56 protein-coding genes and 1 pseudogene are annotated in these 57,671 nt (G+C 37.1%); 2 read left to right on the forward strand and 55 right to left on the reverse strand.

All coding sequences use genetic code 11. The annotated features are described in order from the left end of the window. From dnaJ to PHY73_01565, 36 genes and pseudogenes are all read right to left on the reverse strand, one after another. The coding region (gene dnaJ / locus PHY73_01390; GenBank protein ID MDD3374362.1) for a molecular chaperone DnaJ at positions 1–895 on the reverse strand (895 nt) is incomplete at its 3' end. A gap of 165 nt (positions 896–1,060) precedes the next feature. Next, positions 1,061–2,980: a molecular chaperone DnaK gene (gene dnaK, locus PHY73_01395; GenBank protein ID MDD3374363.1), complete on the reverse strand. Its 1,920-nt coding sequence runs from the start codon at positions 2,978–2,980 to the stop codon at positions 1,061–1,063. A 46-nt stretch (positions 2,981–3,026) separates the two neighbouring features. Further along, positions 3,027–3,569 carry a nucleotide exchange factor GrpE gene (grpE, locus tag PHY73_01400; GenBank protein MDD3374364.1) on the reverse strand — a complete coding sequence of 181 codons (543 nt, stop codon included), beginning with the start codon at positions 3,567–3,569 and terminating at the stop codon, positions 3,027–3,029. Between the two features lie 5 nt (positions 3,570–3,574). Beyond that, on the reverse strand, positions 3,575–4,318 hold the full coding sequence (locus PHY73_01405) for a hypothetical protein (GenBank protein MDD3374365.1): 744 nt from the start codon (positions 4,316–4,318) through the stop codon (positions 3,575–3,577). 147 nt (positions 4,319–4,465) lie between these two features. After that, positions 4,466–5,077, reverse strand: a complete 612-nt coding sequence (locus PHY73_01410; GenBank protein MDD3374366.1) for a hypothetical protein — start codon at positions 5,075–5,077, stop codon at positions 4,466–4,468. Between the two features lie 136 nt (positions 5,078–5,213). Beyond that, a complete protein-coding gene (locus tag PHY73_01415; GenBank protein ID MDD3374367.1) occupies positions 5,214–10,538 on the reverse strand; it encodes a hypothetical protein in 5,325 nt (1,774 codons plus the stop codon). A gap of 419 nt (positions 10,539–10,957) precedes the next feature. Further along, positions 10,958–12,208: a GTPase HflX gene (gene hflX / locus PHY73_01420; GenBank protein ID MDD3374368.1), complete on the reverse strand. Its 1,251-nt coding sequence runs from the start codon at positions 12,206–12,208 to the stop codon at positions 10,958–10,960. Beyond that, positions 12,205–13,134 (reverse strand): tRNA (adenosine(37)-N6)-dimethylallyltransferase MiaA, encoded by a 930-nt coding sequence (gene miaA / locus PHY73_01425; protein MDD3374369.1) that lies wholly within the window; start codon positions 13,132–13,134, stop codon positions 12,205–12,207. The genes hflX and miaA overlap by 4 nt, the downstream gene beginning before the upstream one ends. A gap of 3 nt (positions 13,135–13,137) precedes the next feature. Further along, on the reverse strand, positions 13,138–13,908 hold the full coding sequence (locus tag PHY73_01430) for an SPOR domain-containing protein (protein MDD3374370.1): 771 nt from the start codon (positions 13,906–13,908) through the stop codon (positions 13,138–13,140). 120 nt (positions 13,909–14,028) lie between these two features. Beyond that, on the reverse strand, positions 14,029–14,418 hold the full coding sequence (locus tag PHY73_01435) for a hypothetical protein (protein MDD3374371.1): 390 nt from the start codon (positions 14,416–14,418) through the stop codon (positions 14,029–14,031). Next, a complete protein-coding gene (locus PHY73_01440) occupies positions 14,415–15,023 on the reverse strand; it encodes a DUF4126 domain-containing protein (protein ID MDD3374372.1) in 609 nt (202 codons plus the stop codon). The genes PHY73_01435 and PHY73_01440 overlap by 4 nt, the downstream gene beginning before the upstream one ends. Before the next feature lie 15 nt (positions 15,024–15,038). Continuing rightward, positions 15,039–15,227 (reverse strand): hypothetical protein, encoded by a 189-nt coding sequence (locus PHY73_01445; protein MDD3374373.1) that lies wholly within the window; start codon positions 15,225–15,227, stop codon positions 15,039–15,041. Next, entirely contained in the window at positions 15,224–15,730 is a 507-nt protein-coding gene (locus PHY73_01450) for a pyridoxamine 5'-phosphate oxidase family protein (GenBank protein ID MDD3374374.1), read from the reverse strand. Before PHY73_01450 ends, PHY73_01445 begins: the two co-directional genes overlap by 4 nt. Positions 15,731–15,837: 107 nt before the next feature. Then, the gene (locus PHY73_01455) at positions 15,838–16,164 is read right to left on the reverse strand and encodes a hypothetical protein (GenBank protein MDD3374375.1); all 327 of its coding nucleotides are present in this window, start codon (positions 16,162–16,164) and stop codon (positions 15,838–15,840) included. A 30-nt stretch (positions 16,165–16,194) separates the two neighbouring features. Next, positions 16,195–17,774 (reverse strand): annotated as a pseudogene (locus PHY73_01460) (elongation factor G). Between the two features lie 41 nt (positions 17,775–17,815). Further along, positions 17,816–18,268, reverse strand: coding sequence for a hypothetical protein (locus tag PHY73_01465; protein ID MDD3374376.1), 453 nt, complete (start codon positions 18,266–18,268; stop codon positions 17,816–17,818). A gap of 325 nt (positions 18,269–18,593) precedes the next feature. After that, complete coding sequence (locus PHY73_01470; protein MDD3374377.1) at positions 18,594–19,916, reverse strand: YihY/virulence factor BrkB family protein; 1,323 nt, start codon at positions 19,914–19,916, stop codon at positions 18,594–18,596. 104 nt (positions 19,917–20,020) lie between these two features. Then, on the reverse strand, positions 20,021–20,188 hold the full coding sequence (locus tag PHY73_01475) for a PLD nuclease N-terminal domain-containing protein (protein MDD3374378.1): 168 nt from the start codon (positions 20,186–20,188) through the stop codon (positions 20,021–20,023). A gap of 319 nt (positions 20,189–20,507) precedes the next feature. Continuing rightward, positions 20,508–21,044, reverse strand: a complete 537-nt coding sequence (locus tag PHY73_01480) for a nitroreductase family protein (GenBank protein ID MDD3374379.1) — start codon at positions 21,042–21,044, stop codon at positions 20,508–20,510. Then, complete coding sequence (locus PHY73_01485; GenBank protein ID MDD3374380.1) at positions 21,041–21,457, reverse strand: NUDIX hydrolase; 417 nt, start codon at positions 21,455–21,457, stop codon at positions 21,041–21,043. The genes PHY73_01480 and PHY73_01485 overlap by 4 nt, the downstream gene beginning before the upstream one ends. A 429-nt stretch (positions 21,458–21,886) precedes the next feature. Beyond that, complete coding sequence (locus PHY73_01490) at positions 21,887–23,320, reverse strand: HD domain-containing protein (GenBank protein MDD3374381.1); 1,434 nt, start codon at positions 23,318–23,320, stop codon at positions 21,887–21,889. Positions 23,321–23,353: 33 nt separating this feature from the next. Continuing rightward, entirely contained in the window at positions 23,354–23,764 is a 411-nt protein-coding gene (locus PHY73_01495; protein MDD3374382.1) for a bifunctional nuclease family protein, read from the reverse strand. Positions 23,765–23,767: 3 nt separating this feature from the next. Next, complete coding sequence (nrdR, locus tag PHY73_01500) at positions 23,768–24,229, reverse strand: transcriptional regulator NrdR (protein ID MDD3374383.1); 462 nt, start codon at positions 24,227–24,229, stop codon at positions 23,768–23,770. Positions 24,230–24,424: 195 nt separating this feature from the next. After that, positions 24,425–24,613, reverse strand: a complete 189-nt coding sequence (locus PHY73_01505) for a hypothetical protein (GenBank protein ID MDD3374384.1) — start codon at positions 24,611–24,613, stop codon at positions 24,425–24,427. A gap of 38 nt (positions 24,614–24,651) precedes the next feature. Continuing rightward, positions 24,652–25,887: a serine hydroxymethyltransferase gene (locus PHY73_01510; GenBank protein ID MDD3374385.1), complete on the reverse strand. Its 1,236-nt coding sequence runs from the start codon at positions 25,885–25,887 to the stop codon at positions 24,652–24,654. A 10-nt stretch (positions 25,888–25,897) separates the two neighbouring features. After that, a complete protein-coding gene (rpiB, locus tag PHY73_01515; GenBank protein MDD3374386.1) occupies positions 25,898–26,353 on the reverse strand; it encodes a ribose 5-phosphate isomerase B in 456 nt (151 codons plus the stop codon). After that, a complete protein-coding gene (locus tag PHY73_01520) occupies positions 26,350–27,405 on the reverse strand; it encodes an L-threonylcarbamoyladenylate synthase (protein MDD3374387.1) in 1,056 nt (351 codons plus the stop codon). The genes rpiB and PHY73_01520 overlap by 4 nt, the downstream gene beginning before the upstream one ends. Further along, the gene (gene purE, locus PHY73_01525) at positions 27,402–27,890 is read right to left on the reverse strand and encodes a 5-(carboxyamino)imidazole ribonucleotide mutase (GenBank protein ID MDD3374388.1); all 489 of its coding nucleotides are present in this window, start codon (positions 27,888–27,890) and stop codon (positions 27,402–27,404) included. Before purE ends, PHY73_01520 begins: the two co-directional genes overlap by 4 nt. A 135-nt stretch (positions 27,891–28,025) precedes the next feature. After that, positions 28,026–29,327 carry a phosphoribosylamine--glycine ligase gene (gene purD / locus PHY73_01530; protein ID MDD3374389.1) on the reverse strand — a complete coding sequence of 434 codons (1,302 nt, stop codon included), beginning with the start codon at positions 29,325–29,327 and terminating at the stop codon, positions 28,026–28,028. After that, positions 29,324–30,322, reverse strand: a complete 999-nt coding sequence (gene purM, locus PHY73_01535) for a phosphoribosylformylglycinamidine cyclo-ligase (protein ID MDD3374390.1) — start codon at positions 30,320–30,322, stop codon at positions 29,324–29,326. The genes purD and purM overlap by 4 nt, the downstream gene beginning before the upstream one ends. A gap of 28 nt (positions 30,323–30,350) precedes the next feature. Continuing rightward, positions 30,351–31,187 carry a phosphoribosylformylglycinamidine synthase I gene (gene purQ / locus PHY73_01540; GenBank protein MDD3374391.1) on the reverse strand — a complete coding sequence of 279 codons (837 nt, stop codon included), beginning with the start codon at positions 31,185–31,187 and terminating at the stop codon, positions 30,351–30,353. Beyond that, the gene (locus tag PHY73_01545; GenBank protein ID MDD3374392.1) at positions 31,153–31,833 is read right to left on the reverse strand and encodes a TIGR00730 family Rossman fold protein; all 681 of its coding nucleotides are present in this window, start codon (positions 31,831–31,833) and stop codon (positions 31,153–31,155) included. The genes purQ and PHY73_01545 overlap by 35 nt, the downstream gene beginning before the upstream one ends. 3 nt (positions 31,834–31,836) lie before the next feature. After that, positions 31,837–34,746, reverse strand: coding sequence for a phosphoribosylformylglycinamidine synthase subunit PurL (gene purL, locus PHY73_01550; GenBank protein ID MDD3374393.1), 2,910 nt, complete (start codon positions 34,744–34,746; stop codon positions 31,837–31,839). 72 nt (positions 34,747–34,818) lie between these two features. Then, positions 34,819–35,523: a phosphoribosylaminoimidazolesuccinocarboxamide synthase gene (locus PHY73_01555; protein ID MDD3374394.1), complete on the reverse strand. Its 705-nt coding sequence runs from the start codon at positions 35,521–35,523 to the stop codon at positions 34,819–34,821. 31 nt (positions 35,524–35,554) lie between these two features. Then, entirely contained in the window at positions 35,555–36,847 is a 1,293-nt protein-coding gene (gene purB / locus PHY73_01560; GenBank protein MDD3374395.1) for an adenylosuccinate lyase, read from the reverse strand. Between the two features lie 331 nt (positions 36,848–37,178). Continuing rightward, complete coding sequence (locus PHY73_01565) at positions 37,179–37,751, reverse strand: DUF2059 domain-containing protein (GenBank protein MDD3374396.1); 573 nt, start codon at positions 37,749–37,751, stop codon at positions 37,179–37,181. A gap of 178 nt (positions 37,752–37,929) precedes the next feature. Here PHY73_01565 and PHY73_01570 point away from each other — a divergent pair, with 178 nt between their 5' ends. Together PHY73_01570 and PHY73_01575 are read left to right on the forward strand one after the other, a co-directional pair. After that, a complete protein-coding gene (locus PHY73_01570) occupies positions 37,930–39,009 on the forward strand; it encodes a polyprenyl synthetase family protein (GenBank protein MDD3374397.1) in 1,080 nt (359 codons plus the stop codon). A 12-nt stretch (positions 39,010–39,021) separates the two neighbouring features. Further along, positions 39,022–39,519, forward strand: coding sequence for a hypothetical protein (locus PHY73_01575; protein MDD3374398.1), 498 nt, complete (start codon positions 39,022–39,024; stop codon positions 39,517–39,519). Here the strand turns inward: PHY73_01575 and hemW are convergent, their stop codons facing one another. The 19 genes from hemW to PHY73_01670 all read right to left on the reverse strand — a co-directional run bounded on the left by hemW (position 39,520) and on the right by PHY73_01670 (position 57,453). Further along, the gene (gene hemW / locus PHY73_01580) at positions 39,520–40,635 is read right to left on the reverse strand and encodes a radical SAM family heme chaperone HemW (protein ID MDD3374399.1); all 1,116 of its coding nucleotides are present in this window, start codon (positions 40,633–40,635) and stop codon (positions 39,520–39,522) included. Between the two features lie 481 nt (positions 40,636–41,116). Then, entirely contained in the window at positions 41,117–41,383 is a 267-nt protein-coding gene (locus tag PHY73_01585) for a hypothetical protein (GenBank protein ID MDD3374400.1), read from the reverse strand. Positions 41,384–41,463: 80 nt separating this feature from the next. Then, on the reverse strand, positions 41,464–41,985 hold the full coding sequence (locus PHY73_01590; GenBank protein ID MDD3374401.1) for an O-acetyl-ADP-ribose deacetylase: 522 nt from the start codon (positions 41,983–41,985) through the stop codon (positions 41,464–41,466). 5 nt (positions 41,986–41,990) lie between these two features. Next, entirely contained in the window at positions 41,991–43,376 is a 1,386-nt protein-coding gene (locus PHY73_01595) for an SLC13 family permease (GenBank protein MDD3374402.1), read from the reverse strand. Between the two features lie 228 nt (positions 43,377–43,604). Then, positions 43,605–43,961, reverse strand: coding sequence for a hypothetical protein (locus PHY73_01600; GenBank protein MDD3374403.1), 357 nt, complete (start codon positions 43,959–43,961; stop codon positions 43,605–43,607). Between the two features lie 52 nt (positions 43,962–44,013). After that, positions 44,014–44,370 carry a hypothetical protein gene (locus tag PHY73_01605; protein ID MDD3374404.1) on the reverse strand — a complete coding sequence of 119 codons (357 nt, stop codon included), beginning with the start codon at positions 44,368–44,370 and terminating at the stop codon, positions 44,014–44,016. Positions 44,371–44,448: 78 nt separating this feature from the next. After that, a complete protein-coding gene (locus PHY73_01610; protein ID MDD3374405.1) occupies positions 44,449–45,123 on the reverse strand; it encodes an MlaD family protein in 675 nt (224 codons plus the stop codon). A gap of 127 nt (positions 45,124–45,250) precedes the next feature. Then, on the reverse strand, positions 45,251–46,063 hold the full coding sequence (locus PHY73_01615; protein MDD3374406.1) for an ABC transporter ATP-binding protein: 813 nt from the start codon (positions 46,061–46,063) through the stop codon (positions 45,251–45,253). A 26-nt stretch (positions 46,064–46,089) separates the two neighbouring features. Further along, entirely contained in the window at positions 46,090–46,875 is a 786-nt protein-coding gene (locus tag PHY73_01620) for an ABC transporter permease (protein MDD3374407.1), read from the reverse strand. Then, entirely contained in the window at positions 46,872–47,207 is a 336-nt protein-coding gene (locus PHY73_01625; GenBank protein MDD3374408.1) for an STAS domain-containing protein, read from the reverse strand. Before PHY73_01625 ends, PHY73_01620 begins: the two co-directional genes overlap by 4 nt. Next, positions 47,197–47,616 carry an ATP-binding protein gene (locus PHY73_01630; GenBank protein MDD3374409.1) on the reverse strand — a complete coding sequence of 140 codons (420 nt, stop codon included), beginning with the start codon at positions 47,614–47,616 and terminating at the stop codon, positions 47,197–47,199. Before PHY73_01630 ends, PHY73_01625 begins: the two co-directional genes overlap by 11 nt. A 319-nt stretch (positions 47,617–47,935) precedes the next feature. Continuing rightward, on the reverse strand, positions 47,936–48,385 hold the full coding sequence (locus PHY73_01635; protein MDD3374410.1) for a hypothetical protein: 450 nt from the start codon (positions 48,383–48,385) through the stop codon (positions 47,936–47,938). A 57-nt stretch (positions 48,386–48,442) separates the two neighbouring features. Then, positions 48,443–49,312, reverse strand: a complete 870-nt coding sequence (locus PHY73_01640; GenBank protein MDD3374411.1) for an SPFH/Band 7/PHB domain protein — start codon at positions 49,310–49,312, stop codon at positions 48,443–48,445. Between the two features lie 268 nt (positions 49,313–49,580). Further along, positions 49,581–51,470, reverse strand: a complete 1,890-nt coding sequence (locus tag PHY73_01645; GenBank protein MDD3374412.1) for an ATP-binding cassette domain-containing protein — start codon at positions 51,468–51,470, stop codon at positions 49,581–49,583. Positions 51,471–51,553: 83 nt separating this feature from the next. Then, positions 51,554–52,834: a DEAD/DEAH box helicase gene (locus tag PHY73_01650; protein ID MDD3374413.1), complete on the reverse strand. Its 1,281-nt coding sequence runs from the start codon at positions 52,832–52,834 to the stop codon at positions 51,554–51,556. Positions 52,835–53,147: 313 nt separating this feature from the next. Next, complete coding sequence (locus PHY73_01655) at positions 53,148–53,909, reverse strand: macrocin O-methyltransferase (GenBank protein ID MDD3374414.1); 762 nt, start codon at positions 53,907–53,909, stop codon at positions 53,148–53,150. A gap of 88 nt (positions 53,910–53,997) precedes the next feature. Beyond that, positions 53,998–54,396 (reverse strand): hypothetical protein, encoded by a 399-nt coding sequence (locus PHY73_01660; GenBank protein ID MDD3374415.1) that lies wholly within the window; start codon positions 54,394–54,396, stop codon positions 53,998–54,000. 143 nt (positions 54,397–54,539) lie between these two features. Beyond that, positions 54,540–56,384 carry an amino acid permease gene (locus tag PHY73_01665; GenBank protein ID MDD3374416.1) on the reverse strand — a complete coding sequence of 615 codons (1,845 nt, stop codon included), beginning with the start codon at positions 56,382–56,384 and terminating at the stop codon, positions 54,540–54,542. Positions 56,385–56,958: 574 nt separating this feature from the next. Continuing rightward, the gene (locus tag PHY73_01670) at positions 56,959–57,453 is read right to left on the reverse strand and encodes a mechanosensitive ion channel (GenBank protein MDD3374417.1); all 495 of its coding nucleotides are present in this window, start codon (positions 57,451–57,453) and stop codon (positions 56,959–56,961) included. Positions 57,454–57,671 lie beyond the last annotated feature (218 nt).

Raw genomic sequence — 57,671 nt, forward strand, 5'->3', positions numbered from 1 at the left:
CGTTACCGCCAAGAGTCGGAACACTCACCTCTGCACCAAGCGCTGCTTTAATAAAATGAAGCGGTAAAATCATATAGATATCATTTCCTTCGCGCTTAAAAATCTCATCCTCACGAATACGAATATAAATATAAAGATCTCCTCGTCCAGCCTTGCCTGCTTCTCCCTCACCTTGAACGCGAAGCTGTGAACCAGTATCAACACCCGCAGGAAACTTAACTTCAATTTTTCTGGTTACACGCACAACGCCTTGACCCTGGCAATCAGGGCAAAATTCAGAGATCGTCTTCCCTTCTCCTCGACATTGGGGACAAGTTTGCGCCATCCTAAAAAATCCACTATCTGTTACAACCTGGCCCCTGCCTTGACATCTCGAACATGTTTTGGGCTGTGTCCCAGGTTTAGCGCCAGTCCCATTACATTTTTTACAAAAATCATGACGAGGAACTTTAAGTGTTTTTTCAACTCCATCAAATGCTTCCTTTAATGTCAATTCAAACTCATATTGAATGCTTTGACCACGTTTTGGGCCTCGCGATCGGCTAGACTGGCCACCAAAACCAAATCCGCCCAAAATGTCTTCAAAAACATCGCCACCAAATCCCATATTCTGAAAAATACTGCTAAAATCAGCATTTCTAAAAATATCATCTGAAGTGTAATTCTGATCAATGCCCGCATGCCCGAATTGATCATATGTTTTTCTTTTGCTTGGATCTGATAAAACAGCATACGCTTCAGAAATTTCCTTAAACTTCTCCTCGGCACTTTTCTTTTTATCTTCAGGAACACGATCTGGATGATGCGAAAGCGCAAGCTTCCGATAAGCTTTTTTAATTTCGCTTATCGTTGCCTCTCGCTTAACCCCTAAAATTTCGTAATAATCTTTTTTCATAAATGAGCTCCAAACTTATAGAACGACCAGCGAACATAAGTTTGCTGGGTGAACTTATCTCGTACCCAAAAAAAGCATCAAGACATCTAACAGTTCTAATCCTATAAAACAAAGTGCCTGCTTTTGCTTTAAATAAAAAGCAGGCACTCATTTATTTCTTAATATTTATTTCTTATCATCTTCTGCTGTAAAATCAGCATCCATAACGTCTTCTTTGTTAGAACCTTTAGATTCTGATTCTTGACCTGCTGACCCATCTGACCCTGGCTGAGCTTCAGCCCCAGGCTGACCTTGCGCTTGCTGGGCGGCAGATGCCTTATACATTTCCTCAGCTAGCTTATGGCTTGCTTTTTGCAAAGATTCCATAACAGGCTTAATTTTTTCAGCATCATTCGTTTTAATGGCTTCTTTTAAAGCTTCTAATTCTTTTTCAATATTAGCTTTATCTTCCGCTGAAACCTTATCTCCATAATCCTTTAGAGATTTTTCTGTCGCATAAACAAAGCTATTGGCTTCATTAAGCGTCTCAGCCTGTTCTTTTTTCTTTTTATCATCTTCAGCATATTTTTCTGCTTCTTTAACCATTTTATTAATATCATCATCTGACAATTTAGTTGATGCCGTAATTTTAATTGACTGCTCTTTTCCTGTTGCTTTATCTTTTGCCGAAACATGAACAATTCCGTCAGAATCAATATCAAATGTAACTTCAATTTGCGGAATGCCTCGTGGCGCTGACGGAAGGCCAACAAGATCAAAACGTCCCAACTCTATATTGTCATTTGCCATTTGACGCTCACCCTGCAAAACACGAATCGTAACTGCTGTTTGATTATCTTGGGCAGTTGAAAAAATCTGACTTTTCTTCGTTGGAATCGTTGTGTTTCTTTCAATTAATTTTGTACAAACACTCCCTAATGTTTCAATCCCTAGAGACAATGGGGTAACATCTAAAAGAAGAACCTCTTTAGCATCTCCCTTAATAATAGAAGCTTGAACAGCAGCCCCAAGAGCTACACATTCCATCGGGTCAATACCACGTTCAATTTTCTGACCTATTTGCTTTTCAACGAACTCTTGAACAATCGGCATACGAGTTGGACCGCCAACTAAAATAACTTTATCAATTTTAATTTCTTCTCCAAGCTTGGCACCCGCATCTTTTAGGGTCTGAGCAATTGGTCCTTGGCAACGATCAACAATTGGAGAAACTAAGCTTTCCAATTTTGAACGCTCAACCTTCAAATTAAGATGTTTCGGTCCTGTTGCGTCAGCAGTGATAAACGGTAAATTAACATCCGTTGAAATTGTAGAAGAAAGTTCTACCTTTGCTTTTTCAGCGGCTTCCCGAAGTCTCTGAAAAGCCATCTTATCAGCTTTAAGATCAATACCGCTTTCTTTCTTAAACTCTTCACAAATATAATTAATCAACACATTATCCATATCTGTTCCACCAAGATGATTATCTCCACTGGTCGACAAAACTTCAAACGTTGCGGCTTTATGTGTCTCATCCCATCCCATTTCTAAGACAGTGACATCAAGCGTTCCTCCGCCAAAATCAAAAACCATAATTTTTTGCTCTTTACCAGCTTTATCTAAACCATAAGCAAGACAAGCAGCTGTTGGTTCATTGATAATACGCAATACTTTTAATCCTGCGATTTCACCAGCATCTTTAGTCGCTTGTCTTTGATTATCATTAAAATAAGCAGGCACAGTAATTACAGCCTCATCAACAGTGTCTCCGAGATATTTCTCTGCATCAGCCTTGATTTTTTGCAAAATAAAAGCACTGATCTGTTGTGGCGTAAATTCTTTTCCGTCAACAGAAAATTTCTCACTTGTTCCCATCTTTCTTTTAGCGGCATACACCGTTCCTTGCGGATTAACGGCCGCTTGTCTTTTAGCTGGCTCGCCAACAAGACGATTTCCCTCTTTGTCAAATGCAACAAAAGACGGAAAAGCTTTGCCTGATGCCACGCCAGCACCTTCTGCTGATGGAATAATTGAAGGACGGCCTGCTTCCATGATTGCCGCCGCGGAGTTTGATGTGCCTAAATCAATTCCAATAACTTTTGCCATTTTCTTATCCTCCTTTTAAGAACTACATTCTGTCTTTTAAAAATTCTTACTCTGATTCACTTTGTTTTTGTTTTGCTACTTTTACCTTATTTGTGCGAATCACTTTATCTCCCAACATATATCCTTTTTGAAATTCATCTAAAACAATCCCCTCCTCTGCCTCAGATGTCTCTTCTTGCATAAGAGCTTCGTGACAATTCGGATCAAACATCTTTCCAATTGACTCAATAGGTTTAACATCATTTTTACGCAAAAGATCATAAACGTGTGCCATCACCATCTCGATGCCCTTTAAAAAAGCAGTATAATCTTCATGGTTAGCACGTGCAGCCTCAACAGATCTTTCTAAATCATCGAGAATACCTAAAAACTCAATGATCAGTTCTTGATTCGCGTATTTAAAAAATTCAAGCTTTTCGCGCTCCGTCCGCTTGCGCATATTTTCAAATTCAGCATAAATTCTTAAATATTTATCTTTATGATCAGCGACTTCATCAAGCAATTTTTGATGTTCTTCTTTTTTCAGAACAACAATATCCTCTTTTTTCTCTTCCTTCTTTTCTTCTTTTTTCTTCTCTTCTTTTTCCATCTTTTTTACCTTATTAACATTTCATCAATTAATTCTGTAAAATATTCTAAATTAGAAATTGCCTTCTCATAATTCATGCGAGTCGGACCTAAAAGCGCAACGCTACCTTTGGGTCCATTCTCATTTCCATATCGAGAAACAATCAACGAACAACCTTCCATATCTGAACACCCTGCCTCATCGCCAATATAAATATGAATTTTTCTCTCTAAGTCACGATTAATAATTTCCAAAATTCTCTCTTTTTCCTCAAGAAGATGAACAAGGCGTTCAATTTTCTGAAAATTATGAAACTCCGGATATCCCGCAACAAAACTAATTCCCCTACAAAATGTTTTGTCACCATACCCATCTATAGAAATAATGGCTGGATAACGCGTTTCTTGGGCCAAAATCTCGGATGTTTTTTTCAAAAGAGCTTCTAATTCTAAAACGCCCTGACTATATTCGGCCAGAATCCTTTGCTTTTCAATAGCCAAAAGATCAATCTCTTCCATCAAATGATCTACATAATAGCGATATCCATCTTGCGTTGGAATTCGACCTGCTGAAGTATGCGGATGTGTTAAAAAACCATCTTCTTCTAGTTCTGCTAAAATATTTCGAATAGTCGCTGGGCTCAAATCAAAAAGCCGCTCTTCAACAATTTGATTAGAACTCACAGGCGTTATATACTGAATATAACGGCTGACAACATAAGTCAAAATTTTCTCTTTACGATATTGTGGGTCTAAACGTTTTAAACGCATTTTTTCATGTTCTCGATTCTTCTTGAAATAAAAACCCTATAAATATAATGCGTTAGGGTAAAATTAGCACTCTATACTGAAGAATGCTAAGTCAGAATTATAGCAAAAACTTGCTTGTTGTCAACAAAATATTTTTAAGGAATTTTATTAAATCTGGTCTTCAAGCTTAGCAATAAGATCATTGACTTCCCGCGATATTTCAGCAGGAAGAGTTTTCGAATCTTCCATCTCTCGCTTCAAAGATTTGAGCGTTCCAATAAAGCGCTTAATATTAGATTCCTTTCTTTTCTGCCAAGCCTCTTTGGGGTCCAGCTCTTCGCGTTGCCGCATCAAAAGAGTCAAGTCTTTGCGCACTTCTTTTGAATCTTTACCTTTTAAGAAAACTTTTTCTTTAAGCGATTGATAATCCTCATGATTTATGTTTTTATCCTTAGCTTGTCTTAAAACATCAACAGCTTCATAGCTTGGAATTTCAGTCGCCTCGGCATTTTCAGCATATTCTTTATCAAGATACGTTGGCTCTTCTTTTTCGAGAAAATAATAAGATTTTAAAAGTTTTAAAGATGTTGCTTTGCGAATACCAATCTCTTTCGTTACATATTTATCAAAGTCCTGATATCCCCATTCCTTATATGTCTTATCTCGCCAGATGGAATATAGAACACGTCCAAGATCAATCCAAGATTTCTTAAAATTCTTTGAACTTTGAATTGCTAAGTCACGCATAGAGCCTTGCTGAATCATTGTCATATCTTGCATAAAATCCCCTTTTTAAAAATATTAATCAATGGATTAAGCGTCAATTGTATATCAATCGAATTTATTTGTCAAAACATCTAAAAAAATGGGCGGGGTTTTAAAACCCCGCCCATCTATTTTTCTTTTTAAATACCTTTTACTTGTCAGAAAAAATAGATCCTACCTTTCTTTCTGATTTAATTGGCGATTTTAACGTCACTGTTCCATCAGGATGGACATAAACCTTTTCGCCTTTTTCAAAGCTAACTTCATAACTTGGATGAAACTTTGATGTGCCGAAACTTTTTGACCAAACAAGAGAAGCATTGCTTTCCATCCGAGAGACTCTGTTTGATCCATATTTTCGAGAAGAAGAATCCTTGCCCAAATATCTTGAAGCAATTGAAACCGCTTCGCTTTGTGAAATGCGAGGATACACTTCTCCTGCTTCATCCCATGTTGCCTGAAGACAAGCTCCGTTAATTGGATTAACTTGAACCAACACATGCGTTTTTAAAACATTCTTCTGATATGGATTAGATATATTACTTGCCTTTGTCCCGTCAATATCACCTTTTTCATTTTTTGTTAATGAAGGCGTTATGTTTGAAACAAATCGGTCTAAAGCCAATAATGTATATTCTTTATTGTCATCCAGAGAAGTCACATTGAATTTTCTCATTTCTTGGGCTTTATCAAATAAACTCAAGAACTCAGCATCACCTTTCAAAGGATCAGGCAATGCTTGCGCCAAATAAATCAAACAAAGAACTGGAGCCGGTGCCTTCTGAAAGTTTCCATGGCTCATTAGAGACTTTGGAAAACCTTTTTCTCTTGATAAAGCAACGCTTTCTTGTGTCTCTGCTTTTCTTTCTTGATTCATTTCATCAATTTGTGCAAGCGCAACAACCAAGCTTGAATTAGGCCTTGCTTGAACAAGATGGCAAGAAGTATTTTCTAATTCTTTCTTATACGCTTCTTGATTAAGATTCTCTGGCGGTTCGTATACAGCTTTATACGTTCCTGTTGATACCAAAGGCAAATAATCTGCCTGAAAAGCCGTTGTTGTTTGATAGATATTAAAGCCAAGACCTGAAACTTCTGGATCATTAACCCATAAACCTTCAACGTTAAACTCTGGCATAGGAGCCGCAAAAGGATGAGGCTTAACATCTGTTACAATACCGCGAACTAAGCGCCAATTAAGATCGCCATTGACAGGAACCAATGCCGGAGAATATCCTCCCATCGGCGGTAAATAATCAATCCAATAAACAAAATTCTTAATGGCATCTATTTGATTTGTTGTCTCATACCAATCGCTAAAATGATACGCAGGAGCGATTGGAGCAATCTCAGAATTAAGAGCCGTCACGATTTCACCTGAAATCATATCTTCACCCGGCGTTGTCCAGTGATATGTATTATAAATATCTGATTGCGTTGGACTACTTCCTAATGTGTATCGGATCGTTGCTCTCGTCGATGCAGCACCTGTATAATAAGATTGCTGAGCCGTCTCTTGAGGAAACGTGTCTTGACCGTTAAGTACCCCAAGATGATTGACGTATGCAAAATCTAAAAATGCATCATCAAAATACGCCACACCTCCATCGGCAAGCACATCTCCTGCATTTGCATAAACATAAAGCATATAACGCATTTTTACAATACTATCATTATCGGCCAAAGTACCGCTTACCTGTAATTGCGTCCAACCATTAACACCAACAACGCTTTCATCTGAATCAGAAACAACCTCGCCGGCCGCATTTAATGCTTCAATCTTAAGCCCTGCTGTTGCAGAGGAATTAAAATCAAAATCTGTTTTTATTTGAACAGTTGCATAAAACGGATCATTTGGACCCGCATCAAATTCTTGGGTCAATGCAGCAAAATAATTTTCATTCCCATACATATTTAAATTATCAATTGTATTTTTCGCTGCCAATGCTCCTCCGCTAACATACTCTGCTTGAGCAATCCAAGAACTGGTTGCCTGATTAGGCTGCGGCCAATTAATATATGGCTCAACAATGGTCCAGTCGTGCAAACCATTCTCCATATCAGGATTCATCAAATTTCCAGGTGGTGTTGGAGGCTGAATAACATCAGTGCTCAATACAGCTTGATCAAACTGAACAATACCTCCATTAGCCAATGTATCGCCTTCTTTGGCAGAAACAAAGGCAACATATCGAACCTTAACAGCATTCTGAGGCGCTGCTGCAGCAACATAGAGAAGTCGCCAAGAAGTCTCTCCTCCGATAATATCTTCATCTCCCACAGGATTACCGTTTAGATCCTCCTCAATGACGAGCCCGCCATCATCCAGAAACTCAATAGCAAGTCCACCGGCTGCCATTGATATTGGATTAATGTTCGTCTGCGCTTCAATCGTTGCATAATACATTGTGCCTAACACCGGCTGCGGAATAACAAACTCTTGACTAACGGTTGCATAATAATCAAAATCGCTGCAATTCGTTACATCAATTGTATTTCGAGCAGAATAAGTTCCTGCAAAAGGAGACTGTGTCTCAAGATCCCATGTTATAGAAGACGGCACTGGCTCAGAAACATCCCAAGCGTTAAGACCATTCTCGAATCCTGGATTTTGCAAATCTCCTCCAGGAGGTGGAATAGGATCTGTCGTTAAAACAGCTTCATCAAACATCGCAATCCCACCTTGAGCACTAAGATCTTCTCTTAATGCAAAGACTGAACAACTATATCTGATTTTTGCTGTTCCTTCTGGTGTATCAAAAGATAAGTAAAGCTGTGTCCAGTTTGTGTTGCCTCCAATCATGTCCTTGTATTCAATAATATTTCCATCATCATCCTCAATTTCCTCTCCAGCATCATTTAAGAACACAACTGAAATTCCGGCTTGCGCTGTTGATACTACGCTAATCTCAGTCATAGCTTGAAGAGTTACATAATATGTTGTGAGCTCTGGAGCATCAATATCCTGACTCACAGCCGCATAATAATCTGGGAGAGGATCGCCATTTGGAGGCGGCACAGTTGAAAGATCTTCAACATTGATCGTATTTTTTGCAGAAAAAATTCCCATAAAAGGAGCAACCTGTTCCAAGTCCCATGTTGGAGCAGTGCCTTCTTCTAAATAAGCTTCTGTAATATCCCAGTGGTTAAATCCATTTTCGAATCCTGGGTTTTGTAAACTCTCAACAACAGGAGGTGGAATATAGTCAGTGGTCAAAACAGCTTCATCGAATATCGCCGTACCACCTTGAGCGCTAAGATCTTCTCTTAATGCAAAAACTGAACAGCTATATCTAATTTTTACAGTATCCTCTGGCGTATTAAAGGATAAGTAAAGTTGCTCTTCGGGGGTGTTGCCTCCAATCATGTCCTTGTATTCAATAATATTTCCATCATCATCCTCAATTTCCTCTCCAGCATCATTTAAGAACACAACAGAAACACCAGCCTGTGCCGTTGAAGCTGAATTAATATTAGTTTTTGCTTGAAGAGTTACATAATATGTTGTGAGCTCTGGAGCATCAATATCCTGACTCACAGCCGCATAATAATCTGGGAGAGGATCGCCATTTGGAGGTGGCTCAGTTGAAAGATCCTCGATATTAATTGTATTTTTTGCCGAAAGAGACTCTGCAAGAGGATTATTTTGTTCAAGACTCCATGTTGGAGCAGTGCCTTCTTCTAAATAAGCTTCTGTAATATCCCAATGGTTAAATTCATTTTCGAATCCTGGATTTTGTAGATTCTCAACAACAGGAGGTGCAATATAATCAGTCGTCAAAACAGCTTCATCGAATATCGCAATCCCACCTTGAGCATTAAGGTCTTCTCTTAATGCAAAGACTGAACAACTATATCTGATTTTTGCAGTATTCTCTGGCGTATCAAAAGATAAGTAAAGTTGTTCTACAGGAGTGACGCCTCCAATCATGTCTTTATATTCAATAATATTTCCATCGTCATCTTCAATTTCCTCTCCAGCATCATTTAAGAACACAACAGAAACACCAGCCTGTGCGGTTGAAGCTGGATTAATGTCAGTTGTCGCTTGAAGAGTTACATAATATGTTGTGAGCTCTGGAGCATCAATATCCTGACTCACAGCCGCATAATAATCTGGGAGAGGATCGCCTGGCTGAGGGGGTTCTGTAAGAAGATCCTCAATATTAATTGTATTTTTTGCCGAAAGAGACTCTGCAAGAGGATTATTTTGTTCAAGGCTCCATGTTGGTCCCGGAGGAGGAGTTAGATTAGGATCAAGTGCCGCTTCTGTAATATCCCAACCATTAAGCCCATTTTCAAATCCTGGATTCTGAAGCTGACTTCCTCCTGGAGGTGCAATATAGTCAGTGGTCAAAACAGCTTCATCAAATAGCACAACTCCGTCATGAGCAGCAAGATCGTCTCTGAGCGCAAAAACCATACAACTATATTTAATCTTTACAGTTCCCGCAGGCGCTGTGACAGCTAAATAAAGATTTTTCCAATCAGTTGTCCCTCCAATCGTATCAGATGCCTCAGAAAGAACAGTTCCTACAGAATTTAAAAATTGAATTAAAATTCCAGCTTGCGCTGTCGATAATACACTGATATCTGTCTTTGCTTGAAGTGTTGCATAATACGTCTCTCCGGCGCTTGCACCATAAAGTTCTTGGCTAACAGTAGCATAATAATCTGGAAGAGGATCGCCTGGCTTAAGTGGCTCTGTAACAAGATCTTCAATATTAATTGTATTTTTAGCAGAATAAACTCCCCAAGGACTCGGCGTCTGAAGACTCCACGTTGGCGCCGGAGGAGGAGTTAGATTAGGATCAAGTGCCGGCTCTGTAATAGTCCAGCCGTTAAATGCATTTTCAAACCCTGGATTCTGAAGCTGACTTCCTCCTGGAGGTTCAATATAACTCGTGGTCAAAACAGCTTCATCAAAATACGCAAGACCATTCTGAGCTATGACATCGTCCTTAGATGCATAAACTGAGCAATTATATCTAATCTTTGCGGTTCCCGGAGGAGCCGTAACAGCTAAATAAAGATTTTTCCAATCAGTTGTCCCGCCAATCATATCAGATGAATCGAAAATAACGAATCCTGCAGAATTTAAAAATTGAATTGCAACTCCAGCCTGCGCTGTCGATAATGGACTAATATTTGTCTTCGCTTGAAGTGTTGCATAATAAGTCGTCCCAACGCTTGCATTAAATTCCTGTTTAAGTGTTGTATAGTATTCCGGTGCCGATGATTGAAGAGCATTGACATTAATTGTATTTATAGCAGAATAACTCCCCCAAGGACTCGGTGCAAGATTCCATGTTGGCAAAGTACCTTGTACTACGGCGGGCTCTATTCTAGTCCAACCATTTAAGCCATTTTCAAACCCTGGAGTTGCAAGCATGTTGACAGCCAAAGCAGGCGCAGCAAAAATAAACACAACTGCCATGGTAAGAGTGATTAATCTCGTTAATTTCTGAAACAACATAAAGCCCTCCTTGATTTGTTATTAAATATCTAAATTATATACCTGATTTTTGTTTATTCCGTGACTTAGGCACTAAAAGTATAGCACGCGCTTATTCTGAATGCCACTTGATATCAAATATATACTAATATTAGTAGCGTCATAAGTCATTATTTTACAACCAGTTAAAACAGTATTTCAAAGAAAACCAAAAAAATATCAATTTCTCAAAGAAAATATTCTATTTCTCAAATAAAAAGCCACGGTTCCGAACTCCCTTTAAAAGCTCTTCTACCGTGGCAGTTAAATATTGTACCCAAAGTATAGCCGATAAAATAAACTTTTCAAGGCCAAAATGGCACCTTTAAGTAAACGCTTTCTTTAAACACCTTAACTTTATTTCTTTCAAAGAGTTAAAATATTTTACCAAAAAATTTTCCTTATTTTTTAATAGAAAAACCCTTAACTTTCTGAAAAACCTTTGGCGGGACTGAAGCTCGAACGCACACAGACTCGCTTGTATATTTTATCTCATACACTTGAGCTTCTTCATACAAAAGATTAACCAAATCCATACGATCAACAGGGATGTGAACATCAATCTGTATTAACGAAGGAGCCAACACCTTTGAAATACGCTCGACTAAATAATCCATATTTTCACCTGTTTGACCTGAAACAAAAACAACATTCTCAAAACTATCAATTAAATAATTAAGTCCTGTCCGATCTTCTATTTTATCAATTTTGTTAAATACAGTGATCATCGGTTTGTTTTGGACATTCAATTCTTTCAAAACAACAACAACTGATTCATGAAAATCTCGAAATTTAGGATTACTGACATCAACCACATGAAGCAAAATATCTGCCTCCTCGACTTCTTCAAGTGTGGCGTGAAACGCATCAATAAGCCCGTGCGGTAAATCATGCAAGAAACCAACCGTATCAGACAAAACAATGGTTTGATGATTAGGCATAACATATTGTCGAGACAGTGGATCAAGCGTTGTAAAAAACCCATCATAAACACGCTGATCCGATTTTGTTAACTGATTTAAAAGCGTTGACTTTCCTGCATTGGTATATCCAACTAATGAAATAGCAGGAATTTTTTGGTTTTGTCTTTTTTTACGCTTTGTTTTTCTAATTTGGCTAACGCCCTCAAGCTGTTTTTTTAATTTCTCGATACGATCTGTAATTCTTCTGCGATCTATTTCTAGTTTTGTTTCGCCTGGACCGAGGGTTCCAATGCCGCCACCCAAGCGAGACATCTCTGTCCCTCTTCCTCTTAGTCGCGGCAAAAGATATTGAAGCTGCGCAAGCTCAACTTGCATTCTTCCTTCCTGAGATTTAGCATGTTTAGCAAAAATATCTAAGATCACCTGCGTACGATCAACGACTTTAACCCCCAGTTCCTTTTCAAGATTATGCCTTTGGCTCCCTTTTAATTCTTGGCTAAAAATAACTGTATCGATACTTTTAAGCGCGCAAATCTCTGCGATCTCTTTTACTTTTCCTTCCCCAATTAAAAAATTTGGTGTCGGCTCTACTCCTCGACACAGAACCAAATCAACAATTTCTCCAAAACAAGAAAGAATCAACTCTTTAAGTTCCTCAGCAACCTGCTCAAGCGGCCAATTTTTACCTTTTTTAAATTCAATCGCTACAACTAAAATCTTTTCTGTCACTTCATCGCCTCTCTTAAAATTTGTTCGCCTATATTTTTAACCGTGTCATTATCTTTAATATTAATCCATTCTAATCTCTGGTCACGCCGAAACCATGTCAATTGGCGCTTAGCAAAATTTCGAGTATTCTTTTTAATAATTTCCTTTGTCTGCTCTAAATCGCACCGCCCATCCAAAAACTCAGATATTTCCTTAAAACCAATAATGCTCTTCGCTGTTCGACTAATTTTCTTACCCTTAATATTCTCGATTTCTTTAACAGCGCCTTTTTGAAACATTTTGTCTACACGTTTATCAATATCACTATAAAGTTTATCTCGATCTCGATTTAATACAAAAATACAAATATCATATTTACCCCAAAGACCTTCTCTATTTGGATGAAGCTGACTAATTGGTTTTCCGCAAACTTCAAAAACCTCCAAAGCACGTACAAGCCGCCTAACATCATTCGCATGAATTCTTGACGCAGATATTGGATCTATTTCTTTAAGTCGTTCGAGAGCCTCTTCCCTTCCATTATTTTTAATATTTTCTTCAATTCTTTTTCGAACCTCAAAATTCTTTTCAGAATCCTTTTCTTCAAATATTCCGTCAAGTAAAACAGACATATACAATCCACTTCCACCAACAACAATAGGAATTGTTTTCTTTTTCTCAATAGCACAAATTGCCTTAAGCGCTTCTTGACGGAACATAGAAACATCGAAATTCTTTGCCACCGAAATAACATCAATCAAATAATGCTTAATTCCTCCAAGCATCTTTAAAGATGGTTTTCCCGTTAAAATGGAAACCTCTTTGTAAACCTGCATGGCATCGCATGAAATAATTTGTGTTTTTAGTTTTTTTGCTAACCAAAAAGCAACATCTGTTTTTCCGACAGCGGTTGGTCCAACGATAAAAATAATTTTCTTTTTTGTCATAAATTAAGGATAAATAATGGTAGGATACCCAATATCAGCGAGTTTATTTCGAAGATTTCTCGCTTTTTCCAAAGAAGTTGTTTCTCCGATACGAACACGATAAAACTTTTTTCCATTCTTATCTATTGTCTCAACAATATACCCATATTGTCCTTTTGATTTCAGCTCTGAAACAAGTTTTTCAGCTCGATTTTGATCTAAAAAAGCACCAACTTGAACAGCAAAATACTGCTTCTCTTCTAAAAGCTGTTTTGCCGTAAAGGCCTCAAGGCTATCAGGAAACTCTTCTTCGATCTTGCGCAAAATTTTTCGTGCCTCATCCCATCGAGCAAGCCTTAAATTTGCACGAGCTTTCTTAAGATAAATTAAACTTAAAAAGTTTGAGTCTCTGCGATTTTCTAAAAGCTGATCAGTCTTCTTTAAAACCTGGTCATAATGACCTTCCAAGAAATACGTATTGATAATCCCAATACTTGATTGATCATAAAGATCGCTGTTTGAGGTTTCCTTTACAATACTTTGAAAAATATCCCGCGCCTGTTGATAATCACCTAAATACAAATCGCTTAACGCAGCATAATATTTTATCTCATTTTCTTGATTACGAGTAACAGGCCCTAACAACGCTTCTTTTGCTAAAATGCGTGCCTGCCCAAAATCTTCTCTTAAGATTGAAGTTTTTACATCATCAAGGGTCGCTGCGCAAACATAATTAGCATTTCTTAAAAAGAAAATACAAAAACCGATAAATATATAAATAATTATTCTTTTCATGGATTCTATTTTAACAAAAAATGATAATTTCTAACAGAGAATGCTCAATTTCCTCCATTTACAATAAATTAAAAACAAAACCGAAAACAACATGCAAGGCTAAAAAACTCGAAACATTATTTAAAACTCTTGCTGCTCGCTCTTTCCCTCTACTTTAATCATTTGATTATCAGATTGCTTATGTTCTTCAGTAGTTTGATTAAGCTTTTCAACTTGACCTTGCAGAACGAGCACAGATTCCTTTAAACTTTCAATTTCCTGCATTATTTCATAAAATCGGCGCGAAAAATATTCTGCATCTTTTTCTACAATAATCTGTGCTCCAACCTTCTCAACCTTAGCTCCCATAGGAACAACAACACGGCTTCCATCAGTAATCTCAACCGCTTCCATGCCCAAAGGAACATCTTTCAAATTTGCTTCTTTAGGATTAAGATCTTCTTCAAACCCAAAACATATCAATGGAATTAAAAAGAAAAAGAAAAGAAAAAGCTTAAAAATCCTCATCATCCTGAAACCTGTGGCTGAATTTCTTCTTTCTTAGATGGGTTAAAAATACGCTTTAAGAATCGAAACATTTTCTTTAAAAACCATATAGAAACAAAAATAAATAAAATAACAACAATACTAGCAATCACAGGATGGTTAATAATCAAATACAAAATACCAACAACAGAAACATCCTCAGTAACGCTTGCCACAGAATTTGTAATAGGCTCTGGTGATGTGTTGATAGCCGCGCGCGCCGTGGCTTTAGTTAAATGGGACTCAAGGGTAACGCCACCTGCCAAAAGAGCAACAGGTATTTGCAGCGCAGGTCCTGCTCCTGCTGCCGCCATATAACCTAAAGCTGCTCCACCAGCTGGTCGAATAAAAGTATGAATGCTATCCCACGCTGAATCAACATAAGGAATTTTATCCGCAAAGAATTCAATCCCATAAAGTAAAAGCGCTGCAACAATAATTAGAGGATGGGCTAAGATATCCATACTGCCAGGAAGTTCGATCAAGTGCAGCCTCTGTGCAATACCAAGACCTGCCGTCGTTAAATAAAGATTAACACCTGACCCCCAAGACCCACCAAGAACAACAGGAATAGCGCCTAATGATTCCATCCGAAATTCTTTCTATTAATTTTTATTATCCCGAGGCCAAACTTTTATCTTTTCAGAATCAGGCTTATTTCGTATCTGATCTAAAATCTCTTTAGCTTCCGGTTTTTCAACTCCAACAGACTTAATGGTTTCATCTTTATTATAAATAAATGCGCATCCAACGACTGTTGAAAGCAAAAAAAGAATAGTAATTATTTTTTTCATTTCTCAAGCTCCTTAATTTGTTCATTCAAAAGTAACGCCTTAAAATCTTTCCTTGCCAGATTTCCCTTATATCCGATTTCAACAACCTCTAAAATTTCAATCTTAAAAATAACAAATTTATCTGACATGCCCATTTCAAAATCTTCATGAATTTTCTTCTCTCGAACACCATCAATAACACGTTTAACTGTTAGAGCCATTTCTTTTTCCTGCAGATCATCAATAAGCTGTTGACAAATCGCATGGCCTTCAATAATTTTGCCTTTTCCCTTAACTTGATACCCTTTTAATGATTTTTCATCTACAAAAGATAGGGAAACGCTAGAATCACGGTTTAAATTCTCCCATGTTTTCCCAATCGTGCAATCAATTAAATAAATAAACTCATCCAATGTTTTTAAAATCATTTTAGGCGCGGCATTGGGATGCCCATCAGCATTAACAGTTGCCACATTTAAAAACTGAATCTTATTTAAAAGTTTTTTAAATTCATCAATACGCATAAAAAATATTCTACCCTTTTTATGTTTAATCAACAAGAAATATTATAAAGATAAAAAGGGCAAACCGCAACAAGCGGTTTGCCCTTTTTTTACTGCATTATAACCCCTTATTCTTTCTTGGCCTTTTGACCAACAACTTGCGATACCACTTTTTCTGGAGATTTCTCGTAATGAGAAAACTTCATGCTATAAGTTCCTCGACCTGCAGTGACAGAGCGAAGATCCGTCGCATATTTAAACATTTCCGAAAGCGGCACATGAGCTTTTAAAATTTGCTTCTTAACTCTAACTTCAGATCCCATAATTCGTCCCCTGCGAGAACTAAGATCCTTTGTAATCTGACCTAGAAATTCGTCTGGAATAACAATGGAAACTTCCATAATTGGTTCAAGCAAAGCCGGTCCTGCCAATTTAACCGCTTCTCTCAAAGCCATTGCAGCTGCAATCTGAAATGCCATATCAGATGAATCAACAGCATGAAACGATCCATCCAAAACAGTCACTTGAATATTTTGAATTGGAAAACCAGCTAAACGCCATCATGAACAGCCTGTCGTACCCCTTTCTCAACAGAAGGAATATAATTTCTCGGAATTGCCCCACCAAAAATCTTATTAATAAACTCAAACTCTGCTCCATCTTTTGACAATGGCTTAACTTCAAGCTCAACATCTCCGTACTGTCCACGTCCACCAGATTGTTTCTTATATTTATGGCGAGCGCGCGCTGTTCTTGAAATAGTTTCTCGATAAGAAACTTTAGGCGTGCCAAGATCTACGTCAACATGATAGCGCATTCTCATTCTTTCCAACATAACTTTAAGATGAAGATCACCGACACCAGAAACAATAAGTTCGTTTGTATCATTATCTCGATAAGATCGAAACGTATGATCTTCCTCGCACATGCGATGTAAACTTGCTGAAATCTTCTCTTCATCCGAACGTGTTTTAGGTTTAATCGACGCCGAAATAGATGGCTCAGGAAATTTAATCGGATCAAAAATAATTCTTTCCTTGTTTTCACACAACGTGTCACACACATGCGTATTTTTAAGTTTTGGCAAAGCAACAATATCGCCACAACTTGCTTCTGTAACACTAATTTGCTCTTTTCCTTGTAATATACTAATAGAGCCAACCGTTTCTCTTGTGTTTTGATTAACATTAAAGAATGACGAATTTGCTGTCATTTTTCCACTTAAAATGCGGACCAAAGACAAATGCCCAAGGTGAGGATCAAACATCGACTTAAAAACATACCCTGTCAAAGGAGCTTGATCTAACGGCTTGATGCGCCTGATTTCTTCAGAATTCTGGAGATGTGCTTCAAATTCTGGATGCTCAACTGGAGAAGGCAAATATGCAACGATCCCATTTAAAAGGTCTTTAATTCCCGCATCCGTCAAAGCGCTTCCAGAAAAAATAGGAAAGAATTTTGCCTGCGAAACAGCTTTATGAAGAGCTTGCTTAATTTCATTTTCAGACAAAGTTCCCACCTCTAAATACTTCTCAATCAGCTCATCATCCGTCTCTGCTACAGACTCAATAAACTGAGGATCATTGTAATCAACAACACCTGCCTTAGATGAAAGCTGCTCTCTGATTGAAGCAATAGTTTCGTCTATATTAACTTCATTTTTATCTGTTTTATTAATAAAAATAATGCGAGGAATATATCGTTCTTGAAGCCGCTGCCAAACATCCTCAGTTCCAACTTCAACACCATTGACGGCATCCACGATAACAATAGCTGAATCTACAACTCTTAAGGCAGAAATTGTCTCGCCAATAAAATCAGAATATCCAGGAGTATCTATGATTTGAATTTGATAATTATTATATTTTACGGTGAGCATGCTAGCGTTAATCGAGATCTGACGCTCAATCTCATCATCATTAAAATCACTAATCGAGCTTCCTTTTTGAACATCACCTTTGCGCGTAATTGATCCGCTAACGAACAAAATGCTTTCCGCAAGCGACGTCTTACCGCAATGAGCGTGTCCAACTAATGCAATGTCGCGCTTAAATTTGGCTTCCATAATCATTTCCCCTCTTTTAATTTTTATAATCACAATATGTTCTAAGCATACGAAATATCACCTGTTTCTACGTCTAACATAACATGCTTATGACCGACATCAACAGCAGAAACTTCACGACACCTAATGCGTCGCTCTTTTAAGATATTAAAAATTCGATCTACTTCTTCATCATACTCAAAATCATCTTTTTGATGATCAACATTCTCGCCAGCCACAAGAGAAACTTCGATGTCGTCTGATGCTGCCCCAAGAAGAGTCATATTAGAAATCATTTTATCGATCGACTCTCGAGCATCTTTCGCAAGAATAGGATCTGTTTTTTCTTTATGCACACTATGAAGAAACATTGCATGGGCAATTGCTCCAATCTTATGCATCGGATCTCTTGCCACAATCGCAAAACAAGAACGATCTCGAATATCTGACTTCAAAATTACCTCTCCTCGGCCAGCAGTGGCTTCTCCTTTATGAACATTAACAAATCGTTTCATCCGCACCTCCCGCTTTTTATGATTAATAAATTTTTTACCGAATAACAGAAAAGGGGCAACTCTTAACTCACAAGAGTTGCCCCTCTAAAAATCTTTATTTAGTATTTTATTAACATTCATAACGCAGCCTCCCTTAATTGAAAAGGGCTCAGAACTTTAAAATACTTAATAATTAAAAAGGGCAGCTCTGTAAAGAGCTGCCCTTAAAATTTCTAAATATTTTTTAAGCGAACATTCATAACCTGGAAGCCTCCTGTCGCTAGGTCAAGTGACGCTATTTTATTCCTTTTTTAAATACTTGGCAAGAAATTCTTTTTACTTGCCGCTAAATATCTTTCAAATTCAAATTATCTTTAGATGTTTCAATTGCCTGCTCCAAACCCTTTAGACAATCCGAAATCTTATTCATTTCTTTCGTTGAAACAACAGGAATACTGTCCACTCCCCTATCATCGATCATCTTTACAACATTCTTTATTGTATAAAGTTCAATGTTACGTGCCGGCTGATATCCTGTAGCCCCATCATCTCTTTTAACTTCAGCTAAAACACCAGCCTCTGTTAAATTAAATAAAATTTCATTTGTTAAACGTATTGGCGACTCTAAAACATGTGAAATTTCTTCAGCTTTAGGGGCCAAATCTCCTTTATAAAGATGCTTGATGCACAAATGCGTAATAGCCAACGCCATAAATCTTCTAAAAGATCGGCTAGCTTTTAAACAATCTGGTTCAAATTCATATGTGTCAACATTCTGCTTTGCAAAAGAAACTTCTGCGCCAAAAAGAACAATGAGCCAACTCACCTGAAGCCATACCAAAAAAAGCGGCAAAGCAGCAAAGCTACCATAAATCGCACCATATTTACTGGCCCCAATTTGAAAGTTTATATAGGCCCATTGCACAATTTGGTAAACAGTTCCAGCAATAACGCCACCCATTAATGCTGAAGAGAGCTTAACTTTAGTATTTGGCATAAAAATATAAATAAAAGTAAACATAACCCAAATCACAACAAACGGCAAAAGCTTAAGAGAGAAAAATATAAACGGTGCAACAGCGCCTAAAATTTCAATTCTTTGAGTAATCGCCGTAATTTGGCTCGCGACCAAAACTGTTGCACTACTCGACATAATCAAAAGAATCGGGCAAATTAACATAATGGAAAGATAGTCACTGAACTTTCGGCTGAACCCTCTTCCTTTTTTAATACCCCAAATATCATTAAAAGATGTTTCAATGTTTCCTAAAACTTTAATGACTGTCCAAAACAAAATAACCACACCAATTCCTGCGATGAGCCCACCTCTTGTATTTTCTAAAAACGCATTCGAAAACCCTATGATTTGAGCGACAATTTCTTCTTGCCCAGGCAAGCGATTATACAGCTGTGCTTCAAGCATTGATTCAAAACCAAACCCTTTCGCAATTCCGAATGCCATGGCAACAACCGGCACAACGGAAAGCAAAGAATAAAAAGTTAAGGCTGATGCTCTAAGCTGACATTTATCCTCATTAAATCCGCGCAAAGCTAATAAAACAATTCTCAACTGCTGGATTAAGAAAAATTTTGTTTTTGGGAGCTTGTTGGCACGAATACGCCAAATATCCGTTTTTAAAAATCGAACAAACTTTGAAATGTTGGCCATGTTTAACTTTCAGTTAAGACATTATTAAAAGGAAATTAGGGGAGATGCTTCTTGATTCTCAGAAAATATCTCCCCCCTAAACCTAACAACAAACCTTGCAACCTTTATTTCTTTTTTCCAACAAGATAATAAAGAATCAAACCAACCACCGGAAGAATAAGAATCAAAACAATCCAAAGAACCTTCTTGCCTGTATCCTTGATGGTTTTAATACAATCAACAATAGCTAAAACATCTAAAACCAAAACTACTAAACCTAGTAAAGTACCCATCACTTCCGCCTTTAAATGAGCACGTGTCTTATGGAAAGCTAATGAACATAAGTCACTGTGCGAATTTACTCCGTGCCTGAAAGGCATCGAAGTTCTTAACATTTGGCTTTGAACGTTATCCCAAGAAGGTCCAGGTTTGCGGAATAAAATAACGTAAATCTGCTAACCCGACGCCATCCTCGCGCGTTCAAAAAATGCGCGGAGACTTCCTTAGGGTTTCCATATTTAATTTCTTAAGCAATGCTGAACAATGCCTTAATATACCTTATTTTTCAAAGAATCGTCAAGCACAAAGAACTACCACAACTATCTAAGATCTTTATCGAAATTCAGAAATTTCAACCACATCTTTTCTTATCTTCTCACGCAAACCATCGCCTTGCGGATATCCCACGCTAAACATAATATCAATTTGATCTTTTCTTGAAAGCCCCAACACTTTTTTTACACCTCTTTGATTAAACCATCCAAGCCAACAAGTTCCTAGCCCCTCTTCGGCGGCCTGTAAACAAAAATGTTCACCTGCGATCCCTAAATCAATCAAGCTATATTGCGTCCCACGAAAATGACCCGCTAATTGCGCTGCATATTTTGACCGCTCGGTTACAACAGCAACTAAAACCGGCGCATTTTTTGCAAAGCTATTCATCGTGTGCACACCAGAAAAAGCCGCATCAGCTAACTTGTTCTTAAGTTCCGTCTCGGCAACGACAATAAATCGCCAGGGCTGAGAATTGCATGCCGATGGGGCTAAGCGCGCCGCCTCAACACACCTCTCTAAAACTTCTTTAGGAACAGGAGCATCAGAATATTTTCTACAACTTTGGCGTTTTTTAGAAAGATTTAAAAAATTCATTTTCTTTGCTCGAGATAAGTTTTAATAATTTCCTTATGATCAAACGCATACATGCCTTCTAAAAGTTTATCGTAAGGCACGATCTTTAAATTTTGAGCATCATCACCTGATTGCGGCGTTCCAACTCCTTTGGCAACAAAAACGGTATCAATTGTATGAAACCGCGGATCACGGCTCGGGTCAGAATAAGTATGAAATTGTCTCAAATCTTCAAGATCTAAATTTGTTTCTTCTTTGGCTTCTCTTACTACTGCGGCTTCTAGACTTTCGCCAGGCTCAACAAACCCTCCGGGCAAAGCCCAGCCAAAAGGCGGATTGCTTCGTTCAATAATCACAAGGCCTTCAGGCCTTTCGATAATCGCGTCTACCGTGCAATACGGCTCGCCAGCTAGATGTTTAAGCAAATGATGAATATAACCATAAACTTCTTTTTCAAAGACTTCTAGAAGCTCTTTATTGTCGACGGCAATGATGATTCTTTCTAAAAGCGCTTTACCATTCTTAAGCAATCGATAAATTTCCTGAGTCACAATGCGCGTTAGACCAACGGCTGGAAAGTTTTTAGGTAGGATAATATCTAAAACAACGGTTTTGTGTTTTTCGTTATTACTTTTTTCTAAAATATCGCGGCAAATCTTTCGAATAGGCGCTTCTCTTTCTTGTAAAGAAAGCGAACTATCAATTTTATTAACATCCAAAAAGCTTCCGACAAAATCAGCATCAATATTCTTTGCTTTCTCTAATACAACGTCAATATCGGTTTGTTGAATACGTTCCATAAATGAGCTCCAAGCTTATAAAATGTCAACGAACATAAGTTCGCTCAGCGAATTTATCCCAATTTATTTTATCATCACTCTTGCAATATCAAGAGCTTGTTTTTTTGTTTTAATTTCGCCCAATGCATATTTTTCTTCAATACGCACTAAAATCTTCGCAAAAACTGGAGATGGCTTAAGCTTCAAAGTTTTAATGAGATCATCGCCCGTTAAAATACGCACTTTCTTTTCTTTTTTTTCTTCTTCAAAATATTTAGAAATAAGCCCATAAATAATTTCTTCATGATGCTCTTGATCCTTTTCTGTTGTCAGAGGTCCTCTTGTTGAGCGTTGATCCGAAAGAGATAAAAGCAAAACGCCTATCGCCTCTTCTTTTACATCACGAAAAAATCGAAAGATTGCACGCGGTGTTGGATTCTTAAAATTTGATAAATATCCTGGCCTTAAATGATGGCCCACCATTATCTCAAGCGCTGTTCTTTCGTTCACAGACATTTTTAACATTTTTGCAATATTACGCACAATATAACGGCCAACATGCTCGTGGCCATGATACGTTATCTTGTTGCGCTCTTTTTTATAGGTTTCTGGTTTTCCAGCATCATGCAAAAGGGCTGCGAGCTTGATCAAAGCAAAACGCTTTCTACCGCAAGCCAACTCTTCATTTAGATACTCCGAAACTTTCTCATTATCAGAAAACTCTAAAAAACATTTCTCAACCTGACGGACAGATTCAAAGCTATGATCCATTAAAGACAAGTGATGATATCCTCCCCCAGAAATATATCGCATTGAAGCAATCTGAGGAATAATCCTCTCCAAAAGACCAATCGAATGCATTTGCTTTAGATTTTTATAAGCATTTTTAGATGATAAAATCTTAAAAAATTCTTCACGTACGCGCTCACGAGCAACCTGACTTATCAACAAAAGGTCTTTTTTGATCTGTGCTTTTGTTTTTGCTTCAATCTTAAAGTCCAAAACAGCCTGTAGACTAAAGCCGCGCAACATACGCAACGGATCTTCCGCAAAAACTTTTTTAGACACCATCTTAATTGTTCTAGATCTAATGTCTTTAAGACCTTTTTTGTAGTCTTTGGCCTGTTTTAAAATATTTGTATCGTTGTAAATATTTTTAATATCAACTGAAATCGTATTAATAGTAAAATCCCGATGAGAAAGATCCCCTTTTAAATCTTTAGCTCGAAAGTCTGCAAAATCAAATGTTAACAACTTTCCCTTCTGCTTACGGGCAACGCGTGCACAATTATGCTCTTCATCTAAAAGAACAAAAGCACCCTTAATTTCTTTAGCAAAAATCTTAGCAATCTTAATAGCATTTTTGCTCGTTGCAAAATCAAAATCAACAACCTCGCGACAGAGATAGAGATCACGCAAAGCTCCTCCAACTAAAAAAGCATCAACGTGATTTTTTTTCGTAATAGCATTTAATATTTTAATAAATGGGGAAAGATTAGGTAGTGTTTGCTCAGGCATGATATGCGATCAGTATTAATGTTCTTAAAGCTTTCAGAACTTTGGAATTTCTGTGCTTTTCAAAACTTCTTCTTCAACAAAAATCGGTATTTGCGCGCGAACAGCCAAAGCCACGCCATCCGAAGGTCGCGAATCAATTTCTTTAGTTACACCGCTAGCGGTCTCAACAACTAATTTGGCATGAAACGTATGATCAACAATCTTATCAATAACAAGTTTTTTAGGTGTTGCCTCAAGTCCCTCTAGAATAGAAATAATCAAATCATGGGTCATCGGTCGCGGTAATTCAAGATTGGATAATTTCATTTTGATGCTAGATGCTTCCACGAGACCAATCATAATAGGAAATTGACGAGTTCCTCCTCGCTCTTTCAGAACAATAACCTGATCTTGCCTTTTCTCATCAATAATGATTTTATTCAAATCAACTTCAATCAAACTCATCAGCTACTTTTTTCCTTTTTGGAGCAAATGACTCAGCTCATTAACAAATTGATTCACATCGCGAAATTGCCGATAAACAGAAGCAAACCGAACATAAGCAACATCATCTAAAAGCGCAAGTTTTTCCATAATCAGCTCGCCAATATCTTTAGAATTAACTTCACGATCATTCTTCTTTTGAACTAAACGTTCAATTTCTGACGTTACTTCTTCCATTTTATCCATACTAATAGGTCGCTTTTCGCAAGCTTTAACAATGCCCGATAAAATTTTTGCACGGTTAAAGGCCTGCCGACGACTATCCGACTTAACAACCATCAAAGGAACTTGCTCAACATATTCATAAGTTGTGAAACGATCTTCGCACTTTAGACATTCTCTTCGACGACGAATTGAGGTCCCATCGTTATTTAAACGAGAATCAACAACTTTTGTTTCTTTATATTGGCATTTCGGACAACGCATAAATGAGCTCCGAGCTTATGGAGCACAGCGAACATAAGCTCGCTGAGCGAATTTATCCCGTACCCGAAGGGTATCGGGATATTGAACATTTAATTTTGAACCCAATCCCGTACCCGAAGGGTATCGGGATGTTGAACATTTAATTTTGAACCTGATCCCGTACCCGAAGGGTATCGGGATATTGAACATTTAATTTTAAGCCTGATCCCAAGGAGGCCTAGGTTTGCGGAATAAAATAACGTAAACCTGCTGACCGATGCCATCCTCACGCATTCGAAAAAATGCTCGGGGACTTCCTTGGAGCTGCCAAATTTCATTCGGCTTGTCCCTTTTATCAAACACACAAAACGTGTCAGGATTCTCAACTTTTAGATTCTTGAACATTATCCCAAAAACATTTTAAAAAAACAACGCGGGATTTTTTACTTATACAGCGGAAACTTTGCTGTTAATTTTTCTACATCCAACTTAATTTTCTTAAGCACACTCTCATCGCCCTTATGCGTAACCGCATCATCAATAAATGTTGCAATTTGCTTCATCTGATCTTCTTTCATGCCGCGCGTTGTAACGGCAGGAGTCCCGATACGAATACCACTTGTAATTGTTGGTTTCTCAGAATCATATGGAATCAAATTCTTATTAACCGTAATGCACACCTTATCGAGCGCATCAGCAGCATCACGTCCTGTTGTTTTCTTCGTACGAAGATCAACCATAAACAAATGATTATCTGTGCCACCAGCGACAATGCGATACCCTTTTTCTGCTAAAACACTCGCCATCGTAGCTGCATTAACCACAACCTGTTTTTGATATTCCTTAAAACCATCCTCCAAAGCTTCTTTAAAACAAACAGCCTTTGCAGCAATCACATGCATTAAAGGCCCGCCCTGAACGCCAGGGAAAATGGCAGAATCAATTTTCTTGGCGAATTCTTTGCGACATAAAATCATTCCCCCTCGAGGGCCGCGCAACGTTTTGTGCGTCGTAGTCGTAACAAATTCAGCATAAGGCACAGGATTCGGATGAAGCCCCGCAGCTACAAGTCCTGCAATATGCGCCATATCCACCATTAAATAAGCACCAACCTCATCACAAATTTCACGAAATTTCTTGAAATCAATAGTGCGCGAATAAGCTGAAGCACCGGCAATAATCATTTTAGGCTTTGTCTCTTTCGCCAATTTTAAAATCTCATCATAATTAATCATTTCTGTTTTTTTATCAACACCATAACTAACAATATGATACATGCGTCCTGAAAAATTAATCTTATGTCCATGTGTTAAATGTCCGCCACAAGCTAAGTCAAGCGCCATTAATGTATCATTGTTTTTAAGCGCAGCTAAACAAACTGCCATATTGGCTTGCGATCCAGAATGTGGCTGCACGTTAGCATGCTCTGCTCCAAAAATCTCTTTAGCACGATCTATGGCAAGCTGTTCGACAACATCAACATTTTCGCATCCATGATACCAACGAGCCTTTGGATATCCTTCAGCATATTTGTTAGTCATAACAGACCCTTGCGCTTCTAAAACAGCCTTTGAAACAAAATTTTCAGAAGCAATCAGCTCAATATTATTATTTTGACGCTTAATTTCTTTTTGGATCGCATCAAAAACTTTATTATCTTTTTCTTTTAAATCATCCATAACACTTCTCCTATCCACAACACTTCTTTTTGCTTATTCGATCAATCTGATTAATGCGTCTCAAATGACGTCCGCCTTCAAATGGTGTTGTAAGCCAAATATTTAAAATTTGAAAAATCTCTTTATGCGTAACAAATTCTGATCCTAATACTAAAATATTTGCATTATTATGCGCACGCGATAATTTTGCTGCTTTCTTGTTGTAGCACAACGCCGCTCTAGCCCCAATAACACGATTAGCTGCTATAGAGTGACCAATGCCCGTCATGCAAACAAGAATACCTCGAGCATTTTTATCTTTTGCAACACTTTGAGCAACGCGAAAAGAAAATTTTGGATAATCACAAGGCTTCTTAGGGTCATGAGAGCCTACATCAATAACATCAATATCTTTTTTGCCCAAAAAATCAACAATTTGATTCTTAAGCAAAACGCCTCTATGGTCCGCTCCAATATAAATTCTCATATCAACTCCACAATTCTTTCCACAGATTCTTTAATGACTTTTGCGCACTCATCATATGTTTGCGCGCCTTGCCCAATAGGATCGGGAACCCCTAAATCATACTCTCCTGCTGTTGTTTTAGCAAATTCTCTTAATAGATACGTACGGTTTGTTGCCTGAGAATCAAAACTAACAACTTGATACCGATGCATCGATGTCATCGCCAGAATCAAATCCGCTTTTTTAGTCATAATTTTATTTAAACATCGTGCGCGATGATTTGAAGCATTAATGCCTTCTTTTTCAAGCGTTCGAATCGTCTGTTCTGTTGGTCCGCCACTTAAAAAAGCACTCGTTCCCGCCGAAGAAACCTCAACATCTTTTCTGCCAGCCAATATTTCTCTTAAAAAGTATTCTGCCATAACAGACCGACAGCTGTTTCCCGTGCAAACAAAAAGAACATGCTTCTTGCTTGCTTCAACATCAATGTCTTGTTCGCTAATCGGACCCTGACGAAGAATCTTTCGACCACTTGTTAGATCTAAGATGGTTGATGCCTGTCCAATTTCAGAGGCCCCAGAATCAATGGCCATTTCAACCAATCCCTCTAATTTTTCAAGGGCTTGATCGCAATTTGTCGCCGGGTCGTCGCCTTCTACGTTTGCTGATGGAGCCGCCACCACGCAACGTGACTGCCAAACCAGTTCAGAGGCAACAGGATGACTCGTCATTCGAAGACCAATTGTTTTCCCATCGCGTGAAGGGACAACAACTGTTAACGGTCCCGGCCAAAAGGCATCAATAATTTTATAGACCGAAACATCCATCGGCACGGCTAAATCATCAAAAAACTCTTTTGTTGGAATCAATACGGAAAACGGTTTATCCTCCGCTCTCTGTTTGACCTCACGCAACGCCTGCATCGCCTTAGGATCAAAATAATTCGCGCCAACACCATATACCGTTTCCGTTGGAAAAACAACCAAGCCTCCCGCTTGAATAACAGCACTGGCTTGCGAAATTTTCTCTAAATCAATTTGATTAGAATCAATTTCTATTCTTTTTGTTTTCACGATACAATTTTTATTTTTTTAATTTTATCTGCTTGCTCTTTTTTAAATTTCTTAAGCTTTGCATTCAACAACTGATCATTAAGCGCTAAAATTCTTATCGCAAGATAGGCCGCATTTTTTGCACCCATTTTTCCAATCGCAACCGTTGCCACAGGAACTCCCGGAGGCATCTGGACTGTTGAAAGCAAAGAATCCATACCATTGAGCGACGAGGCTTCAATGGGAATCCCAATAACAGGAATCGATGTATGCGCTGCAACCACGCCTGCAAGCGCAGCCGCGCCACCAGCTGCAGCAATCGCAACTTGAACGCCACGGCGTTCAAGTCCAACCGAATAAAAAGCTGTTTCTTCTGGCGTTCGATGCGCCGATAAAACCCTGACCTCAAAAGACACTTTAAAATCTTTTAAAATTTTTGCTGTTTCTGTCAGTGTTGGCCAATCAGATTGACTTCCCATGACTATAATAACTTTTGGATTTTTCATCTTCACCCCCTCCTGCGATTGGTCTTTTTCTTAAAAAAAATTAAAAATTAAATAAAACCAATATTAACACCTTCATTTTCCTAAAAAACCAGAATCCTTTGACTTCCTTAAATAAATTCTTCAATGCAACACAGATCAATAAATTCTTTTTTCGGACAATTCTTCCTTACGCTTTAACGCCTTTTCACCAATATCTCGTCTGAAAAAACATCCTTCAAATTGAATTTTTTCAACAGCATTATAAACTTTAACAATAGCCTGTTCAATATCATTGCCAAGGCTTGTCACTCCTAACACCCGTCCTGCGCAAGTGACGATCTGATCGTTCTGTTTTTTTGTTCCTGCATGAAACACAATCGTATCTGCACACTCCTGAACATCGGATAAACCTTTGATCACTTTTCCTTTTTCATAAACTCCAGGATATCCTCGAGAACTCATCACAACGCAAACACAAGTCCCCTTGTCCCATTCAAGTCTTATTTCGTGAAGAGACCCATTGCAAGCAGACAAAAAAACATCCAAAAGATCAGTTTTTAGACGTGGTAAAATAGCTTGTGTTTCAGGATCACCAAAACGCACATTAAATTCCAAAACCATAGGACCATCTTGCGTCATCATCATCCCCGCGTACAAAACACCTTTGAATGGGGCCCCTTCTTCTTTCATGCCCTGTATTGTCGGTCCAATAACATTAAGGGCAATATCAACCAATTTTTCTTTGGTAATCACCGGAGTCGGTGAATAAGCTCCCATCCCTCCTGTGTTTGGTCCTATATCCTCATCAAAAATACGCTTATGGTCTTGAGAAGAATCTAAAACAACAAATTGATGTCCGTCGCTAATCGCTAAAATAGAGGCTTCTTCTCCAACAAGACAATCTTCAATAATCACTCTGTTACCCGCCTCACTAAAAACCTTCTCAAGCATAATCTCATCCAAGGCCTGCTCTGCCTCTTCTTTATTTTGACAAATCATAACACCTTTGCCAGCCGCCAGTCCATCAGCTTTAACAACAAGGGGAAAAACTTTATCTTCCAAGAACGCCTTTGCTTTCTCAGCATCATCAAAACTCTGAAAGCTAGCCGTCGGAATATCGTATTTCTTCATAAATTCTTTTGAAAAAACTTTGCTTCCTTCCAGTTGAGCTGCTTGCTTGCTTGGACCAAAAATTTTCAATCCTTTTTCTTCAAAAGAATCTACAATCCCAGCAACCAAAGGAATCTCAGGGCCCACCACAGTTAAACCAATATTATTCTTTTGAGCAAAATCACGCAATCCTTGAATATCATCAATTTTAATATCAACACATTTCGCGTCTTTCTCAATGCCGCCATTGCCTGGAGCACAAAAGATATTCTTTACCTTTGGACTCTGCTTTAGTTTCCATACCAGCGCGTGCTCTCTGCCGCCAGAACCAATAACTAAGACGTTCATAAAATAATCCTCTTCTGATTATGATTGATAACCCGCCCTATTTGCCAACACTCTAGTTTGCTCTTTTTTAAATCACATAGGACAGAAGCCGCATCCTTGCGTTCGACAACAAGGACAAGTCCGATACCCATGTTAAATGTCGTAAACATTTCCTTATCAGAAATCTTTGCTCTTTTTTGAATAATTTCAAAGATTTTTGGCATAGGCCAGCTCCCTTTTTGAATTTCAAAACATTTTCCCTTAGGCAAAATCTTTGTTAACTTTTCATAAAAGGCGCCACCGGTAATATGCGCAATACCATTAATACGATGCTTCTCGATTAACTTTAAAATAGGTTTAACATAAATCTTAGTCGGACGCAAAAGCTCTTGACTCAGACTTCTTTGTTCAGGAATCGTAAACACTTTTCGCACAAGAGAAAATCCATTCGAATGAAGCCCGCTAGACGCAATGCCGATGACAACATTATCTTTTTTAATTTTAGACCCATCAATAATCTTCGATTTTTCAACAACACCCACAGCAAACCCAGCCAAATCGTAATCATCTTGCTTGTAAATTCCCGGCATCTCAGCGGTTTCTCCGCCGACAAGACCACACCCAGACTGCCGGCACCCTTCAGCGATACCTTTGATAACTTTCGTCAACACATTGGGATCAAGTTTTCCGCACGCAATATAATCCAAAAAAAACAACGGTTTTGCCCCTGTGCATAAAACATCATTAACATTCATTGCAACCAAATCAATCCCTATCGTATCGTGCTTATTAGCCACATTACCAATCATCAACTTTGTTCCCACCCCATCAGTCGACGCAACCAAGACAGGCTTCTTATATTTTTTCGTATCAAAAGAAAAAAGGCTGCCAAAACTCCCCTTTCTTCTAATCACCGAAGCGTTCATTGTTGATTTTGTCATGTCAGCTATTGAATCAATAAAAATATTGGCCTTTTGAATATCCACGCCACTTGTTTTATAGGTCATTTTCTTCATACAAAAACCCCTTTATGTTAATTCTTAATTAATAGATAGCAGATAATAAATTTTTTTTAACATATTGAACACCGTTCTGAAAAATCTTCGCACCATCTCCATAGCGCGACTTTGTTTTAAATCTTGTCCAAAACGGATGTTGTGTAAAAAAGAAATGTCTTTCTGGATGAGGCATGAGACCCAACACACGCCCTGTGGAATCTGTGATTCCCGCGATATTATCTACTGACCCATTTGGATTATCTGGATAAAGAGCCTTTTTGCCGTCCTTCGTGCAATAACGAAAAACAACCTGACGGTTACTTTGAATTTTGTTTAAAATCGCATCGGTTTTGCACATAAATTTTCCTTCACCATGAGCAACCGGGAAATAAACAACTTTTCCATCAATATCCTTTGTCCAAACACATTGACCTGTCGCTTGTAGATGCGTCCATCGATCCTCGAACTTGGCTGAATCATTTGTCATCAGCGTCGTAGTTTGTTCAAACTCTTGCTTCTCATCCGAAAAATTACCTGGCAAAATACCCGCCTTAACTAAAATCTGAAACCCATTGCAAATGCCGATAATAAGTTTGCCATCTTTAATAAACTTCTTTAAATCTTTGCCAAGCTTAACGCGCAATTCATTGGCCAAAATGCGCCCAGCCGCAATGTCGTCACCATACGAAAAGCCACCAGGAAGAGCCAAAATATGATAATCCGACAATTTCTTTTTTCCTTCAAAAAGCATATTGATGTGAACCAAATCAACATCCGCGCCGCTATCTTTAAACGCAAATACTGTTTCTTTGTCGCAATTTGTTCCAGCTGTTCTTAAAACTATAACCTTAGCGTTTTTTGCCATTTTTTTTATCTTTACCATAAAACTTTTTTATCTCTTTAAGGACTTCTTGAGGCGTATCAACAATTTTAAAGATATCAAAATCCTCTTCACTAATACATTTTTCTTTCGCAACTGTATTTTTAAGCCAACTCATCATCCCTGCCCAAAACTCTGACCCAACAAGGATAACAGGAAAACTTGGCATACGATTTGTTTGAATCAAAGTAACACTTTCAAAGAATTCATCAAGAGTTCCGAATCCCCCTGGAAAAATAACGAATGCCTTTGCATATTTTAAAAACATAAACTTTCGGCAAAAGAAATAATGAAAATTAACTAACAAAGTAATAAAGCGATTTGGAACTTGCTCAAATGGAAGCTCGATATTAAGCCCCACAGATTCCGCTTTAGCTTCTTTAGCGCCTTTATTAGCAGCTTCCATAATGCCTGGACCACCACCAGTAATAACAGTGTATCCTTCTTTTCCTAAAAGATACGCTGTCTTTTCTGCTCTTTTATACATTTCATGATCCACCGCAAGACGTGCCGAACCAAAAATTGTAACAGCTCTTCCAACCTTCGAAAGAACATCGAACCCATCAACAAATTCAGACATAATTCGAAAAACACGCCACGGGTCTTCCATGGTGACAATATCATCTTTTACTTTTCTTCTATTTTGCATATCTCACCACCTTAAAGTTTTTTGCCACACTTGTTTTAACGCATTAATATTAGATTTAATACAAATCTCTTCATCTAGCCCGTAGACTGTCATTTCTTTTTCTTGTTTGACGCGACCAATAAGCCCAAAAGAAACACCCTTGAGCAACAATTCAAATCTAGCTTGATTCTTAGGCTCAACTTCAACAACAATCCTTGAATTTGATTCAGAAAACAAAATAACATCATTTTGTTTTTGTTGATCTTTATATGGAACTTTCTTCAATGAAATCGTGGCACCAAGTCCGCCACTAAAAGCCATTTCAGAGATAGCGACAGCAAGGCCTCCTTCGGAACAATCGTGAGCAGACCGAACAAGCTTTTTAGCAATCGCCTTTTCAACCGCTTTAAAATTTCTCAAAGCTGTCTTCGTGTTCACTTTTGGAACACTCATCCCCAGACTTCCTAAAGTATCCAAATAAATTGAACCACCCATTTCATTAAATGTATCACCAATCACATAAATTAAATTACCGTCTTCCTTAAAATCCATGGTCACTGTCTTTTCAACATCATCAACAAGTCCCATCGCAGAAATCAGAATCGTTCCAGGGATCGATATCGTTTTTCCTTTTTGCGCATATTCGTTATAAAAACTATCTTTCCCAGAAATAAACGGAGTCTTGTAGCCAATTGCGACATCTCTGCATCCTTGCGCCGCTCGCACAAGCGAACCAAGGCGATCCGGCTTATCAGGATTACCCCAGCAAAAATTATCTAAAATAGCAATATTATCAAGCCTTCCTCCAACAACGATAATTTGGCGAATCGCCTCATCAATACAAGATGCTGCCATCCAATAAGGATCAATCATGCCAAAACGTACATTGATACCGTTAGAAATAGCGATACCTTTTTTTGAATCAAATTTTGGTCGAACAACACTTGCGTCCGATGGCCCATCACAATTAATCCCAACAAAAGGCTTTATAACGCTACCACCTTGTACTTCGTGATCATAGCGACGTACCACATTTTCTTTAGAGCAAACATTGTAATGAGACAAAACACTTTCTAAATTCTTTGTTAGATTCTTACCCAAAGGTCTCTTAGGATCTTTTCCCTTTGGTGGCTGCCAAATAGCTTTCTTGGCAATCTTAGGAATACCATCATACAAAAATTTCATATCCAAATCACAAACTTGAACCCCTTTATAAAAAATCTCTAATCTTTTCGTAGAAGTAAACTCGCCAATAACAGTTGCCTCAACATTTTCTGATGAACATAACGCAAGGAGCTTCTTAATATTCTTTTTAGGAACAGAAATAACCATGCGCTCCTGCGATTCAGAAATCCAAATTTCTTCATATGTTAATCCATCATATTTTGTTGGAGCTTTGTCTAAATCCACACGACATCCAAGTTTTTCAGCCATTTCGCCAACTGCTGAAGAGAATCCTCCAGCTCCACAATCAGTGATTGATGTATATAAATTCTGATCTCTTGCCTGTAAAAGAACATCCAGTGTCTTTTTTTCCTGAATTGGATCTCCGATCTGAACGGCCCCAGAAGAAACAGTTTCAGACTCTTCAGTCAATTCTCCAGAAGAAAAAGTTGCTCCATGAATACCATCGCGGCCTGTGCGCCCACCAAGACTAACAATTAGATCTCCTTTATTCGCTTCTTTCTCTACCTTATCTTTTGGCAAAATCCCAACAGTGCCACAATAAACAAGCGGATTTCCTACAAAACGCTCATCAAAAAGGATAGATCCGTTTACCGTTGGAATACCCATTTTATTACCATAATCACGAACACCATTAACAACGCCTTTCATCACGCGCTTAGGGTGCAACGATCCTTCGGGCAAATCCTCAAACGACATCTCAGGTGATGCAAAACAAAAAATATCCGTATTACAAATTGGCTTAGCTCCCAAACCAGTCCCTAAAGAATCACGAATAACACCACCAATTCCTGTGTTAGCGCCACCAAAAGGCTCTAGCGCAGAGGGATGATTATGCGTCTCAACTTTAAAACATACATGAGAATCTTTATCAAACTTAATAACACCCGAATTATCATGAAAAACAGATACGCACCAAGGTGCGTTAATTTCATAAGTAGCTTTAACAATCGTTGATTTCAAAAGATTACGAATCATGGACGTCTTCTTTTTTCCATTCTCAATATGAGTATATTCAATGTCCCCTCGAAATGTCTTGTGATGACAGTGCTCACTCCATGTTTGCGCAATCGTTTCTACTTCGCAATCAGTAGGATTTCGCTTTAATTTTCGAAAATATTTCTGAATCTCTCTCATCTCATTTAAGTTCAAGAAAAGCTGACCTTTTTGACTTAGCTTAAGAAGATCCTCATCTTTCAAATTTAAAATATCGACGACAACGGCTTTGATATCTTTTTTTTCTTTTATTTTCTTAGTCAGTTTTGATGTTTTAGAAGAATGATCGACAACATGCTGAATCAACTTATTGGATAAAATCCGTTTGATGATAATATCAAGCTCTTTTTCTGTTGGCTTTCCGAACAAAAGATATTTCTTCGCAGTTCGCACTGAAGACACGTTCATGATGCCTAAGTCCTTAATCCCTTTTAGAGTAGACTTTTCAACGGGATCCATAACGCCAGGATTATAAGCAATCTCAACAGTTTTAAAATCTTTTTGTTCGAATTTAGATAAAGAAGGTGTAGTTTCTTGAAAACACACGTAATCTTGAACAACAGGATCAACGAGTAATTCTCGGCAAATTTTGTGGATTTCTTTTGAAGCAATCTGACCATCGATCAAAAAAACTTGCTCAACAAGGACTTTGCTAATCGATGTAATGCCTAGATCCTGTATGTCGCAAGCAACCGCTTGACCTACAGCATCAAAAACACTTTCCTTGTCTTTTATTTCAACGCGCCAAATCATAGAATGAGGATTTTCTTAAATAACTATTAAAAAGGGTTTGCCTGGCTAGAAAACAAAATTCCCTAACAAAGCTTATTTAACAACTCTGCTTAACACTTCTTTATAGGCCTCTTCCACATTCCCGAGGTCCTTTCGAAAGCGATCTTTATCTAATCTTTTACCTGTGCCAACCTCCCATAAACGACAAGTATCAGGAGAAATTTCATCAGCTAAAATAATTTTTCCCTTAAAACGACCAAACTCAACTTTAAAATCAATTAAATCAAGATTGATGTCTAAAAAGAATTTCCTCATCAAATCATTAATCTTAAAAACGTATTCCTTCATCTGCTTAACTTCTTCATCCGTAGCCCATCCTAACGCACGAATATGGTATTCACTGACTAAAGGATCATTCAAAGAATCTTCTTTGTAACAAAAATCCAAAATAGGATTTTTAAGCTTCATGCCTTCTTCAAGATTAAGCAATCGACACAAAGAGCCCGCTGCAACATTACGGATAATAACTTCAATAGGAACAATTTCGACTTTCTTAACAAGCATCTCTCGATCATTGAGCGTTTTTTCAAAATGCGTCGGAATACCTTCAGATTCAAGATACTCAAATATTCGAGTTGAAATTTTGTTATTAAAGATTCCTTTTTGTTCAATAGTTCCTTTCTTCTGAGCATTAAAGGCTGTTGCGTCATCTTTAAAATACTGAATCAAGAAATCTGGAGAATCTGTTTCAAAAAGAATCTTTGCTTTGCCTTCATAAACCTGATTTTTCTTTTCCATAAAATCTCCTATTTAAAATATTAAACTTTAATTAAAGTCCAACTTTCTTAAAAATCTTATCTCTGTGACGAATATAATATTTCACATCAAAACATGCGTCAATCGCGCCCGGCCCCATATGCTTACGAAGCTTTCGATCACGCTTAAGAACATCTCTAAAATCTGAAGTTTCTTGCCAAACTTGCATCGCACATCGCTGAATAATGTCATATGCATCATCTCGTGTTAATCCTTTTCTCATAAGCTCTAAAAGAATTCTCTGCGAATAAATAAGCCCTCGAGTTTTAGTTAAATTTTGGATCATGTTCTTTGGATAAACCAATAACCCCTCTAAAACAGGAATAAATTTACTAAACATATAATGAAGCGCCATCGTACTATCCGGTAAAATGATACGTTCGACAGAAGAATGACTAATATCCCGTTCGTGCCAAAGATTAATATTTTCAAAGCCAGCTATAACATTTGCTCTTAAAAGACGAGCCAACCCAGAAATTCTCTCGCAAGTAATTGGGTTTCTCTTATGCGGCATCGCAGAAGATCCAATCTGTCCCTTAAAGAAAGGTTCTTCGACTTCTAAAATTTCTGTCTTCTGCAAATGACGAATTTCAGTCGCAAATTTATCTAAAGAACAACCAATAATAGCTATCGTATTTAAAAACTGACAATGAATATCTCTCTGAATAATCTGAGTGGCTACATTCGCAGCCTTCAAACCTAACTTCTGACAGACATACTCTTCAACCGATGGATCCACGTTTGCGTATGTCCCTACAGCACCTGAAAGTTTTCCAATGCGCAAGCTTTCTCTAGCTTGCTGCAAACGCTCTTCATTGCGCACCATTTCGTCATACCAAACAGCTAATTTCAATCCAAAAGTTGTTGGCTCAGCGTGCACACCATGAGAACGAGCAACACAAATTGTATCTTTATATTTTTTAGCTTGTTTCTTTAATGCCTTTAAGGTTTTATCAATATCTGATAATAAAACATCACAAGTTTCAACGCACTGCACAGAGAGCGATGTATCTAAAAGATCGGAAGACGTTAAGCCCATATGAAGATATCGAGCATCAGGGCCAATGCTTTGGCCGACGTTGACAATAAAAGCCACAACATCATGCTTTGTCTTCTCCTCGATTTTTTTAACTTCGTCAAGATCGTATTTGGCCTTCTTCTTGATATTCTCCATAGATTTCTTAGGAATAAGCTTTAACTTGGCCATAGCCTCACAAGCTAAAATCTCAATCTTTAGCATAATATCTAGTTTATGTTTTTCAGACCAAATATTTCCTATCTTCGACAAGGTATAACGTTCTATCATAATTCTTCTCTCCTTTTTTACTATTACCTTTACTTCTTTAAAAAACAAATTTGCCCGAGCACCTTAAGACAATTTCTAATATTGAACTCAAACAATATATCAAAAAAGGTATTTAAGGTCAAACAAAAACGCTTTTAAATATATATATTTAATACTTTATTTTATATAAGTTGTTGGAATACATAAAGATGTGATAATGAAGAATTCTATAGAAAATAGCCAATTTTTATCAAAAATGAGCTAAAAATCAAGTATTTTTGGAATAATCAGAAATAAAGATTTTTCTGCAAACGTTTACGCGCCAACAAGTTTTGTTTTTGATAAAACTCTTCTATTCGAGTTTTCCCTGAAAATATTTGTAACTTACGTCCATACTGTCTTGCAAAATCATGGGATTAACCTCTAAAACCTTGCGCCCGGTTGGACTTTCATAAAAATTAATCAAGTCTTGAAGTTCTTTATCGCTAAAATATTTCTCATAAATCGGTACGAGCTGAAGAACAATATCTTCTACATTAAATGCCTGTGCCAATTTATCCCTATCCTCCTCAGGCGATTGAGCAATCACATTGTCAAAAGTTTTACGCATATTTTCCTTAACCCCAGCAGCTTCCATATAGCGCAGAGCTAAATTTTTACTATCCCCTGAAAGACTTTTTGTCTTTTTGGGCACAGCCACCACCTGTTCAGACGAAGATGCCCCATCGCCGATGCGTTCAATCTCATCGAGATAGTAAGTCAACAAAAGACCATTAGCCTCAATTTTAATTTGGCGCTCTGTTTTCTCAACGATCACACCTGTAACAACACGTCCATTCTTGAGGTAAACTGTTTCTGCAAACACAATGGAAGCCGAATAATATAAAATAAACATACTTACACTTAAAATTAAAAATTTTTTCATAAAATCTCCCCAATAATATTTTTTATGCTTAAACAGAAAATGTTTCTTATTGTATCGCTTTGTATGGCTCTGGTCAAATAATCACTACACTATTAAAAAATTCTTTCCCATCAATAATTAAGTTGAATACAGAACTTTCCTATGATACGATATTTTTCAAAATAACAATAATTTAATTATGATTGAAACTTACAAAAAAAATATCGACAAGAACCTTCAAGCTTTTTTAGAAAAAATTAAGAAAGAATATAAATTTCATCTAGTCTACCCAATTCTTTTTGAAAGCATCAAAGACTTCTGTTCGCGTAAAGGAAAACGCATTCGTCCTCTTTTAATGATTTTAAGCTATCAAGGCTACGCAAAAAAAAGAGTCTCCCCAAAAAACCTTTATACCGCTTCTTCTTGCCTTGAACTTTTACATAATTTCATGCTGATCCATGATGACATTATTGACTGCTCTGATTTAAGGCGTGGAAAACCAACCATTCACAAAATTCTTTCCAAAACAGTTAAAACGAACGATAAAGAAAAGCTTGGCCAAGATCTAGCGATTGTTGCAGGCGACATTGTTTACGCCCTTGCCATTGATGCTTTTTTATCAATTAATGAAAATCATCAGCGCAAAGAGCAAGCTTTAAAATATTTTATTCAAACAGCCGCCTTTACCGCTATGGGAGAATTTATTGATATCGTTCACGGGTTTAAAAAAGTTAGCCATATTAAAGAAAAAGATGTCTTTTTAAATTACAGCTTAAAAACAGCTCGATACACTTTTGAATGCCCGCTAATCATTGGAGCGATTTTGGCCGGAGCCCAAAAGAAAGAAATCAAAAAACTTTCCCGATTAGGACTCCTTACGGGCCAAGCCTTTCAAATCCAAGACGACATATTAGGTGTTTTTGCAACACAAAAAAATATCGGAAAATCAATTCTTAGTGATATCGCTGAATTTAAAAAAACAATTCTTGTTTGCCATGCCTATCGCGAACTTTCAGGACAAAAAAAGAAAAACTTTATTAAATGTTTTGAAAAGCCTAAAAAAACCTACTCAGATTTAACAGCCATTAGAAAGATATTTATTGAATCCGGCAGCCTTCAATATAGCCTAAAAAAAATGAACTCTCTTATTGAGGAATCAAAAGAAATTCTTAAGAAACTTAGAATAAAACCAGAACACAAACACTATATTGAAACCGCCCTTTTTAAACTGTTTGAACAGTCGCAACATACGATGAACACAATACCGTTTGAAACTTAAAATCTTAAACTGATGAAACTAGAAAAAAAAGTATTCTGTCCTAATTGCGATTCGAAATATACAGATCTTGTTTCTTACGTTTATCGATGTTTAGAATCTGAAGATGCTGGACGCAAATTCTTTTCAGATGAAATAGAGACAGAAGTTGCCAAAAAAAAGAAGATCAATCCTGATCGGAGAGAGGAGCTCAAAAAGAAATTGTGTCCTCCGATGGAAGCCAAAATTTCCTTTCCTGCTCTTACCGTTGCCTTAATGGCTTTTTTAATTTCTTGGCTAGTAGTGGGATCTGTCCTTGCAAGTCGTATCGGAGAAAAGACATACTTCTTTCTAACGCTGATTATTGTAGGATCTTTGGCTTATCCGTTTTTTTCAACAATGGAATATATCATTGCGCAAGTTCGAAAAAATTACGCAAAATACAAAAAAGAAAAAAGCATTTGGGTCAAAAAATATTTCTGCTATGACTGTGAACATGTTTTTTCTTTAAAAAAAGAACCAGAAGAAAAATAACTAAATTAATCTGGCCGAAATCTCATCTAGAACAAGCCGTCCTTTCATCGTGCAACAAAGAACGCCTCCCTTGAGCTCAAAAAAACCGTCACTGATAAAACACTCGATTTTCTTTTTCTTTTCAGAGGATATTTTTTGCCCAAATCTCTTCTCGAGGACACCGATCTTAACGCCTTTATTCATCCGCAACCCAATCAACAAGCTTTCCATCATACGAAGACGAACACTTAGCTTCTCTTTTCCCTCAACAGAAGATTTCTTTTTCTGCATCAAGACAATATAATCATAAAGTTTCGAAACATTCCAATAGCGCTCTCCGTCCAAATGAGAGTGCGCGCCGACGCCAAAACCAACATAATTCCCACCATTCCAATAAATACAATTATGCAACGATTGCTTTTTATCTGATGCAAAATTGCTAATTTCATACTGGCAAAATCCTTTTTTTTCAAGAAACTTAACAACGAAAACATAAAATCTTGCCAAAGCATCCCCTGTAGGAAGAATTACTTTTGTCCGATAAAACTTACTATGCGGATCAATCGTTAACGTATAAAGAGAAAGATGTTCGCTTTTTAAATCCACCATCTTTTTAAGATCAATCGCAAGCTCTTGAGTAGTCTGTCCTGGAAAACCATACATAAAATCAAGATTAATATTTGAAAATCCAGCCTTGCGTAGAATAAAAAAAGATTTTCTGATATCGCTACAACAATGTGTTCGTCCTAAGAATTTCAAATATTTATTGCTAAAACTTTGCGCACCTAAGCTGACCCGATTAACCCCCAAGGATCTTAGTAATTTCGCTTTCTTTAAATCAATTAAATCAGGATTTATCTCAAATGTGATTTCGCATTTTTTATCAATAACAAAATTATCTTTAATCATATAAAAAAGTTTTTTTATTTGTCTTTCATCCAAAAAGCTCGGAGTCCCTCCTCCAATATAAATTGTTTTTATTTTTTTCTTTGAATGCTTCTTCATTTCTGAATTTAAACTATCTAAATATTGATTAACACGATGATTTTTTGCAACACTAATAACAAAAGAACAAAAAAAGCATTTTTGTTTGCAGAAAGGAATATGAATATAAATAGAAGAAAAATTCTTTATCATTTTTATTCTTTTTTTATCTTATATCTTACGATTTTTCTCGTCGGTATAATAAAATATTATTTTCAAGATTATATTAATCATTCTATAGCGTTTCATACCAAAACTCAACAAAAGTATTATTTTTAAAGAAAAATAATTTTAAAAAAATAAAAAATATTTTTTGCATCATAAAAAATAAGATGCTAATATAAAAATAACAATTACGAAAGGAGGAATCCCGATGGTCGTAAAAAAGAAAGCGCCAGCTAAGAAAAAAGTGGCAAAGAAGAAAGTAGCAAAGAAGAAAGTAGCAAAGAAAAAGGTTGCAAAAAAGAAAGTAACTAAAGCAAAAAAGAAATAAACGCAACTTATAGATTTTAAATAAAAACCCTCCATATTTTGGAGGGTTTTTATTTTTCTTAATTATTATTTTTAATTAAAGAAATTATAAAAAAGCCCTGCATTTTAAATGCAGGGCTTTTTATTAAATTAATAACTACCTTTATTTCTTTGCAACTTTCTTAGAAGCTTTTCTTTTTGATGGAGGTTTTGGTTTGCTTATTTTAGATTTTGCTTTCTTTTCTTTTGAAAGACTTCCTGGCAAATGATACTTTATCCATCCTTCAGAATAAAGTCGCACCCATTCATCCGTTGCTCTTTCTATGCCTATGCTATAACCAGCTTTTTGGCTTTCAATCCAAAGATGCTTATGAATTTCTTCAGCAACTCTTTTATCTTTTAAAAGCTCTCTGATCTGCGTAATCTTCATACATCCCCCTTTAAATGTTTAATGTCTATATTTTAAAATCTCTTTTTGCATGATTATCTTAGTTTAGAAAATAAAGAAATTCAATATAAATTATTTTTTTTATCCTTAAGCAGTTTTTGATAAATCTCTACATCTTGCTGAGAAAAACAAGCAAAATAAACTTCCTCTAATTTGGAAGCTTTCAGGCATTCCTTTACCGCCTTAACAGCAATTTGAGCTGCCCTTAACTTTGGAAACCGATAAACACCTGTGCTAATACAAGGAAAAGCAAGCGTTCTTACCTTGTGCTCACCAGCAATCTTAAGACTACACCTGTAACAGCTATCCAACAGCCTATCTTCACCTTTTGTGCCGCCAAACCACACAGGCCCAACAGTATGAATCACATATTTAGCCAAAAGATCATATCCTTTTGTTATTTTTGCATCTCCGGTCACACATTCTTTTAGCTTACGGCACTCTTCTAAAAGCTTTGGGCCAGCCGCTCTGTGAATCGCCCCATCAACGCCACCACCTCCAAGCAAAGACCGGTTAGCCGCATTAACAATTGCATCAACCGAAAGCGTAGTAATATCTTGCAGAATAACTTGAATAGTGCACATATGTATTATGAAGAAAAAAATGGAATGAAAACAACCGATAACATCGCTAAAAACATAGTCAGAACTCCAACGATAAAACCGACACGAAGCCATTGCATAAAATCAACCTTTAGATTTCTTTCCTTTTCTAACAGTCCTAAAGCAACGATATTCGCAGTAGATCCAATTAATGTAATGTTTCCTCCGTAACACGCACCAAAAAGAAGCGCCCACCACAAAGACTTCATGTTAACATGGAGTGCACCCAAGCTCTGAACAATCGGCACATATGAAGCAACAGCCACAACGTTATCAACACCACTCGAAAAAAAACCGCTAGACATTAAGACAATACCAGACAAAACTTGCGGATAGCTTCCGATAGATCCTATCATTTTCTGTGCAACAAAACTTGCAATGCCTGTTGACTGAATAACACCAGCTTGCGCAAATAAAAACATAAAAAATAAAATCGACGGCCACTCAACCTCACGTTCAATATAATGCCTTGCCTTATCATGACGATACGCCATAACAATCCCCGCCGAAATAACTGGGATCATAAAAAGCAACGTATTTTCTGTTAAACCAAGAAGCATCTCTAATCTTTTGTGTAACGAAATCAAAAGAATGGTTACCGCAAAAATTCCAATGCTGATTTTAGTGCGCCTGTCAGGTGGAATAGAAATTAAATAAAGAAAACTTTTATCATCTTGATAATCTTTGAGCTTGCCACAAACATCTTTGATGCTTCTTTGGTAATAAATAAGAATAATGCAAATTACTAAAATTAAAGCTAATAATGATACCGGTAATGCATGAATTAAAAAATCTTCGAAAGACAGCTTGCCTCGTGCCGCAATCAAAACACCAACAGGATTTCCCAAAACAGTTGCCGCTGATCCAATGTTAGTTGCCATAATCGATGAAATAATAAGCGGGATCGGATCTACTTCTAAAAAGTCACAAATATTCAGGATAACCGTTGCCACAACAATAATAGAGGCGACCTCTCCCATAAGTCCAGACAAAAAAGCTGATGTCAACATAGTCAAAATATAAAGCTTCATTCCATTTAAGTTCTTAATACGTAAAACAAGTGTAACTAACCATGTAAAAAGACCTGCCTCTTTCATCATGCCAACAATAATCATCATGGAAATCAAAAACAAAATAACATCAAGAGAGGCGAAAAGAATAAAATCATTTAGGTGAACAGCATTCATCATCAGTAAAATACCGCTTCCGATAAAAACAAAACTTAATCGAAAATCCCAAAAGAAAAGTGTTCCTAAAACAGAGGTGGCAAATACAGAAACAATAAGCGCCTGCTGAGTGCTAAGACCAATATACGCACCCAAAGCACCAATTGCTAATGAAAGTGTAATAAGCCATAAGAATTTCTTACGCATAGAACCTTCCTTTTATTGTTAATCTCATCTCTAATAAAAAAATCATCAATATATTTTAAAACATTTCTTTAACATCGGTTAAAGAAAAGAACATTTGCCTCTGCTGCCCCTTTGAGTCAAATTGATTCTCTAAATAAACAATTAAATTCTTAAACCCTTAGATAGAATAAGCTAACATTCGGATTTACTTTGCGGAAGGAATACTTAAAACCAAGCCGCGGCAATAGATTATTTCTTGTCAATAACCTGAATTAAAATTGTAACTTTTTGACCTTCTGGATTAGCGGTCAGCTCAACATAAACATTGTCTCCCGGAAACAACTCATCCATCTCAACCTCATTACCATTCTTCGTGATTTTTGTTTCAGAATCTATGAAACAATTAACCTCTTCAAAGCTTTCGGCAAGTTTACTCATAGTACGTTTAACAATAACCATCGATACATCTGGATCAATGTCATAAATCTCGCCATGAAAAGAATATTCTGTATCTTGAGCATAACTAAACAAATTTAAGAAACTGCTAAAAAGTAACATCAATACAAAACATATCACAAAAGAAATAATAACTGCCGTCCTCTTCATGCATCTCCTTCTCTTATTTTAAACTAAACCAATAACATGCACATGTCACATTTTATTCTGCCACAACAAGAGAGCCTTCTAAAAAACCACCTTCTTTCGCATAAACCGCAACTTTAATAACATCGCCAACCTTAGCCGTAACTGCAATATCTTGAATAAACATTAAATGGTCTCTCTGTTTGCCATAATATTTCTTCTCAGGTACTCCTCTATTAATCGATATTGTCACTTTATGAATATACTCATTATTTCGATTATCGCAAACATGCTCTACCTCAACATGCAACATCTGGCTCTGAAGATCGTAGCTTAAATTCATGTTTCTTGGCGGCTTAGCTTTAGCAACATTCACCATTACAAAAAACCCTACAACAACCATCAATATAATTAGTATCTTTTGTCTGCTCACTTAACTCCTCTTAAAAATAAATTAAACAAATACAACGAATTTACCCCAGGCTTAACTCTCAGAAATAAAAAGATCTCCTTACTTCTTTTTCGGATCAGGCGGAACATCTTTCGTCTTAAAAAGAATTTTCCAAGGATTTCGCTTTAAGTCATCACTAAACTCTTCAAAATTCTGAGATGTTTCTTCAAAATTCTTTATTGTTTGGCGCAAGCCTTCCTGATTATCAGAAATAGTATCATTTAAATTCGCAAGAAGCGAATCAAAATTCTTTATAGCCATGTTAATATTTTCTTTGTTTTCCTCAGCAATGGCATTTAAATTTCGAATAAAAACATCTAAATCAATATAGTCTTCACCTTTAAGAATTGCTCCAGAAGAAACAAAATTACTATTATCTGAAGACATAATCTGAATATATTTCTCCCCCATTAATCCCATCATCTTAATCGATATCTTTGAACCTTCTCGAATCTTTGCTTGGTTTTCAAGCCAAAGCTTTAAGGTGATCTGTGTTTTTCCATCCTTATAAGATGGAGTAATTTCGTCTACCTTCCCGACCTCAAGACCATTGAGCATAACAGGCGCTTTCGGCTCGAGCCCTGCAGATTCCTCAAAAACAACAGAAACAAAATATCCTTTGTCGCTTTTAATATCAAGCTTACCAGTGCTATACATCATATAAAGAAATCCTAAAACACAAAAAATAACAAAAAACCCTACCTTAAATTCATTAGTCCATTTCTTTTTTCTCATAACACTCCCCTTAAATGAGCAGTTAAGTTACAAAGCTTAAAAAGCGACGCAACTTAGAGCTGCGAATTTACTCCGCACGTGAAACGTGTCAGAGTTTCATTAAATAGATATTTTGCAAAAACTAAATTTACAAGACAGCTTCTTGCCCAGATTCTTTTTGTTCTTCAATAAAATTAATCGGTCCATCTGGATTCCCATTAATAAACTGACGCACAAAAGGATTTTTAGAATCTTTGATCTCCTGCGGCGTTCCGATCTCAATTACACGTCCTTGGTGAATCATAGCAATACGATCTGCAATCTTAAAAACGCTATGCATGTCATGCGTCACCACGACAGATGTAATCATCAGCTTAACGCTTAAGTCCTTAATTAATTTATCAGTAATACCGCCGACGACAGGATCAAGACCGCTTGTCGGTTCATCATAAAATACAATATCTGGATCAAGCGCGATCGCACGAGCTAGCCCAACACGTTTGCGCATCCCACCTGAGATTTCAGACGGATAATAATGCTCAAATCCTCTTAATCCCACAAGAGACAATTTCATTTTGATGATAATTTCAATAATTTCATCTGCCAGCTTAGTGTGCTCACGCAATGGAAGAGCAACATTTTCTTCGATTGTTAAAGAATCCAAAAGCGCAGAATACTGGAAAGACATACCAAACGTCTTTTTAACTTCGTCTAATTCATTAGGAGAAATATCAGCGATATTTTTACCCTTAATAAAAATATTGCCTTGATCGGGACAAATCGCACCTGTCATATGACGCAACAGTGTGCTTTTCCCCGACCCCGAACAACCCATGATCACAAACGTCTCTCCACAAACAACATCTAAAGAAACATTATCTATAATTTTTCTACCCTGAAAAGATTTTGTGACATTTTCGAGAGAAACAACACTTTGGCCATGACACTCTTTAATAGTCATAAAACTCCCATTTTAATAATCTTAAATTAATTAAAGAAATAAAAAAATGCTGTTAGCAAACAATCCGCCGCAATAATCAAAATAAAGCTAATGACAACGCTACGCGTTGTCGCGCGCCCAACCCCCTCTGCTCCGCCTTTAGTCGTTAGTCCTTCATAGCATGAAACCAATGCAATAATAATACCGAAGACAAATGCCTTTAGGAGCCCCGTGTTGATATCTTTAAGTTCTAAATATTTAAATGTGACCTGCATATATAAATCAGGATTGATGTTCATGCTTCCAGTCCCAATTAAAAATCCTCCGAAAATGCCAGAAAGATTTCCCAATACCGTTAACGCTGGAAGCATCACAACCAAAGCTAAAAACCGGGGAACAGCAAGAAAACGAACAGGATTAATCGCCATTGTCTCAAGAGCTTCGATTTGCTCTGTGACCTTCATGGTCCCAAGTTCTGCTGCGATCGCAGAACCTGCACGACCAGCAACAACCAAAGCCGTTAAAACAGGCGAAAGCTCTCGGCACAAAGACACCGCAACTAACGATGCCACATAAAGCTTTGCACCCATTTTCTCTAGAATATAAGCACTTTGCATCGCAAGAACAATCCCTGTAAAAAAATCAACAAAGAAAACAATTACAATAGAACAAATCCCAACAAAAATCATCTGGTGAGTAATACTTTCTCTTCGAGAAAACTTGCCTAAAAAAGGACCCACGAAAAGCCAATAAAGAATATCAACAAAAAGAATAACAACACCTTTTACCCAAAGTGCATATTCAATAATAAATCTTCCCAAATAACTAATCATGCAAAATCCCCTATGGCTTTTTCTTTGGAATCATAAATCTCAAAAAGCTTATTTAATTTTGTAATCTCAAAGATATTCTTAACTTTTTGATCCAACTGGCTTATTTTCAAATGACCGTCAATTCTTTTAAGCCTTTGAAACATTTCAATCAATGTCGCGAGACCCGAGCTGTCAATGTATGGCACGGCACTAAAATCAACCACAACTTTTTTTTCATTCGTAGAAATAAGCTGATCAAATGCTTTGCGCAAGTCCGGAGAATTATTGATATCGATCTCTCCGGTAATCGTGCAAAGAGCAACGTCATTATTCTTTTGAATATTAATTTCCACAAGAACTCTCCTTGTTTAAAAATTTTATCATCTTTAGCCTGCGACCTCCATCAAAAAACTCAACTTTATCCATCTGCTCTTTAATCAAAAAAACGCCTCTTCCGCAAAGCTTGCACAAATTTTTTTCAATCGTTGGATCCTCAAGGCTCCCTAAATCAAAACCTTGCCCTTGATCCTCAAGATCAATCTCAATGCAATCTGAGTTTATTCTAACTTGAGTTGTAACGTTTAATCTTTCATCAAGTTTATTTCCGTGCTTAATAGAATTAACCAGAGCCTCCTCGAGACATAGCTTTATTTCAAATATTTTTTGTTCTTCGATTTTGTTTCTTTTAAGAAGAGAAACAACCTCAGAAAGAAAATCCGGGATCACATTAAGGCGAGATGGTAATATTCTTAAAATTTCCATATTTGACTTGAAAGCCTATCTTAAGAAAGAATTTATGAAATTGTGGATTTCTTGTATTATATCGATATTTATATTTAGTAGCAAGAAAATAAAGGAAGGGTTTTAAAATAAGGGATAACTATTAGAATATCTTGCCTGCCCATAAAGCAATAACGATTTCAATTCACAGATTCCCTGTTTTTACTAATTCAATAGATCCGACAAAGAGGAATTCTTGCTCTTTTTTGCTGCTAGATTTCCAGCATTACTACTGCAAATATTTTATTCCCCTTATAAAATTTGAGAACCACCCAATCAACAAAATAACATATGCCAATAATTATTTATTTTTACGTTTATAGAAAGGAGAGTCTTTTCTTGGGGCAACATTTCTTTTTTTGTCGCCAAACTTCTTTTTAAAAGGACGATCTTCACTAGATCTCGTCTCTCGGTTACCATCATAATCTTTCTTTGGACCACCAAAACCTCGAGCGCCCTCTCCAGGACGGTTTTCAGAACGATAACTAGACCGAAAGCTTCTTTCTCCAGATCCTTCGCTCTGAGATCTACTCTTAGAATAATGACTCAGACGATAAGGCCGATCAGGCGACGGGAACGATCTTGACTGATATTTTTCCCTAGAAGATTTTTCTCGAGACTGACTAATCAAAATATCTATCTTTTTATCTAAAGAATCCAACTGCTGACGCATCTTTTTGATCAAAGCAAAAACATCAGGTTCAGCGTTCTGAGACGTTGATTCATCGTCATTTTTTAACTGCTCACTCATTTTTTCTCTTTTCTTTAACAAATAACTCTTTAAAAAACTTTCTTTTGCAATACATCGTTAACTGCCATTTTTATCCCTTTTTAAAGGCAATACTCCGGCCATCTCCCCAATGACATTAACCAACTCTGTATCTTGAGGAATAACAATTTTAGCATTATTTTCCAAGGAAACTTCCACCGTCTGAAGCTTTCTTAAAAGCTGCGCGTTTCCGACAAAATATTTATCGGCCGCCTCATTAACCAACTGGATCGCTTCGGCTTCACCTTGAGCTTGTAAAATACGGGCCTGCCTAACACCTTCAGCTTCTTTAATCTTTGCCCTCTTTTCACCATCAGCAACAGTTTCTCGAGCTGTTGCAAAATCAACCGCAGCAACTTTCTCATTTTCCGCTTTAACAACCTTGTTCATTGTTTCCTGTACGTCTTGCGGTGGCTCAATTTCTTTAAGCTCTGTGCGAACAATTTCTATTCCCCAACTTTGAGTTTCCTCTTTAAGGGTTGCATGTAATTCAGAGTTAATTTTACCTCTCTCGCTATTAGCAGATTTTAAAGTTAATGTACCAATAATATTTCTTAATGTTGTCCGTGCTAAATTAACAATTTGCCACTGATAATTATTCACATTATATTGCGAACTCTTAACGCTCTCTTCCTCAAGTTTAACTTTAAAATAGACCTGTGCATCAACGCTGGCATTCAAGTTATCATTTGTAATAATTTCTTGGCGTTCCGCATCAATCATTTGTTCGGTTATGTTCACAATATACATTTTTTCAATAATAGGAAAAATCCAATGAAACCCTGGTCCTGCAAAGCGATCATATTTACCAAGTCTCTCAACCAAGCCTCGGTGTGTCGGTCTTATAATCTTTATGCCATTAAAAAATACAAAAATTACAGCCCCAACCAAGAAATACATAATATTCATAATCTGCCCCTTTCCTTAATTTAAAAATATTTACTTTATTTATAGTTACCAAATTGTTATTCGAAGTGCAATTATTATATATAGCAAATCAAAGACAGTAAAGGTTAATTTATCGACTAAAAATCCTCTGCACTCTAAAAGCAAGATTAGAAAATTTTTCTCGAAACTACTATCAACGGGGTGACCAGGCGAACTAAATTAAAACTTTTTTGCCGGCAAATCACGGCGTTGCGCCATAGCCTTGATCCCACACACATCTTTTTTATTTCTACGCACCCAATTCTTCCAACTGTTCCCATCGCTGATAAGCTTTGGAAAGCTCATCAACAATCACCTTAGAACGTATCTGGGCTGCTACTGCTTTTTGAGGATCTTTTTGATATAAGCCGATATCACTTATAAGTGCGCAAATCTTTTCTTGTTCTTCCTCAAGCTTCTGAATTTGATTAGGTAACTTTTCTAACTCTTTTTGTTCGTTAAAGGAAAGCTTACGCCTAACAATCCCTTCTTCTGCTCTTTTAAGTTTAGGATTCACTTTAAGCTTAGATTTCTTTAGTTTGTTTACTTTGCTCTGAAAAAGCCAATCATCATAACCACCAGCATATTCATAAACGTCCCCTTTGCCTTCAACAACAATCGTCGACGTAATCACATTATCTAAAAAAACACGATCGTGACTCACTAAAATCAAAGTCCCAGAATACTCCATCAAAAGCTCTTCAAGCAACTCCTGAGTTTCAATATCCAAATCATTCGTTGGCTCATCCATTATCAAAAAATTAAAAGGCTTCGTAAAAAGACGAGCCAAAAGAATGCGATTGCGCTCACCACCTGAAAGAACTTTGACAGGAGTCCGCGCCCGATCTGGTGTAAACAAAAAATCCTGTAAATACCCAATGGCATGTTTTGGCTTTCCGTTGATCATCACGGTGTCTCCACCTCTGGTAACATTTTCAATAACAGTCTTTTCTTCATCTAATTGTTCGCGCAGCTGATCATAATAAAGAACTTCTAAATTTGTACCCAAACGAACCTTGCCTTTGTGTGGCTGCAATTCATTCATTAAAAGACGCAACAATGTCGTCTTGCCGCTACCATTCGCGCCAATGACACCAATCCTGTCTCCGCGCATAATTTGGGCTGAAAAATCTTTAATAATACAATCGTCTCCATAACTAAAACTTAAGTGTTCGACCTTAACAACCAAACGACCCGAAGCACCAGCTTCTTGAGCTTGAATGCGCGCTTGACCAATTTGCTCACGTTGAGCTTTTTTCTCTTCACGCATATGCTCAAGAGCCTTAACCCGTCCTTCATTGCGCGTACGTCGCGCTTTGATGCCTTTGCAAATCCATACTTCTTCTTCAGCCAATTTTTTAGCAAAAACAACACGCTGAGCAGATTCAACTTCCAACGCCATTTGTTTACGTTTCAAAAATGTTGGATAATCGCACGTCCAGTTAAAAATCTTGCCACGATCAAGCTCCATAATACGAGTTGCTAAATTAGTCATAAATCTGCGATCATGTGTAACAAAAAATAATGTGCCAGAATAATTCTTTAGAAAATCTTCCAACCAATTAATCGTATCAATATCCAAATGATTGGTAGGCTCATCAAGAAGTAAAATCTCGGGCTTAATCACTAGCGCTTTAGCCAAAAGCACTCTGCGCTTTTGTCCACCTGATAAAGTTTCAAAATCATCTTCCCCGTTTAACTTCAAATGAGAAAGCACATTCTCCGTTTCAGCATCTAGATCCCACCCGTCGGTATGGTTGAGCTCTTCTTGCAAGCGGTCAAGCTCTTGCATAAGCTTAGATGTATTCTCAGTGTGTAAACGATGGACGACGTGATGATAATCGCTCAAAAGCTTAGCGCGTTCCCCAAGACCAGAAAATACAATATCAAATACTGTACCTTTAATGTCATGTGGCACTTCCTGCGGTAAATGCGTAACCTTAATATTTTTTTGATAAATGATCTCGCCCGAAAAAACTTCTATTTGGCCAGCCATAACTTTCATCAGTGTGGTTTTGCCAGTGCCATTTCGACCAAGCAAAGCTACCCTCTCGCCTAGCTCCAACTGCAAGCTTACCCCGTCAAACAATAACGGTCCACCAAATGCGAGTGAAATTTCTTGCAAACTAATAAGTGCCATAATTTTCCTTTAAACCCATTACCCTTTTTCAAAAATAATTATCCTTATTTATGCGCTTATTTACAAATTAAGTTTTGCCAACCTTAAACTTTTTCCCTTCCAGATCTTTTAATGTCTCGCTCCCTATGTCTCTCTTCCTTAGCAGCAGCCACGCGCGCTTTATCTTTTTTGCTCATACGCAAACCTTTGACAGGAGGCTTACCTTTCGCTTTTAGCAAAGGATCTCCCTTTAATTCAAAACCATTTATAGATTCTCTTTTTAAACGCATCTGCGTTCTTTTTTCAATTAATGCAAAATGTGCCTGATCTTCATGACCAATAAAAGTTATTGCTTCTCCGGGCTCTCCCGCCCTTGCCGTACGCCCAATGCGATGAATATAATCATCTGGCGAGCGAGGCAAATCATAATTAACGACATACGGCAATTTATTAATATCAATCCCGCGGGCAGCTAAATCTGTTGCAACTAAAACATTAAATTTCTTTTTCTTAAAATCACCTAAAACTTGCGTTCGTTGCGCCTGAGTTAGTCCACCATGAAAGGCTTCTGCATCAATGTTCAGCTTATTAAGTTTCGCAGCCATAACATCAGAGTCTCGCGCCTTTGCCACAAAAACCAACACGTGTTGCCAGCCTTCCACTTGAATCAAATGACGCAACAACGGCCCTCTATTAAAACGATTGACTTCAATAGCCCGCTGGCAAATATGATCAACCGTTAAAACAGTATCTTCTATTTTAATATTCACAGCTTCAGGCATAAAACTCTGCGCTAATGCTTGAACCTTATCGCTCATCGTTGCTGAAAATAATAAATTCTGCCTTTTCTTCGGCAATAAATTTAAAACAGATTCTATTTCTTTGGAAAATCCCAAATCAAACATCTTATCAGCTTCATCAATAACCAAAAATCTAAGAAAATTAAAATCAACTCTCTGACGCTGCGCCACATCCAATAGCCGCCCTGGTGTCGCCACAACAATATCCACTCCATGAATTAAAGCTCTTGATTGCACATCAATGTTCGATCCACCAACAATCAATGCCGTCTTTTTTGGCTTAGTTAAATGTCGTCCATAAATTTTTATCACACTGCTAACCTGACCAGCTAATTCGCGCGTTGGCATCAAAATAAGCGCCTTGATCGTTTTGCGTTCTTGATCAGGACAGTCCTGCAATAACTGTAAAATCGGCAACACAAAACTCGCTGTTTTTCCTGTTCCTGTCTTAGCTTCAGCAATGACATTCTTCCCATCAAGAATAAATGGAATAACTTGCGCCTGAATGTCTGTTGGTTTCTGATATCCAGCATATTCCACAGCCTTCAATAAATCTTTAGATAATCCTAATATTGAAAATGACATAGCGAATATAATAACTTAAACTTCTCGCCATGTATACTATATAAAAATTTCACCAAAATCAGGCTGGATTCTTATTTCTAAGATAAAATTGGAAAAAATCGTTTTTTATGTAGGAACCACAACAGATAAGTGAAATTACGCCCGAAATCCAGATGCAACAGAAGTTAACGATAAAAATTTAAAAGGGCTAAATCATTTTTTTTCAATGATTTAGCCCATACCCATTCAACAGAAAACTGGGGTCCCGCGCCAGTATGAAAACGAAAAATTTCTCGCTCACCACCCTAAGCTATGTTCAAAGATTATCAACGAATCAAGCAATCTTAATCACAATAGCCTGACCAGTAAGATTATGAATGACAACCCTATCCTTTATATCAAGCTGCTCTTCGACATGCTTTCGGATCCCTTGAGTCGTATGAAAACCAAAATCATCATAAACCAACATCCCCCCTCGACATAATCGCGGCCAAACCCAATTCAATATATCTTTTGCAGAATCATAAGTATCGACATCAACGTGGCAAAAACGGATCTGCTGCTCTTTAATCATAGAAGATGTTTCATCAGGAAAAATACCTTTAAGCACGGTTACATTCTCTACACCGAGAACTCTCAGCAACTCATTCACAGTTTCTAAAGACGTATCCGCGAATTCCCCTCCTTTATAATGCGGATCCTGATCGCCGGCTTTTACAACACCTGTGAAGGTATCGCATAAATAAACATTATCCGTAATTCCACACATAGTCGCTCGTTTCGCAATCAAGGCGCCGCTTCCCCCTCTCCAAGTTCCTATCTCAATTAACGCACCTTTCAATTTTGATGTTTGCTGAACCAACATCCAGAGAGAATACGACCGGTATCGCTCCACAGCTGTTACAGTCATAGCTTCTATCCTAGAAAACAGATCAATAAAAGATTTATCCCCAATCCACGGAGAATATGAAGCTTGTGTCACATATCCTGAATAAAGAGGGTCACGCGTATAAACCCGGAAAACTGTCCGAACGAGCCTATCAAAACAGTCATATACTATTCGTTTAATTTTCATTCGTCGTGTCAGATACTTCATAAATACCTTTCCATAATATATTTCTTCCTTTATTAATCAATTCTAGCGACTAGGAAAACCGATGTCGCTGGGCAAAACAAATTAAAACCTATTTACAGCAAACCTCCACCTGCCAATGACTGTTAACCCAAAGCCCAACAATCTCAAATTCTGGCCAATGCACTTTCAAACGTGCAACAGCCTTGATTATGTGCTCGTGATGAGCTCCTTCGTCAACAGAGTTGCCCCGACAATCATGATGGCCGACAAGAAAAATTCGGATAGATTTATTAATGTTAACGGAAATTTTAATGCTTCGAATAATTTCATCGATATTCTCCTGTGAGGCGATAACCCCATCCATGCCCGCCTCAGTAATAACATCCACAAAATCAATATTATATTTCTCTTGAATCCAATTTAAAACCGGTAATTGCACACGTCCATCCATGCAATTTAAACATGTTGCCCGAACAGTCAAATCATCTTTTTTGTCAACTGGTGTCATTATTCACTCCTCTCAAAAAAACTAAGGTTGGATGTTCGAACCAAACTAGAGCCTGCTTAACAACCATTTAATCGATTTTCTATACATATCCTTTTTATCATCACAACGACTTAATCCAATATCGGCTAAGATTCCTTTTGCCCTTAAGCTCTGAATCTTTTGCGTTCGCTCAACAAAAGAATATCTTTTAATTGATGTTCATCCTTGGAACCAAGCCATAATTTTTCGAATTTTTGATTATGTACAATTTGAGCTATAGCCGATAGCACTATCAAGTGAAAGGTCCGCTCATCCTTAGTCCCGAACAACACAAAAACCGCCTTGATGCTATCTCTCTCGCTAGTAAACTTAATTCCTTCTGAACACCTAGCAACAACCAATTTGAACTTTTTTTGACCCGGAATTATTATATGAGGCATCGCAACAAATGGTGTGATGGCGGTTGACCCCTGCGACTCCCTTTGGTTAAAAAGTTCAACAACCTCTTCCCTCGACAACCCTATTTCACCAGAAACTCTCTGAGATATATCAGCAATGAAATCGTCAAGACTTGTCCCTTTTTTAATATCTAAAACAATCGAATCATCAACAAGCGCATGAAACCGGTCTATCGTTAGCTCGTCTCTATGAATAATTACTTGTTTTAATTCTTCTTCCAAAGCATTGGTTGTTAGGCTTTTATTAATCACTCTTTCTATCAAATGAAGCAAGGCATATTCAATTTTATGCCTTTTTCGTCCATATAATAAATATATCGTCATCGCCAGCACTGCCATTGAAACACTTATTTCCATAGCAACTAAACCCATATCGATTATAAGAAAAATAAAAAGAGTGATCCCTGCTATATGAATCCACGGATAAAACGGAACCTTAAACGCCGGTCTATAGTTTTGAACCTTTCCCTCTCTGAGTATAATGACCGCTATATTGGTCAAAATATATAGCATTAAGATCACCACAGAACCCAGCTTTACAAGCGTTGTCAAATCCAACATTAAACATATAAAAATAAACAAACCAGTTAAAGAAATAGCGACTACTGGTGATTTTTTACGTTTTGTAAGTTTACCAATGAATCCAGGAAGAAGCTTGTCTTTACTTAAGGCTAGCGGATATCTTGATGCAGACATTATTCCAGCATTAGCCGTAGTGATAAATGCCAAAAGCGCCCCAACAGAAACTATAAAATATCCGATATCCCCGAACAAAATTCTTCCAACATCGGCGATCGGAGTAAGTGACCCCGAAAGCTTATCACCCGACAATATACCAACCGCTATTATTAATATAGCGGTATAAACAACAGTAACAGATAGAATCGATAACAGCATCCCTCTTGGAATATTTTTTGAAGGGTCTTTTACCTCACCTGAGATACTCGCAATATTCAAAAGCCCACCGAAAGAAATAAAAACAAACCCAGAGGTTACCAATACCTTATTAAAACCATATGGGAGCAAAGGTGTAAAGTGGCTGGCAGACAATCTCCCGGCCCCTCCAATAATAAGGAAAAACATTATGGCAAAAAGTCCCAGCACGAGCATCACCTCTAGCTTTGCCGCTTCTTTTGCTCCAAAAATATTAAGCCCGATAAAGAAACAACATATAAAAAAAGATGACACGATAACAGGAAATCCAAAAGTAAGATATAAAATTTCTGCTATGCCGAATACTGCAAATGCGGATTTTAGGCAAAGTGCAGTCCAGCTAAGAAAAGCAGATACCGTTCCAATAAGTGGTCCAAGGCTTCTCGTAATAAAAAAGTAGTCTCCACCGGCTTTAGGCATGGCAGTCGCAAGTTCAATAACACTTAAAGTCCCTACAAGAGCCAGAATTCCAGCAAAGAAATAGGATGCGAACACTAGCGGACCTGATTGATTGTATGCTAAGCCCGGCAATATAAATATCCCGGAACTTATCATCACTCCAGATGCGAGACAAAATATATCTAAAAGTCCCAAATTCTTTTTTAGTTCACTTTTCATAATCTTCTGATTTTTTATGAGTAACGATAATAAATCTTATCATTTATCAAAACATATCACAATAATTAACTATTATAAACTAAGAAAATCTAACCTCCAGTAAGAAGCAACAAAAAAACCATTGTAAATTATTGATTCAAAACAGTTTTAACACTCAGATAAACAAAAACAGAGTTGGAACCTTTTTAATTCTTAATTAAATATTGTATCCTCAGACCTTCCCCCTATTATTTTCGTTGCAACACCATCTTTCCTAAATATTTCTTTTCGCTTAATCCAGACAATAATGACCGCTAAAAAATAAAAAAAATGTGTCGCATAGTTGAACATCGGGGCAAATAGGATTAATAAGTTAAAAAAATGTGTCAATAACTAGAAATAAATACCAAACGATAGAACATCGCCAAATTAATACTCAATCGAAATAATGCCTTAATCCTTTAAATTCACTGCTGGACAACACAATAATAAAAGCACAATTGCCCAAACATGCGCATCTAAGAAAAAGAAAAAAATAGCTAACACCTTCTGAACAGATATTTTCTTCTTTTGATTGTGCATTAAATATACTATATTATTTTTTTCTAATATTGCGGATATACTTCTGAAAGAATAAGGAATTTGGAATATTAATATAATTTTCTTCTTCATCTATAATTAAAGAATAAAAAGTATTGATCGCGAGAACCTTTCCTTTTATCCCATCAGGCATTATTTCAATCGTATCATTTATTTTAAATGGAGTTGTAAAATAAATGATAACCCCTGCTAAAATATTACCAACAAGACTCCAAACAGCAAAAAAAGCCACTGCAACCATAGCTAAAATGCCTGCAATAGAAACCCATAAATCTTTAATATTTATACCCCAAATAAAAATTAAAATAATCAATAAAAAAATCAAACTGACAAAAAAAATCAATCTTTTAATAACAAAATACCTTGTTTTTTTAATATTCTTTTTTTGAGCAATCTCCCTTGCCTGCCTTTTCAAAAAATGAAAAATTAAAATAATCGATAAAATGGCTATAATGGAAAAAATTAGTTTTCTAAATATCAATAAATCCATTTATCCTCCATAATTTTTATAAAATTAAATCAGTCGAAAGAAATCTTGATTTCCTTCCCTTAGCTGTTTATTCTAAATAATTTTGGTATAATTCTCCCCTATTTTTTAAGGAATTGGCAAATGTAGCAATTAGAGTAACTAGACCCACATTCCCTAAGACTATTAATACAGACGCAATCTGCCGTCTCTGTGGATTCCCTACAACTAGTTCTGCTTCA

This window comes from Candidatus Omnitrophota bacterium, assembly GCA_028693815.1.
Classification (GTDB): Bacteria; Omnitrophota; Gorgyraeia; order Zapsychrales; family Aceulaceae; genus Aceula.

What these genes read in the sequence shown, in the direction of transcription:
- dnaK (MDD3374363.1), bottom strand. Translation starts at nt 2,980, where the DNA reads ATGGCAAAAGTTATTGGAATTGATTTAGGCACATCAAACTCCGCGGCG.
- grpE (MDD3374364.1), bottom strand. Translation starts at nt 3,569, where the DNA reads ATGGAAAAAGAAGAGAAGAAAAAAGAAGAAAAGAAGGAAGAGAAAAAA.
- PHY73_01405 (MDD3374365.1), bottom strand. Translation starts at nt 4,318, where the DNA reads ATGCGTTTAAAACGTTTAGACCCACAATATCGTAAAGAGAAAATTTTG.
- PHY73_01410 (MDD3374366.1), bottom strand. Translation starts at nt 5,077, where the DNA reads ATGCAAGATATGACAATGATTCAGCAAGGCTCTATGCGTGACTTAGCA.
- PHY73_01415 (MDD3374367.1), bottom strand. Translation starts at nt 10,538, where the DNA reads ATGTTGTTTCAGAAATTAACGAGATTAATCACTCTTACCATGGCAGTT.
- miaA (MDD3374369.1), bottom strand. Translation starts at nt 13,134, where the DNA reads ATGACAAAAAAGAAAATTATTTTTATCGTTGGACCAACCGCTGTCGGA.
- PHY73_01430 (MDD3374370.1), bottom strand. Translation starts at nt 13,908, where the DNA reads ATGAAAAGAATAATTATTTATATATTTATCGGTTTTTGTATTTTCTTT.
- PHY73_01435 (MDD3374371.1), bottom strand. Translation starts at nt 14,418, where the DNA reads ATGATGAGGATTTTTAAGCTTTTTCTTTTCTTTTTCTTTTTAATTCCA.
- PHY73_01440 (MDD3374372.1), bottom strand. Translation starts at nt 15,023, where the DNA reads ATGGAATCATTAGGCGCTATTCCTGTTGTTCTTGGTGGGTCTTGGGGG.
- PHY73_01445 (MDD3374373.1), bottom strand. Translation starts at nt 15,227, where the DNA reads ATGAAAAAAATAATTACTATTCTTTTTTTGCTTTCAACAGTCGTTGGA.
- PHY73_01450 (MDD3374374.1), bottom strand. Translation starts at nt 15,730, where the DNA reads ATGCGTATTGATGAATTTAAAAAACTTTTAAATAAGATTCAGTTTTTA.
- PHY73_01455 (MDD3374375.1), bottom strand. Translation starts at nt 16,164, where the DNA reads ATGGCTTTGAGAGAAGCGGTTAAATTGGCAGGACCGGCTTTGCTTGAA.
- PHY73_01465 (MDD3374376.1), bottom strand. Translation starts at nt 18,268, where the DNA reads ATGAAACGATTTGTTAATGTTCATAAAGGAGAAGCCACTGCTGGCCGA.
- PHY73_01470 (MDD3374377.1), bottom strand. Translation starts at nt 19,916, where the DNA reads ATGGCCAACATTTCAAAGTTTGTTCGATTTTTAAAAACGGATATTTGG.
- PHY73_01475 (MDD3374378.1), bottom strand. Translation starts at nt 20,188, where the DNA reads ATGGGTACTTTACTAGGTTTAGTAGTTTTGGTTTTAGATGTTTTAGCT.
- PHY73_01480 (MDD3374379.1), bottom strand. Translation starts at nt 21,044, where the DNA reads ATGAATTTTTTAAATCTTTCTAAAAAACGCCAAAGTTGTAGAAAATAT.
- PHY73_01490 (MDD3374381.1), bottom strand. Translation starts at nt 23,320, where the DNA reads ATGCCTGAGCAAACACTACCTAATCTTTCCCCATTTATTAAAATATTA.
- PHY73_01495 (MDD3374382.1), bottom strand. Translation starts at nt 23,764, where the DNA reads ATGAGTTTGATTGAAGTTGATTTGAATAAAATCATTATTGATGAGAAA.
- nrdR (MDD3374383.1), bottom strand. Translation starts at nt 24,229, where the DNA reads ATGCGTTGTCCGAAATGCCAATATAAAGAAACAAAAGTTGTTGATTCT.
- PHY73_01505 (MDD3374384.1), bottom strand. Translation starts at nt 24,613, where the DNA reads ATGTTCAAGAATCTAAAAGTTGAGAATCCTGACACGTTTTGTGTGTTT.
- PHY73_01510 (MDD3374385.1), bottom strand. Translation starts at nt 25,887, where the DNA reads ATGGATGATTTAAAAGAAAAAGATAATAAAGTTTTTGATGCGATCCAA.
- rpiB (MDD3374386.1), bottom strand. Translation starts at nt 26,353, where the DNA reads ATGAGAATTTATATTGGAGCGGACCATAGAGGCGTTTTGCTTAAGAAT.
- purE (MDD3374388.1), bottom strand. Translation starts at nt 27,890, where the DNA reads ATGAAAAATCCAAAAGTTATTATAGTCATGGGAAGTCAATCTGATTGG.
- purD (MDD3374389.1), bottom strand. Translation starts at nt 29,327, where the DNA reads ATGAACGTCTTAGTTATTGGTTCTGGCGGCAGAGAGCACGCGCTGGTA.
- purM (MDD3374390.1), bottom strand. Translation starts at nt 30,322, where the DNA reads ATGAAGAAAATGACCTATAAAACAAGTGGCGTGGATATTCAAAAGGCC.
- purQ (MDD3374391.1), bottom strand. Translation starts at nt 31,187, where the DNA reads ATGGTAAAGATAAAAAAAATGGCAAAAAACGCTAAGGTTATAGTTTTA.
- PHY73_01545 (MDD3374392.1), bottom strand. Translation starts at nt 31,833, where the DNA reads ATGCAAAATAGAAGAAAAGTAAAAGATGATATTGTCACCATGGAAGAC.
- purL (MDD3374393.1), bottom strand. Translation starts at nt 34,746, where the DNA reads ATGATTTGGCGCGTTGAAATAAAAGACAAGGAAAGTGTTTTTGATGCT.
- PHY73_01555 (MDD3374394.1), bottom strand. Translation starts at nt 35,523, where the DNA reads ATGGAAAAGAAAAATCAGGTTTATGAAGGCAAAGCAAAGATTCTTTTT.
- purB (MDD3374395.1), bottom strand. Translation starts at nt 36,847, where the DNA reads ATGATAGAACGTTATACCTTGTCGAAGATAGGAAATATTTGGTCTGAA.
- PHY73_01565 (MDD3374396.1), bottom strand. Translation starts at nt 37,751, where the DNA reads ATGAAAAAATTTTTAATTTTAAGTGTAAGTATGTTTATTTTATATTAT.
- PHY73_01570 (MDD3374397.1), top strand. Translation starts at nt 37,930, where the DNA reads ATGATTGAAACTTACAAAAAAAATATCGACAAGAACCTTCAAGCTTTT.
- PHY73_01575 (MDD3374398.1), top strand. Translation starts at nt 39,022, where the DNA reads ATGAAACTAGAAAAAAAAGTATTCTGTCCTAATTGCGATTCGAAATAT.
- hemW (MDD3374399.1), bottom strand. Translation starts at nt 40,635, where the DNA reads ATGATAAAGAATTTTTCTTCTATTTATATTCATATTCCTTTCTGCAAA.
- PHY73_01585 (MDD3374400.1), bottom strand. Translation starts at nt 41,383, where the DNA reads ATGAAGATTACGCAGATCAGAGAGCTTTTAAAAGATAAAAGAGTTGCT.
- PHY73_01590 (MDD3374401.1), bottom strand. Translation starts at nt 41,985, where the DNA reads ATGTGCACTATTCAAGTTATTCTGCAAGATATTACTACGCTTTCGGTT.
- PHY73_01595 (MDD3374402.1), bottom strand. Translation starts at nt 43,376, where the DNA reads ATGCGTAAGAAATTCTTATGGCTTATTACACTTTCATTAGCAATTGGT.
- PHY73_01600 (MDD3374403.1), bottom strand. Translation starts at nt 43,961, where the DNA reads ATGAAGAGGACGGCAGTTATTATTTCTTTTGTGATATGTTTTGTATTG.
- PHY73_01610 (MDD3374405.1), bottom strand. Translation starts at nt 45,123, where the DNA reads ATGAGAAAAAAGAAATGGACTAATGAATTTAAGGTAGGGTTTTTTGTT.
- PHY73_01615 (MDD3374406.1), bottom strand. Translation starts at nt 46,063, where the DNA reads ATGACTATTAAAGAGTGTCATGGCCAAAGTGTTGTTTCTCTCGAAAAT.
- PHY73_01620 (MDD3374407.1), bottom strand. Translation starts at nt 46,875, where the DNA reads ATGATTAGTTATTTGGGAAGATTTATTATTGAATATGCACTTTGGGTA.
- PHY73_01630 (MDD3374409.1), bottom strand. Translation starts at nt 47,616, where the DNA reads ATGGAAATTTTAAGAATATTACCATCTCGCCTTAATGTGATCCCGGAT.
- PHY73_01635 (MDD3374410.1), bottom strand. Translation starts at nt 48,385, where the DNA reads ATGAGTGAGCAGTTAAAAAATGACGATGAATCAACGTCTCAGAACGCT.
- PHY73_01640 (MDD3374411.1), bottom strand. Translation starts at nt 49,312, where the DNA reads ATGAATATTATGTATTTCTTGGTTGGGGCTGTAATTTTTGTATTTTTT.
- PHY73_01645 (MDD3374412.1), bottom strand. Translation starts at nt 51,470, where the DNA reads ATGGCACTTATTAGTTTGCAAGAAATTTCACTCGCATTTGGTGGACCG.
- PHY73_01650 (MDD3374413.1), bottom strand. Translation starts at nt 52,834, where the DNA reads ATGTCATTTTCAATATTAGGATTATCTAAAGATTTATTGAAGGCTGTG.
- PHY73_01655 (MDD3374414.1), bottom strand. Translation starts at nt 53,909, where the DNA reads ATGAAGTATCTGACACGACGAATGAAAATTAAACGAATAGTATATGAC.
- PHY73_01660 (MDD3374415.1), bottom strand. Translation starts at nt 54,396, where the DNA reads ATGACACCAGTTGACAAAAAAGATGATTTGACTGTTCGGGCAACATGT.
- PHY73_01665 (MDD3374416.1), bottom strand. Translation starts at nt 56,384, where the DNA reads ATGAAAAGTGAACTAAAAAAGAATTTGGGACTTTTAGATATATTTTGT.
- PHY73_01670 (MDD3374417.1), bottom strand. Translation starts at nt 57,453, where the DNA reads ATGGATTTATTGATATTTAGAAAACTAATTTTTTCCATTATAGCCATT.